Source organism: Marinobacter sp. MBR-105 (assembly GCF_053628895.1).
This window is the reverse complement of sequence record NZ_JBRJHG010000009.1, coordinates 57,672-113,443: the sequence shown is the minus strand read 5'-3', so window position 1 is coordinate 113,443 and position 55,772 is coordinate 57,672. Positions and strand designations below refer to the sequence as shown.

53 protein-coding genes (1 of these 53 only partly in view) are annotated in these 55,772 nt (G+C 58.8%); 24 read left to right on the top strand and 29 right to left on the bottom strand.

Annotation, left to right across the window (positions count from 1 at the left end; all coding sequences use genetic code 11):
- The 5 genes in view from lysA to ACSSVV_RS12080 are tightly spaced (at most 18 nt apart) and all read left to right on the top strand, a layout consistent with a single transcriptional unit that may run on beyond the window.
- Positions 1-931, top strand: partial view of a diaminopimelate decarboxylase gene (gene lysA, locus ACSSVV_RS12100; RefSeq protein ID WP_011784039.1) — the 3' portion only. 320 nt of this gene lie to the left of the window's left edge; the window shows 931 of its 1,251 coding nt (coding positions 321-1,251); the start codon falls outside the window, past its left edge; the stop codon is at positions 929-931.
- A gap of 14 nt (positions 932-945) precedes the next feature.
- Positions 946-1,872, top strand: coding sequence for a diaminopimelate epimerase (gene dapF, locus ACSSVV_RS12095; RefSeq protein WP_031211627.1), 927 nt, complete (start codon positions 946-948; stop codon positions 1,870-1,872).
- A gap of 18 nt (positions 1,873-1,890) precedes the next feature.
- Positions 1,891-2,640, top strand: coding sequence for a DUF484 family protein (locus ACSSVV_RS12090; RefSeq protein WP_023011759.1), 750 nt, complete (start codon positions 1,891-1,893; stop codon positions 2,638-2,640).
- Positions 2,637-3,611, top strand: coding sequence for a tyrosine recombinase XerC (gene xerC / locus ACSSVV_RS12085; protein WP_031209908.1), 975 nt, complete (start codon positions 2,637-2,639; stop codon positions 3,609-3,611). The genes ACSSVV_RS12090 and xerC overlap by 4 nt, the downstream gene beginning before the upstream one ends.
- An 11-nt stretch (positions 3,612-3,622) precedes the next feature.
- The gene (locus ACSSVV_RS12080; RefSeq protein ID WP_454106316.1) at positions 3,623-5,008 is read left to right on the top strand and encodes a diguanylate cyclase; all 1,386 of its coding nucleotides are present in this window, start codon (positions 3,623-3,625) and stop codon (positions 5,006-5,008) included.
- Positions 5,009-5,017: 9 nt separating this feature from the next.
- Here ACSSVV_RS12080 and ACSSVV_RS12075 read toward each other — a convergent pair whose 3' ends face one another.
- On the bottom strand, positions 5,018-5,251 hold the full coding sequence (locus tag ACSSVV_RS12075) for a DUF2789 domain-containing protein (protein ID WP_023011756.1): 234 nt from the start codon (positions 5,249-5,251) through the stop codon (positions 5,018-5,020).
- A gap of 117 nt (positions 5,252-5,368) precedes the next feature.
- Between ACSSVV_RS12075 and ACSSVV_RS12070 the strand changes: the two genes are divergently transcribed.
- Positions 5,369-8,116, top strand: coding sequence for an ATP-binding protein (locus ACSSVV_RS12070; protein WP_454106334.1), 2,748 nt, complete (start codon positions 5,369-5,371; stop codon positions 8,114-8,116).
- Positions 8,117-8,129: 13 nt separating this feature from the next.
- Here the strand turns inward: ACSSVV_RS12070 and ACSSVV_RS12065 are convergent, their stop codons facing one another.
- A complete protein-coding gene (locus ACSSVV_RS12065; RefSeq protein ID WP_224850891.1) occupies positions 8,130-8,495 on the bottom strand; it encodes a hypothetical protein in 366 nt (121 codons plus the stop codon).
- Positions 8,496-8,734: 239 nt separating this feature from the next.
- Here ACSSVV_RS12065 and ACSSVV_RS12060 point away from each other — a divergent pair, with 239 nt between their 5' ends.
- Positions 8,735-9,343, top strand: coding sequence for a hypothetical protein (locus tag ACSSVV_RS12060; RefSeq protein WP_011784047.1), 609 nt, complete (start codon positions 8,735-8,737; stop codon positions 9,341-9,343).
- Entirely contained in the window at positions 9,321-11,567 is a 2,247-nt protein-coding gene (locus tag ACSSVV_RS12055) for a patatin-like phospholipase family protein (protein ID WP_454106315.1), read from the top strand. The genes ACSSVV_RS12060 and ACSSVV_RS12055 overlap by 23 nt, the downstream gene beginning before the upstream one ends.
- A 12-nt stretch (positions 11,568-11,579) precedes the next feature.
- Here ACSSVV_RS12055 and ACSSVV_RS12050 read toward each other — a convergent pair whose 3' ends face one another.
- The 3 genes from ACSSVV_RS12050 to ACSSVV_RS12040 form a co-directional block, all read right to left on the bottom strand.
- Entirely contained in the window at positions 11,580-12,239 is a 660-nt protein-coding gene (locus tag ACSSVV_RS12050) for a GntR family transcriptional regulator (RefSeq protein ID WP_022992137.1), read from the bottom strand.
- A 64-nt stretch (positions 12,240-12,303) separates the two neighbouring features.
- The gene (cls, locus tag ACSSVV_RS12045; protein ID WP_022992138.1) at positions 12,304-13,740 is read right to left on the bottom strand and encodes a cardiolipin synthase; all 1,437 of its coding nucleotides are present in this window, start codon (positions 13,738-13,740) and stop codon (positions 12,304-12,306) included.
- The gene (locus ACSSVV_RS12040; protein WP_022992139.1) at positions 13,737-14,777 is read right to left on the bottom strand and encodes an AraC family transcriptional regulator; all 1,041 of its coding nucleotides are present in this window, start codon (positions 14,775-14,777) and stop codon (positions 13,737-13,739) included. Before ACSSVV_RS12040 ends, cls begins: the two co-directional genes overlap by 4 nt.
- A 384-nt stretch (positions 14,778-15,161) precedes the next feature.
- Here ACSSVV_RS12040 and ACSSVV_RS12035 point away from each other — a divergent pair, with 384 nt between their 5' ends.
- From ACSSVV_RS12035 to ACSSVV_RS12020, 4 genes are all read left to right on the top strand, one after another.
- Positions 15,162-15,956, top strand: a complete 795-nt coding sequence (locus ACSSVV_RS12035) for an alpha/beta fold hydrolase (protein WP_454106314.1) — start codon at positions 15,162-15,164, stop codon at positions 15,954-15,956.
- A gap of 101 nt (positions 15,957-16,057) precedes the next feature.
- Positions 16,058-17,146 (top strand): SMP-30/gluconolactonase/LRE family protein, encoded by a 1,089-nt coding sequence (locus ACSSVV_RS12030; protein WP_454106333.1) that lies wholly within the window; start codon positions 16,058-16,060, stop codon positions 17,144-17,146.
- Positions 17,143-17,613 (top strand): acyl-CoA thioesterase, encoded by a 471-nt coding sequence (locus tag ACSSVV_RS12025; RefSeq protein ID WP_454106313.1) that lies wholly within the window; start codon positions 17,143-17,145, stop codon positions 17,611-17,613. Before ACSSVV_RS12030 ends, ACSSVV_RS12025 begins: the two co-directional genes overlap by 4 nt.
- 81 nt (positions 17,614-17,694) lie before the next feature.
- The gene (locus tag ACSSVV_RS12020) at positions 17,695-18,675 is read left to right on the top strand and encodes an NADP-dependent oxidoreductase (protein WP_153740810.1); all 981 of its coding nucleotides are present in this window, start codon (positions 17,695-17,697) and stop codon (positions 18,673-18,675) included.
- Positions 18,676-18,690: 15 nt separating this feature from the next.
- Here the strand turns inward: ACSSVV_RS12020 and ACSSVV_RS12015 are convergent, their stop codons facing one another.
- The 3 genes from ACSSVV_RS12015 to ACSSVV_RS12005 all read right to left on the bottom strand — a co-directional run bounded on the left by ACSSVV_RS12015 (position 18,691) and on the right by ACSSVV_RS12005 (position 23,408).
- Positions 18,691-20,559 (bottom strand): cation:proton antiporter, encoded by a 1,869-nt coding sequence (locus ACSSVV_RS12015; protein WP_011784056.1) that lies wholly within the window; start codon positions 20,557-20,559, stop codon positions 18,691-18,693.
- Between the two features lie 21 nt (positions 20,560-20,580).
- The gene (tcdA, locus tag ACSSVV_RS12010) at positions 20,581-21,372 is read right to left on the bottom strand and encodes a tRNA cyclic N6-threonylcarbamoyladenosine(37) synthase TcdA (RefSeq protein WP_454106312.1); all 792 of its coding nucleotides are present in this window, start codon (positions 21,370-21,372) and stop codon (positions 20,581-20,583) included.
- 260 nt (positions 21,373-21,632) lie between these two features.
- Positions 21,633-23,408 (bottom strand): acyl-CoA dehydrogenase C-terminal domain-containing protein, encoded by a 1,776-nt coding sequence (locus tag ACSSVV_RS12005; RefSeq protein ID WP_454106311.1) that lies wholly within the window; start codon positions 23,406-23,408, stop codon positions 21,633-21,635.
- A gap of 176 nt (positions 23,409-23,584) precedes the next feature.
- On the opposite strand from ACSSVV_RS12005, the gene ACSSVV_RS12000 reads away from it, so the two are divergent.
- Positions 23,585-24,319 carry an SDR family NAD(P)-dependent oxidoreductase gene (locus ACSSVV_RS12000; protein WP_011784061.1) on the top strand — a complete coding sequence of 245 codons (735 nt, stop codon included), beginning with the start codon at positions 23,585-23,587 and terminating at the stop codon, positions 24,317-24,319.
- Between the two features lie 34 nt (positions 24,320-24,353).
- On the opposite strand, the gene ACSSVV_RS11995 is transcribed toward ACSSVV_RS12000, so the two are convergent.
- Both ACSSVV_RS11995 and ACSSVV_RS11990 read right to left on the bottom strand, forming a co-directional pair.
- Complete coding sequence (locus ACSSVV_RS11995; protein ID WP_011784062.1) at positions 24,354-24,992, bottom strand: ChrR family anti-sigma-E factor; 639 nt, start codon at positions 24,990-24,992, stop codon at positions 24,354-24,356.
- A complete protein-coding gene (locus ACSSVV_RS11990; RefSeq protein ID WP_014420382.1) occupies positions 24,989-25,588 on the bottom strand; it encodes a sigma-70 family RNA polymerase sigma factor in 600 nt (199 codons plus the stop codon). Before ACSSVV_RS11990 ends, ACSSVV_RS11995 begins: the two co-directional genes overlap by 4 nt.
- Positions 25,589-25,823: 235 nt before the next feature.
- Here ACSSVV_RS11990 and ACSSVV_RS11985 point away from each other — a divergent pair, with 235 nt between their 5' ends.
- The gene (locus ACSSVV_RS11985) at positions 25,824-26,861 is read left to right on the top strand and encodes an AraC family transcriptional regulator (RefSeq protein WP_011784064.1); all 1,038 of its coding nucleotides are present in this window, start codon (positions 25,824-25,826) and stop codon (positions 26,859-26,861) included.
- Positions 26,862-26,888: 27 nt separating this feature from the next.
- Here the strand turns inward: ACSSVV_RS11985 and speA are convergent, their stop codons facing one another.
- A complete protein-coding gene (gene speA / locus ACSSVV_RS11980) occupies positions 26,889-28,802 on the bottom strand; it encodes a biosynthetic arginine decarboxylase (protein ID WP_011784065.1) in 1,914 nt (637 codons plus the stop codon).
- A gap of 138 nt (positions 28,803-28,940) precedes the next feature.
- On the opposite strand from speA, the gene speE reads away from it, so the two are divergent.
- Positions 28,941-29,822: a polyamine aminopropyltransferase gene (gene speE / locus ACSSVV_RS11975; protein WP_011784066.1), complete on the top strand. Its 882-nt coding sequence runs from the start codon at positions 28,941-28,943 to the stop codon at positions 29,820-29,822.
- 63 nt (positions 29,823-29,885) lie between these two features.
- On the opposite strand, the gene ACSSVV_RS11970 is transcribed toward speE, so the two are convergent.
- Positions 29,886-31,157, bottom strand: a complete 1,272-nt coding sequence (locus ACSSVV_RS11970; protein WP_011784067.1) for an ammonium transporter — start codon at positions 31,155-31,157, stop codon at positions 29,886-29,888.
- A gap of 67 nt (positions 31,158-31,224) precedes the next feature.
- Positions 31,225-31,563, bottom strand: coding sequence for a P-II family nitrogen regulator (gene glnK / locus ACSSVV_RS11965; RefSeq protein ID WP_011784068.1), 339 nt, complete (start codon positions 31,561-31,563; stop codon positions 31,225-31,227).
- A gap of 378 nt (positions 31,564-31,941) precedes the next feature.
- Here glnK and ACSSVV_RS11960 point away from each other — a divergent pair, with 378 nt between their 5' ends.
- The 3 genes from ACSSVV_RS11960 (at position 31,942) to trmB (ending at position 34,580) form a co-directional block, all read left to right on the top strand.
- Complete coding sequence (locus ACSSVV_RS11960) at positions 31,942-32,193, top strand: accessory factor UbiK family protein (protein ID WP_011784069.1); 252 nt, start codon at positions 31,942-31,944, stop codon at positions 32,191-32,193.
- Positions 32,194-32,259: 66 nt separating this feature from the next.
- Positions 32,260-33,792: a YifB family Mg chelatase-like AAA ATPase gene (locus ACSSVV_RS11955; RefSeq protein WP_183580118.1), complete on the top strand. Its 1,533-nt coding sequence runs from the start codon at positions 32,260-32,262 to the stop codon at positions 33,790-33,792.
- Positions 33,793-33,863: 71 nt separating this feature from the next.
- Positions 33,864-34,580, top strand: coding sequence for a tRNA (guanosine(46)-N7)-methyltransferase TrmB (gene trmB, locus ACSSVV_RS11950; RefSeq protein ID WP_011784071.1), 717 nt, complete (start codon positions 33,864-33,866; stop codon positions 34,578-34,580).
- Between the two features lie 2 nt (positions 34,581-34,582).
- On the opposite strand, the gene ACSSVV_RS11945 is transcribed toward trmB, so the two are convergent.
- The 10 genes from ACSSVV_RS11945 to ACSSVV_RS11900 form a co-directional block, all read right to left on the bottom strand.
- On the bottom strand, positions 34,583-35,134 hold the full coding sequence (locus ACSSVV_RS11945) for a hypothetical protein (RefSeq protein ID WP_011784072.1): 552 nt from the start codon (positions 35,132-35,134) through the stop codon (positions 34,583-34,585).
- On the bottom strand, positions 35,134-36,282 hold the full coding sequence (hemW, locus tag ACSSVV_RS11940) for a radical SAM family heme chaperone HemW (protein ID WP_011784073.1): 1,149 nt from the start codon (positions 36,280-36,282) through the stop codon (positions 35,134-35,136). The genes ACSSVV_RS11945 and hemW overlap by 1 nt, the downstream gene beginning before the upstream one ends.
- Positions 36,283-36,286: 4 nt before the next feature.
- Positions 36,287-36,886 carry an RdgB/HAM1 family non-canonical purine NTP pyrophosphatase gene (gene rdgB / locus ACSSVV_RS11935; RefSeq protein WP_011784074.1) on the bottom strand — a complete coding sequence of 200 codons (600 nt, stop codon included), beginning with the start codon at positions 36,884-36,886 and terminating at the stop codon, positions 36,287-36,289.
- Between the two features lie 4 nt (positions 36,887-36,890).
- Entirely contained in the window at positions 36,891-37,343 is a 453-nt protein-coding gene (locus ACSSVV_RS11930; protein ID WP_011784075.1) for a DUF4426 domain-containing protein, read from the bottom strand.
- Positions 37,340-37,942, bottom strand: coding sequence for a methionine biosynthesis protein MetW (metW, locus tag ACSSVV_RS11925; protein ID WP_011784076.1), 603 nt, complete (start codon positions 37,940-37,942; stop codon positions 37,340-37,342). The genes ACSSVV_RS11930 and metW overlap by 4 nt, the downstream gene beginning before the upstream one ends.
- On the bottom strand, positions 37,939-39,087 hold the full coding sequence (gene metX, locus ACSSVV_RS11920; protein WP_011784077.1) for a homoserine O-succinyltransferase MetX: 1,149 nt from the start codon (positions 39,085-39,087) through the stop codon (positions 37,939-37,941). Before metX ends, metW begins: the two co-directional genes overlap by 4 nt.
- A 171-nt stretch (positions 39,088-39,258) precedes the next feature.
- Positions 39,259-41,223 (bottom strand): dynamin family protein, encoded by a 1,965-nt coding sequence (locus tag ACSSVV_RS11915; protein WP_011784078.1) that lies wholly within the window; start codon positions 41,221-41,223, stop codon positions 39,259-39,261.
- Between the two features lie 261 nt (positions 41,224-41,484).
- A complete protein-coding gene (locus tag ACSSVV_RS11910; protein WP_011784079.1) occupies positions 41,485-42,069 on the bottom strand; it encodes a YggT family protein in 585 nt (194 codons plus the stop codon).
- 22 nt (positions 42,070-42,091) lie between these two features.
- Positions 42,092-42,925: a pyrroline-5-carboxylate reductase gene (proC, locus tag ACSSVV_RS11905; protein WP_011784080.1), complete on the bottom strand. Its 834-nt coding sequence runs from the start codon at positions 42,923-42,925 to the stop codon at positions 42,092-42,094.
- A gap of 62 nt (positions 42,926-42,987) precedes the next feature.
- Positions 42,988-43,701: a YggS family pyridoxal phosphate-dependent enzyme gene (locus ACSSVV_RS11900; RefSeq protein ID WP_011784081.1), complete on the bottom strand. Its 714-nt coding sequence runs from the start codon at positions 43,699-43,701 to the stop codon at positions 42,988-42,990.
- A gap of 52 nt (positions 43,702-43,753) precedes the next feature.
- On the opposite strand from ACSSVV_RS11900, the gene ACSSVV_RS11895 reads away from it, so the two are divergent.
- The 3 genes from ACSSVV_RS11895 to ACSSVV_RS11885 all read left to right on the top strand — a co-directional run bounded on the left by ACSSVV_RS11895 (position 43,754) and on the right by ACSSVV_RS11885 (position 47,544).
- On the top strand, positions 43,754-44,788 hold the full coding sequence (locus tag ACSSVV_RS11895; RefSeq protein WP_011784082.1) for a type IV pilus twitching motility protein PilT: 1,035 nt from the start codon (positions 43,754-43,756) through the stop codon (positions 44,786-44,788).
- 21 nt (positions 44,789-44,809) lie between these two features.
- Positions 44,810-45,931 carry a PilT/PilU family type 4a pilus ATPase gene (locus tag ACSSVV_RS11890; RefSeq protein WP_011784083.1) on the top strand — a complete coding sequence of 374 codons (1,122 nt, stop codon included), beginning with the start codon at positions 44,810-44,812 and terminating at the stop codon, positions 45,929-45,931.
- Between the two features lie 146 nt (positions 45,932-46,077).
- Complete coding sequence (locus ACSSVV_RS11885) at positions 46,078-47,544, top strand: OmpP1/FadL family transporter (protein ID WP_011784084.1); 1,467 nt, start codon at positions 46,078-46,080, stop codon at positions 47,542-47,544.
- A 37-nt stretch (positions 47,545-47,581) separates the two neighbouring features.
- Here ACSSVV_RS11885 and ACSSVV_RS11880 read toward each other — a convergent pair whose 3' ends face one another.
- Positions 47,582-47,950, bottom strand: a complete 369-nt coding sequence (locus ACSSVV_RS11880; RefSeq protein ID WP_011784085.1) for a hypothetical protein — start codon at positions 47,948-47,950, stop codon at positions 47,582-47,584.
- Between the two features lie 199 nt (positions 47,951-48,149).
- Positions 48,150-50,876 carry a DNA polymerase I gene (gene polA / locus ACSSVV_RS11875; RefSeq protein ID WP_454106310.1) on the bottom strand — a complete coding sequence of 909 codons (2,727 nt, stop codon included), beginning with the start codon at positions 50,874-50,876 and terminating at the stop codon, positions 48,150-48,152.
- Positions 50,877-50,961: 85 nt separating this feature from the next.
- On the opposite strand from polA, the gene ACSSVV_RS11870 reads away from it, so the two are divergent.
- Entirely contained in the window at positions 50,962-51,300 is a 339-nt protein-coding gene (locus tag ACSSVV_RS11870; protein WP_011784087.1) for a DUF2782 domain-containing protein, read from the top strand.
- Positions 51,301-51,313: 13 nt separating this feature from the next.
- Here ACSSVV_RS11870 and ACSSVV_RS11865 read toward each other — a convergent pair whose 3' ends face one another.
- Complete coding sequence (locus ACSSVV_RS11865; RefSeq protein WP_235853628.1) at positions 51,314-51,811, bottom strand: fibronectin type III domain-containing protein; 498 nt, start codon at positions 51,809-51,811, stop codon at positions 51,314-51,316.
- Positions 51,812-52,074: 263 nt separating this feature from the next.
- On the opposite strand from ACSSVV_RS11865, the gene ACSSVV_RS11860 reads away from it, so the two are divergent.
- Entirely contained in the window at positions 52,075-52,494 is a 420-nt protein-coding gene (locus ACSSVV_RS11860) for a hypothetical protein (protein ID WP_206856130.1), read from the top strand.
- A 65-nt stretch (positions 52,495-52,559) separates the two neighbouring features.
- Here ACSSVV_RS11860 and ACSSVV_RS11855 read toward each other — a convergent pair whose 3' ends face one another.
- The gene (locus ACSSVV_RS11855) at positions 52,560-53,207 is read right to left on the bottom strand and encodes a DUF4124 domain-containing protein (protein ID WP_278800481.1); all 648 of its coding nucleotides are present in this window, start codon (positions 53,205-53,207) and stop codon (positions 52,560-52,562) included.
- A gap of 3 nt (positions 53,208-53,210) precedes the next feature.
- Positions 53,211-53,849, bottom strand: a complete 639-nt coding sequence (pyrE, locus tag ACSSVV_RS11850; protein ID WP_454106309.1) for an orotate phosphoribosyltransferase — start codon at positions 53,847-53,849, stop codon at positions 53,211-53,213.
- 81 nt (positions 53,850-53,930) lie between these two features.
- Here pyrE and ACSSVV_RS11845 point away from each other — a divergent pair, with 81 nt between their 5' ends.
- Positions 53,931-54,737, top strand: a complete 807-nt coding sequence (locus tag ACSSVV_RS11845; RefSeq protein ID WP_183580139.1) for an exodeoxyribonuclease III — start codon at positions 53,931-53,933, stop codon at positions 54,735-54,737.
- Positions 54,738-54,895: 158 nt separating this feature from the next.
- On the opposite strand, the gene rph is transcribed toward ACSSVV_RS11845, so the two are convergent.
- Positions 54,896-55,612 (bottom strand): ribonuclease PH, encoded by a 717-nt coding sequence (rph, locus tag ACSSVV_RS11840; protein WP_011784093.1) that lies wholly within the window; start codon positions 55,610-55,612, stop codon positions 54,896-54,898.
- Positions 55,613-55,772: the final 160 nt, after the last annotated feature.

Here is a 55,772-nt window from a genome sequence, read left to right as displayed (position 1 = left end):
GGAATGGGAAATGAAGCGGGCCCTGGAGGCCGGCGTTCGCTGTTTCAATGTCGAATCCGACACCGAGCTTGATCGCCTGAACAAGGTGGCTGGCGAACTGGGAGTGAAAGCGCCCATTTCCCTGCGAGTGAATCCGGACGTGGATGCGGGCACTCATCCTTATATCTCGACCGGCCTGAAGGAAAACAAGTTCGGCATCGATATCGCCGAGGCGCCGGCAGTCTATGCCCGGGCGGCCAGCCTGCCCAACCTGGATATCCACGGGGTGGACTGCCACATCGGCTCACAGCTGACGTCTGTTTCGCCGTTCTTGGATGCCCTGGGCCGGGTGCTTTCTCTGATCGACACCCTGGCAGAGCAGGGCATCCGTATCCGCCATCTGGATATGGGGGGCGGTCTGGGTGTGACCTACAACCAGGAAACCCCGCCGCAACCGGCAGATTATGTGAAAGCCCTTAATGAACGCATGGGTGATCGGGAGCTCGAACTGGTGCTCGAGCCGGGCCGCTCCATTGCCGCGAATGCGGGCATTCTGGTGACCCGGGTGGAATTCCTGAAGTGCACCGAACACCGGAATTTCGCCATCATCGATGCGGCCATGAATGATCTGATCCGGCCGGCACTCTACAGTGCCTGGCAGGCCATTATTCCGGTTCAGCCCCATCAGGACAGTGAGGAAAGGCCCTGGGACCTGGTGGGCCCGGTGTGCGAAACCGGCGATTTCCTCGGCAAGGATCGCGCTCTGCGCCTGAAAGCCGGCGATTTGCTGGCGGTGCGCTCGGCTGGGGCCTACGGATTTGTTATGGCCTCTAACTACAACACCCGCAACCGGCCCCCGGAGTTGATGGTGGACGGAGATCAGGTGCATGTGGTTCGGCGCCGGGAGACTCTGGACGACCAACTGGCGCCGGAAAGTTGCCTGCCGGAATGAGCGGGGGGAACGAGATGTCTCAGCAACGACGTGGCCAGGGTCCGGTCCTGCGCTTTACCAAGATGCACGGGCTGGGTAACGACTTCATGGTGGTCGACGCCATCAGCCAGCCATTCCGGCTGGCCCCGGACACCATCCGGGAGCTGGCGGATCGCAATTTCGGGATCGGTTTTGATCAGCTGCTGGTGGTGGAGCCACCGGGGCTTCCGGATGTTGATTTTCGCTACCGCATTTTCAATGCCGATGGCTCGGAGGTGGAACAGTGCGGCAACGGAGCCCGCTGCTTCGCCCGCTTTGTGCGCGATCAGCGCCTGACCAACAAGCGTGTTATCCGGGTCCAGACTGCCAAGGGTGTGATTGAGCTCAAAGTGGGTCGGGATGGCCTGGTAGCGGTCAACATGGGGGTGCCGGAGCTCAACCCCCCCGCGATCCCCTTTGCGGCAGATCAGCGCAAGGATGTGTATACCGTCGACGTGAATGGTCAGACGGTCGAGCTGTCAGCCATCTCCATGGGTAATCCCCACGGAGTGCTGGTGGTGGACAATGTCGATACGGCGCCGGTGGAAAGCCTTGGCCCGCAGTTGGAAAAGCATCCCCGGTTTCCGGCCAGGGCCAACATTGGTTTTCTGCAGGTGATTGATCGCCGCCATGCCCGGTTGCGGGTGTTTGAACGGGGCTCCGGCGAAACACTCGCCTGCGGCAGCGGTGCCTGTGCAGCGGTGGTGGCCGGTTGTCTCCGCGGCTTGCTGGACAGTCGGGTCGAAGTCGAGTTGCGTGGCGGCAGGCTGGTCATTGAATGGCAGGGGGAAGGTACCCCTGTTATGATGGAAGGTCCTGCAACCACGGTATTTGAAGGCCAGTTGCGGCTGCCTGGCGAACCCCAGCCCCGGCGCCGCAGGAGTGCCCGCCCGAACACCCGACCTCATAAAAACGGGGCCTGAACCGATCAGGAGAACACGATGACAGAACAAACGGCCCGTCAGAAGGCCGGCGAACTCACCAGGGAACAGGTCGCAGAATATCTGAGGGCCAATCCGGACTTTTTTATCGATCAGGACGAGCTGCTGCGCAGTTTGACTCTGCCCCATGACAGCGGCCGGGCGATTTCCCTGGTGGAGCGTCAGGTGCACCTGTTCCGGGAACAGCGGGACACGTTACGCCGGGAGCTGGTGGAACTGGTGTCCATAGCCCGCCACAACGACCGGTTGTTCGAGAAAAGCAAACGCCTGCTGATGCAGGTGATTGAAGCCCGTAACCTGCAGGATATGGCGGCTGCCATTGATGACAGTATCCGGGGTGATTTTGGTCTGGATGCCGCGTCGGTACTTCTGTTCAGTGAAACCGGTCAGCTTCAGTCACAGGGTGCCCTGCATATGGTGGATGCGGCCGCGGCACGTGAGCGGTTGGGAAGCCTGCTGGAAGGGGAGCGGGCCGTTTGTGGCCAGTTCCGTGAGAATGAGCGTGAATTCCTGTTCCCGGACCGTGACGAGCCCATCGCCTCCGTTGCCCTTGTGCCCCTGCGCCACGAAGGTCTGGTGGGGGTGTTTGCTGTCGGCAGTTGTGAACCCGGTTACTTTGATCAGAGCATGGGCTCGCTGTTCCTGAGCTACATCAGTGACACCCTGAGCCGGCTTTTACCGCCTATGCTCAAGCGCCATGGTACCGGCGCTCCGGTGACGGACCTGACCGCGGAGACCGGCCAGGGGTGAGCGTGGCGGCGAGTGACCACAAAGGATCAGCGAGCCAATTGGCGGCGCTGACCGGCTTCATTCGTCATCTGCAATCCGAGAAACGGCATTCACCCCGTACCTGCGAACACTATCAGCGCGACCTTCAGCGGCTGGTCGCCTGGCTTGCGGATAACGGCCTCAATGACTGGTCAGAGCTGTCTGCCCACGATGTTCGGCGCTACGTAGCCCGGCTCAGCCGGGATGGGCTGAGCGGACGCAGCATTGCCCGGCACCTGTCGTCGATTCGGCGTTTCTACCAGTACCTGCTTCGCGAAGGGCTTGCCATCGATAATCCGGCTCTGGACATCAGGGCGCCGAAAAGTGGTCGGCGTTTGCCCCGCGTTGCGGATGTTGATCAGATTGGCCAGTTACTGGATGCCACCCCCGAAGACCCCCTCGAAATCCGTGATCTGGCCATGTTCGAACTGATGTATTCCTCCGGCCTTCGGCTGGCGGAGCTGGCCGGGGCCGATCTGTCGGCTCTGGATCTGAAGGGCCCAGAAATCCGCGTTCTCGGTAAAGGTAACAAGGAGCGCGTGCTGCCGGTCGGCCGCAAGGCCGTGGCGGCGTTGCAACAGTGGTTGTCCTGCCGGCGGGCACTGGTCACCGAGGGTGAGAAGGCACTGTTTGTCAGCCAGCGGGGTACCCGCCTGAGCCGGCGCAGTATCCAGAGTCGCCTGTCTCGCTGGGGTATTCTGCACGGCGCGGACCAGCGTTTGCACCCCCACCTGCTCAGGCATTCCTTTGCCAGTCACATGCTGGAATCCAGTGGCGACCTGCGCGCGGTTCAGGAATTGCTGGGTCATGCGGACATTGCCACAACCCAGGTCTATACTCATCTTGACTTTCAACATCTTGCCCGGGTTTATGATCAGAGCCATCCCCGGGCGCGCCGCCGAACGACCGATCGCACAGGGTGTGAAGAGGAAGACCATCGTGCCGGCCAGTAAGGGAGTAGTTCATGGCATCTGAAGATTCCTGGAAAGAGAAATATCTCAGGGAACTGGAAGAGGCAGAGCATCGGGAAAAACAGTGGGAATCCGAACGTAATCTGCTGGAAAGAATGCTGGTACGAACCAGTCTGGCCTCTGAAGGGCAGCGACCGGAGCTGGACGAATTGTTGGGTCGGTTGCGGGAGGATATCCGTAAGAAGCAGATCAACCTGCAGCACTGGCGGGAACTGCAGGACCAGATTGACCGGCAGATTACCCTGCTGGACGAGCAGGCCGGGCCTCAGGCTGTGTCGCCCACACCGGAACCGCAAGCCCCGGCAGAAGGTGTGGATCTGGCGGATACCACCCAGCGACTGAGAATTGCACGACGCATCGGCCAGTTACTGGGGCAACTGTTGCAACAGGCTTCCCTGGAGCCGGCCGCAGAAGCAGAAGCCCGGGAATTACAGCAGACCTTGCTGACCAGCAACGACTGGGAAGTGCTCCGGGAGGGGCTGAACCGGGTCGCCGATCTGGTGATTGCCGCCATTACCCGCAGCCAGCGCGAATTCGAGGCCTTCCTGAAACGTCTGGATGAACGCTTGCAGGCGTTGCGGGAGCATTTTGCCCAGCAGAGTGACGCCCAGACTGGCCGGCAGGACGCCACAGCGACGCTGGACCGGGAAATCCGTGCCGAGCTGGACAAGGTGGAGGATGACATCCGCGCCAGCGAGGATATTCAAGCTTTGAAGCAGTCGGTCAGTCAACGCCTGGAATTTATTGGCAGTGCGCTGGAGCGGTTCCGGACGTCGGAAAGCGAGCGTGAAAAACTGCTGGCGAACCAACTGGAAGCCATGCAGGAGAAAGTCGCGGCCATGGAGGCCCATTCGGAACAGATGCAGGCCCAGGTGCGTGAAGAGCGTCAGCGAGCCCTGACCGATCTGCTCACCCAGCTGCCCAACCGTGAAGCCTGGCAGGAACGGCTGTCGTTTGAATACAATCGCTGGTTGCGCTACCGGCACCCGCTCACGGTGGCTGTGCTGGACGTGGATCTGTTCAAGCGCATCAACGATTCCTATGGCCACAAGGCAGGGGATCGCGTGCTGCAGTTGGTGGCCCGGGAGATGAGCACTCGCCTGCGGTCGACGGATTTTATCGCCCGGTTCGGTGGCGAGGAGTTTGTGGTGCTTCTGCCGGAAACGCCCACAGATGAAGCCCGCAAGGTATTGGATTCCCTGCGCGAACATGTATCCGGCCTGCCGTTCCATTTCAGCGGCGAGCCGGTAAGCATTACCTTTTCAGCGGGGCTGACCGGTTTTCAGGACGACGACACCGAAGAGTCGGTGTTTGACCGGGCTGATCGGGCCCTCTATCAGGCCAAGGATGAGGGCCGAAATCGGGTGTCGGTGCTCTGACCCAGCCAATCAGCGCCTTAGCAGGGCATCCAGTTCATCAATCACCTCCGCCCAGTCGCTGTCATCTTCCAGCCCTTCCTCCAGAAAATGGGATTGGCTCTCTGACCAGAAGGGCGCATCCTGGATAGCGACTTCACTGGGTAATGGTGAATGTCGGGCGATGAAATGCTCGACTTCCGATTGACCGGAGGGCAGACCCAGTTGTTCGAACAGGGTGCTCAGGCTGTGTTTGCTGGTGTCCATGGTTACGTACCTCCATCAGCTCATTGGCAAAATGCAATCCTGCCCGTTTGCAGGTATGGTTTTCCTGAAATGTAGTGGACCCGCCGAGGATATCCAGTGAAGTCTCGTTCACAGTTCATGTTTTGCCTCCTGTTGCTGCTTTTTCAAGGGGCCGTGTTGGCGGATCCACCCCAGAATTCGCCGGCGCCCGTACTGGGCGTTGAAGATCTGCGTTGGCTTGCAGAACAGGATGGCTTCAATGTGGGGGTCAGGCATACCCAGGTGCCGCTGGTGTTCGATACCGGGGAGGGGCGCATGGCGGGCATCTGGGTGGACTACCTCAACCGCTTGTCCTCCAAGCTGGGATTGCCCATTGAGCCCTTTCTGATGAACCAGATGCTGGGCACTGAGCGGCCAGAGCCGGACCTGATCCTGACCACCCGACTGCCCGGCGCCCCGGTTATTCCCGGCGTGCGACACACAGCGCCCTTGATGTCACTCACCTACGGGGTGTTTGTGAATGCCGGCGACCCGGCAATCCGGACTTTGTCTGATCTGGAGGCAGCGAAGGTTGTCATTGTCGGCGACGACCCCAATCAGTTTCCGCTGCTGGACCCGGTGGAAAGCTTTACGCCGGTACCGGTTTCCAGCCTGGGTGAGGCGGTCAGCCGGGTTATGTCGGGCGAGGCAGATGCTTTTCTCGGGCCGGTTCCGGTGGTGTCTGACTACCTCGAATCGGCGATGATCAATGGTGTCGGGCTGGCGGTGTTGCTGGATCGGCGACCTGTGGATGTGGTGCTGCAGGTTCCCATTGAGCAGGAGCGCATGTTTCGGGTGTTTGATCGCACGGTATCGTCACTGACCCATCAGGAACATCGCAATATTCGCCAGTCCTGGTTGGCGGGGGAGCTGCCTGAAGTCGAGACCCGAAACGTGGCCCTGACCGCCGGTGAACTGGAATGGCTGGCCAGTAACTCGGAGATTACCGTCGGACTGAGGCCGGACTGGCCGCCGTTCGAGTTTGAACAGGATGGCCGGCCCACGGGGCTGGTCGCCGACTTGCTCAGCCGGCTGGAGAAGGATCTGGGGATTCGCTTCCAGCGAGTGACGGTAGACAGTCGGGCCGGTGCCGAGGAAAAACTGAAATCCGGTGAGCTGGACGTGCTTCCCGGCATGTCCCGCACGCCTCGTACCGAGCAGGAATTCCTGTTCACCCGGGCCTATGTCAACGTGCCCATTGCGCTGGCGATCCGCGACACCGGTCGCTTTATCGGAGACCTGCGTGAACTTCGGGATGAGCGGGTGGGCGTGGTAAACCGCCAGGCCAGTCATGACTATCTGCTGATCAATCATCCGAATCTCGACATCTATCCCCAGCAGACCGTGGAAGATGGGCTGCTTGCGCTTTCCAACGGCGATCTGGATGTGATGGTGACGCATATCCCGGCGGTAAGTTACACGGTGGCACGGCTCGGTCTGTCGAACCTGCGGATTACCAGTATTACCCCTTACCAGTACGATCTGAGACTGGCGGTCAGCCCGGCCCAGCCCGAGCTCCACCGCATTCTGAACAAGGCGCTGGGGAGTCTGCCGACGTCCGAAACCGAAGCCATCTATAACCGCTGGATTCACCTGGATATCGAACAGGAAGCCGATTACACCGTGGTTCGGCGAATCATTTTGATAGCCATCGTGGTGGTGCTGATCTTTCTGTACTGGAACCGCAAACTGTCACTGGAAGTGGATGAGCGAATCCGGTCCGAGAATGCGCTGCGCCGGAGTGAGGATGAACTCCGTGCCGCCAAGCTTGAGGCGGAGCGACTGGCCCGGGAAGCGGAGGCTGCGAGCCGTGCCAAGAGCGAATTCCTGGCCAACATGTCCCACGAAATCCGAACGCCTATGAATGCGGTGATCGGCTACAGCGATCTGCTCTACAATTCGGTCACAGATCCCCAGCAGCGCAATTACCTCAATGCCATCCGGGCGGGCAGTCGAAGCCTGCTGATGCTGATCAATGACATTCTGGACCTGTCGCGGATCGAGGCCGGCAAGATGCGCCTGGATTTCGGCCCTGTGTCCGTGCGCCGGCTGCTCAGTGATGTCCGCCACATCTTTGACCTGCGGGCGACGGAGCAGGGCATTACCCTGGAAGTGAGCGTGGGGTCGGGTATGCCCTCGGCGATGATGCTGGACGAGACCCGCTTGCGACAGGTGCTGTTCAATCTGGTGGGCAATGCCATCAAATTCACCCACGAGGGCGGGGTTACCGTGCGAGCGGTGGCCAAGCCGCTGGGTGAGCCGGCGGATGCCGATACCGAGGTTTGTTACTACCGGCTGGTGGTGACCGTAGCTGACACCGGTATCGGCATTGCGCCGGACCAGCAGGAGCGCATTTTTGAAGCCTTCGAGCAGCAGGAAGGCCAGAGTTCCCGGCGTTATGGCGGCACCGGGCTGGGGCTTGCGATCAGCCGTAAACTGGTGGAAATGATGGGCGGCAGACTGACCGTGAAAAGTGAGGCCAATGTGGGCTCGACGTTCAAGGTGGTACTGCCCAGGGTAGAAGCGACGGTGGAGCAGGCTGATGACGATGGCGCGCCTGAGGAATCCGAGCGCCTGCTGGCCCAGACCATGAGTATGCATGAGCGGGGCTGGCTGCGGGAAAAACTGGCTGAAGACTTCGGTAACGAATGGCAGGAAGTGCGCGAGAGCGGTGACCCGGAACAGATGAAGGATTTCGCGGTCCGCATTATCGAATGGGGGCAGCGGCACCGCTCATCATCGGTCACGCGCTACGGTGAGAAGCTGTTGGCTGATGTGGAGGCCTTTAATCTGGACGCGGTGAATACCGCCCTGGATGCATTCCCCCGCCTACTGGGACAGGAATAGCCCGAGCTACAGGCTAGAGGCAGTCAAACTGGGACTGGCGGTCAAAGGCCACGGCCACCATGTCGTAGCCGGAATCTGACAGCGAGCGGATCAGCTCACGATCTTTCAGCAGGGTCATGCACACTTTGTGTACGCTGGCCTGGAGTTGTTCGGCGGCCGGCTGCTGGTTCGGAAAGCGGAAATCCACAATCAGGTATTTCCGGTCTACACTGGCCTGGGCGGGAATGTCCTCGCGCTCGATGCTTTCATAGCCGATGTAGGTGGCTTCATTGGCCTGAAAAACCTGGCTCATCAATACATCCAGGTTTTCGGCGGATACCTGCGCCGATGACAAGCCGAGCACCAGACCAGAGAGAAGGGCGGTAATGATGGTGCGCATGTGAGGCTCCCGGAACGTAATCTGCGATTCTTGTTAGTGTAACCAAGTGTAAATTTTGGTTACAGTTGATTGTTGCAGAGTGTGGCGTACTTTTCCTCCTGTGGACGCTGGATTTTTCAATTGTTTGCAATGCTGAAATGATTTCCGGATGGTAAGGCCCGGCGTTGGTTAATGCCTGTTGTGGCCTGTGATTTCAGCTATCATTGACCAACAGTTGTTGTAAAAGCAGAGGGATAGCCATGTACCAGCTCGTGTTCAAAGGAGAGTGCACACCAGGCACCGATCTGGAAACCGCTCGCAACAATGCCCGGGCCCTGTTCAAGGCCAGCGTCGAGCAGCTGGACCGCATGTTCAGTGGGCAACCGGTCGTCATTCGTAACAAGCTTGAGCAGGTTCAGGCCGAGAAGTATCTGGCGGTGCTGAAAAAACACGGAATGGTGGCGTATGCACAGCCGATGCCCGGAGCCGAGCCGGCCAGGCAAGCGCCGGCGCCCTCTGCTCAGACTCCGGCCTCACAGCCGGTCCCGCCACAGTCTCCGGCACCAAAGCCGGCGCAACCGGAAGCGAAATCCGGTAACACTCCAGCCGTTGAACCGGGCGATCGCCTGCCGGTGGCCGGCGAAAAGGTGGATGATATTCTGGCCGGTTCCGGCCTGAGCCTGGACCCGGTCGGGGTGACTCTGGTTGAGCATCAGGAAGCTGAGGCACCGATGTTTGAGCATCTTGATGACTGGACACTGGCTCCGGCCGGCAGTGATCTGGGTATAAAACGGGATCTTCCCCCACCGGTTGTGCCGGATACCTCCCATCTGTCACTGGCCGACGATGACAAAAAACAGACCTCGTAACGGGATCGTGAGTACTCGCTCGCCGTCCTGGTTACTGTGCATTCTGCTTGTCCTGCCCGGGTTCCCTCATGCTTTGGCCGATGCTGATGCGAGTAATGCTCGACCAACCATAGGTCTGGTGCTCAGTGGCGGTGGTGCCAAAGGCATGGCTCATGTCGGGGTACTGCGGGTACTGGAAGAAATGCAGGTGCCGGTTGATGTGGTGGTCGGTACCAGTGCCGGATCGGCCGTTGCCGCCCTGTACGCCACCGGGATGCCGGTGGAAGAAATCGAACAGCGATTTATCGGGCTGGACTGGCTGTCCAGTTTTCGCGATGACCCAGGCCGGGCCTACAAGCCGGTGCGCCGAAAGCAGGACGATTGGCGCCTGCCTCTGGTGCCGGGTATTGGCGTCGGTTCCGAGGGCGTTCGGTTTGGTGGCGGACTGGTTACCGGCCAGAATCTCGGCTTTATTCTCAATGAGCTGACCCGTAACGCCGCCCTGGTGGATGACTTTGATCAGCTACCCATCCCGTTTCGGGCTGTGGCGACCGATCTGGAAACCGGCGTTGAAGTGGTGATTGGCGACGGTAACCTGGCTGATGCGATTCGTGCCAGCATGAGCATTCCCGGCGTATACGCGCCGGTGGAAAGGAGTGGGCGATTACTGGTGGACGGTGGTGTGGCCAACAATCTACCGGTCAGCGTGGCCCGGGACATGGGCGCTGATGTGGTCATTGCCGTGGATATCACCGATCCGCTCATGACCACTGAAGACATGCGCGAAGCTTTTTCAGTGGTCGGGCAGCTCACCACGCTGATGACCCGGCGCAACACCGAATTCCAGCTGGGCCTGTTAACCGAACGCGACATCCTGATTCAGCCAGATCTGCAAGGCCACACCTCTGCCGATTTCTACGACGCGCCGGTGCTGTTTGAGCTGGGGGCCAGCGGAGCCAGGGATCATGCTGTGGCCCTGAACCGGCTGGCAGTGTCTGACTCGGAGTGGCGGGATTACCGCAACCGGCTTCGAGCCGAGGAACTGGCGCCGGGGCCGGTCGCCCGGATCGAATTCCGTAAAGGCGACCGCCTGGCCAGTGACTTTCTGCGCGAGCGCATCCGGCAGAAAGAGGGTGAGCCGCTTGATGTCGAGCAACTGGAAGCCGACCTCAAGCGCATCTATGGCCTGGGCTACTATGAGACGGTGTCCTGGTCCATGCGGCCTTCCGAGGCCGGCCCGGTGCTGATCATTCAAGCCCGGGAGAAGAGCTGGGGGCCCAACTATCTGTCGTTTGGTCTGAATTATGAGGACAACTTCGACGGCGATACCCGCTTCAATCTGGCCACCGGGTTGCGAATGACCGAACTCAATCGCCTTGGCGCGGAATGGCAGACCGGGCTCCAATTAGGCACCCAGCCCTGGGTGCGTAGCCAATGGTACCAGCCTCTGGATTACGGTTATGACCGGTTTGCGGTGGTCGGGGTGGAATATCGCCGTGATGATTACAGTGTCTACGACAACGGCGACCGTATTTCCGAGATTGATGTGACCTTTCGGGAAGTGGATCTGGCCCTTGGCATGGAACTGGGTGGCGATGGCGAGATCCGATTGGGTTATGTCCGTGGCTATGCCACCGTGGATGACGAAGTGGGCGTTCCGGTTGCACCTTCCGGTAAGGTGCATCAGGGCTACGGCAGCCTGCAACTGGTGCATGATTCCCTGAGTGATGCCTTCTATCCGAAATCCGGTGCTTTTGCCGGTATCCGGGCCAGAGTAGAGCGGGAAGAGCTCGGCAGTGACCGGGAGTTCGATGCCCTCACCGGCATGTTGCTGGGAACCGGCACCTGGCAACGTTTCAATCTCACCGGCTTGCTGTATACCCGGCAGGTCATCAGCGGAGAACCGGGCGTTGAGAACGCAGCGCGTCTTGGCGGTTTTCGGCAGTTGTCAGCCTACGCCCCGGGCGAGATCACGGGAAACGATGCCGTTTTACTGGCGGCCTGGGCCAGGCGTGAATTCGGCGGGCCGGTGCTGCCCTGGTTCACCGGCCTGGGATTTGAGACCGGCAATGCCTGGGAGCAGATGGATGATGCCACCTGGTCCGGGCTGGTGCGATCCTGGAGTGTTTTCGCCGGGGTGGATACCTTCCTGGGGCCGGTACAGCTCTCGGCCGCCTATAACAACGAAGACGAATGGACCGCATACCTCAATATCGGCTTCTCATTCACCCAGCTGTTCTACTGAGTTTTCGCGGTATCAGTTGTTCAGAGCGGATAGCACCTGCTCACACTGCTGAACGGCATACCTGTGCAGGATATCTGCCAGTGCCTGTTCGTCCCGTTCCCGTATTATCCGGATGGATTCTTCCATGTGCACCAGGTTGTCTTCCAGAACCTGTTTGCCGCCATGGCGGAAGGCGACAAAGGCGCAACGCTTGGCAGAGGGCCAGAGATCCTCGATGGCCGAGACAATAAAGTAATTGTCGGCGTACACCAGTGAGGCTTTGGTGTATTCAATACCCAGCTCCAGAAACGCCATCAGATCGTTGTTCTGAAAACGGTCCCGCATCTGCTCGTACAGGGATTCCAGCCGCTGCATGTCATTCGGTTGCCACTGACGCACCAGCTTCCGTCCGGTGTGAGTCAGGTACAGTTCCAGAGTCTCATAGAGACTGCGGACAAAGTGTTCATCCAGCGGCGTGACGAACGCGCCTTTGCGGGGGACGTTACGCACCAGATGGCGCTTCTCCAGCAGCAGCAGGCCTTCCCGGATGGAGCCGTGGCTGACATCCATCTGCTTGGCCATGGCACTTTCATAGATGCGCTCGCCGGAACGGAGTTGCTCGAAGGCAATCAGGTTTTCAATGTGACGAGCGACCTGTTCGGTCAGGGTTTCTCTGGGTTTGAATGCGTTCATGAAATGGTCGTTTACAGCATCAGTCGAGCGCTCATGTTCGCACAAGCGCCCGCCCGGGGCCAGATCAAAGCAGGGGCGCCAATAGTCGTACCGCCCGGCAGCCCAGCCGGAACAGGATAGAGCGCTGGCGATAGTCGTTTTCGGTCATGGGCCGGCTGGCGCCCAGATCTTCCTCCAGCATGGTTTCGACCTGCTGGATGAACGCCGGGCTGGTGTGGACGGCGGTAATCTCGAAGTTAAGGCGCATGGACCGGTTGTCGAGGTTTGCGGTGCCGATGGCGGCGTAGCGGCTGTCCACCAGAACCACTTTCTGGTGCATGAAGCCGGGCTGGTAACGATAGATGCCGATGCCGGCCTGACTGGCCTGTACCAGATAGGAATAGGCGGCCAGCCGAACCAGTGGGCTGTCGGTTTTCTCCGGTATCAGGATGCGAACATCCACCCCCCTGAGCGCCGCCAACTGCAGGGCATTCATGATCTGGAAATCCGGCACAAAATAGGGCGAGGCAATCCAGATCCTGGTGCGCGCGTTGTTGATGCAGTTCAGGAAGAACAGGGTGCAGGTTTCCCAGGTGTCTGCCGGGCCGGTGGGCAATACCAGTACTTCCTGGTCGCCGGGAGGCTGAGACACGGACGCCCAGTTCAGTTCCGGCCGGGTATTGCTGGCCCAGTTCCAGTCCTCCAGCCAGGCCAGCTGGAGGCCGGTGACAGCCGGCCCTTCGATCCGGCAATGGGTGTCGCGCCAGGGTTCCTGGTCCATGGCGGTGCCCAGGTATTCGTCGCCCAGATTGATGCCACCGACAAATCCCACCTTGCCATCGCAGACCAGGAGCTTGCGATGATTACGGAAGTTCATCTGGAAGCGCCGACGTCGGATGTTGCCGTCACCAAACGAGGCAATGCGGGCGCCGGCGGCAGACAGCTCGTTCAGCCATTTGCGGGACAGAAACGCGCTGCCAATGTCGTCATACAGGAACCAGACCTCCACGCCCTGGGCCAGCTTGCGTTCAAGGATGGCCTTGATGCGCTGACCGACCCGGTCTGAGCGGACAATGTAGAACTCCAGCAGCAGATAATGGCGGGCGTCTTCCATGGCATCGAACAGGGCTTCAAAGGTGGCTTCGCCGTCTCGCAGCAGTGTGCAGTGGTTGCCAGCGGTGAATGGTTGCCGGCCGAGTTTGCACAAGACCTGCAATTCATCGCTGAAATGCTCCTGGCCCGGATTGGTGATGGAGGTGGTCTGGCTTTCAAAATTATCGAGCAGGCTGGTCAGGGATTTGTCACCCATGCGGCGGGCCTTGACGTAACCACCAAAGCGATAACGACCAAACAGCAGGAACATGGGCACGGCAATGTAGGGCAGGCCCACCAGCGCAAGAATCCAGGCTATGGCTCCCTGGGCCGTCCGATAGGTGAGCAGGATGCGGTAAACACAGGCCAGCGCCGCCAGGTACAGCGCTGCCAGCGGAATGGCCAGTAGCGAAAGGTTCTCTGTGATCATGACTCGTGTCCCTGATGACTGGCCCGGAACTGGGCCGGGGCAATACCGGTCCAGCGCTTGAACGCACGGCTGAAGGCACTCAGCTCGGAGAACCCCAGGAGAAAGGCGATTTCGCCAAGCGCGTACTGGTCGTCGGCGACATAGCGCAGGGCCTTGTCCTTGCGGACCTGCTCCACCAGGTCGTGGAAACTCATGCCTTCTTTCTTGAGTTTTCGGTACAGGGTCTGGCGGCTCATATGACACTGCCGGGCCAGGGTGTCGGCATCAATCCGGTCGGTGGCCATCTGACGGGAAATCAGGCGCCGCACCTTTCGGCTGAACGAGCGGCGGGTCTGTAGCCGGGCCATGACCGCATTGACCTGTTTCAGCACCGCTGAGTAAACATAGGGGTTCCGGTGCGGGATGGGGTGGCCCAGATGCTTGCTGTCAAACGCCATGCGGGTAACGCCACAGCCGAAATGGACGGTGCCACCGAACAGTTTGCGGTATTCAGCGGCATATGCGGGCTCCGGATGGGCAATTTCCAGCCAGTCAGCCTCGATACTGCGATGGATAAAATGCCGGGTCCGGCACAGGGCGGCGGCCAGGGTGCGGTCCATGTCCTGGCGACAGTAATGATCCGGACGATCCGGCTGCCAGGTCAGGATGGCCTGATCCGGGGTTTGCTCAAAACTCAGGGTGACCGACTCGTTGATCAGTCGGTGCAACCGGACGTACTGGACCACGGCTTCGCCCAGGGTATCGCAGTTGAAGAACACATGGCCGACCAGCCCCATGCGCTCGGGGTCGATCACCTGGCCCGCATGCAGGCCGACGCCCGGATCGGCGGTCAGTTGCTCGGCCAGTTCCCACAAACGGTAATGGGCAGAAGCGGGTACCCGTAGGTCCGGATCTTTCAGAGTCGCCAGTGTCAGCCCGGTAGCCTGTTCCACCCGGACACGATCCAGAAGACCCCGTGTTTCCAGATAATGCACCAGCGCCAGTGTGCTGGATGCCGCCACCTGGGGCGATTCCGGATATTCGGTCTGGGGCTGCATGCCTGGGTTCTGCTCCCGTTTGTTATCTGGTGGACTGATACAAAATGTCAAATGATTGGGACAGCAAGTCAACGGGTTGCCACTACTTCAACGATAGCATGTTGGCTATCAGGTTGAAGTAATGCGTTGCAAAGTGGAGGTGTTGTATGGAACAGGAAATCTTTGTACCCCATAGCGAAATGGAGCGCAAAAACGTTCTGGCACTCGCTGAATACCTGGACAGCATTTTCTATTGCTGATCTTTCAGGCGTATGTCTGTGACCTTCCAGCCGGGCCCTGCCCGGCTTTTTTCTGCCTGTCGGGTTGGCACCAAATTCCCCTTGCCCCGTAAACTGGCAGTGGTAGTGTATCCGGTTTGATCCGACAACCGGAGGCTGCCAGACCATGAGTGTTGCACTGAATCACCGTATTTCCGGTCAGGGAGATCCCTTGATCCTGCTGCACGGACTATTTGGTTCCCTGGAAAACCTGGGTGGTATTGCCCGCCGGCTTGAGGACGGCTGGCAGATTCATGCTCTGGATGAACGCAATCATGGCAGCTCTCCCCATACTGACGACATGGACTATCCGGCTATGGCCGAGGATGTCATTGCCTATCTGGATGCCCGGGGTATTGAAAAAGCCAGTCTTCTGGGCCACTCCATGGGCGGCAAGGTCGCCATGCAGGTTGCCCTGAAGCATCCTGAGCGGGTGCAGTCGCTGATTGTGGCGGATATCTCGCCGGTTACCTACAAGGCCCACCACGACGCCATCCTTGAAGGCATGCAGCAGATGGACCTTCGTGGCGTGAAATCCCGCACCGAGGCGGATGCCCGCCTGGCAGAGTTTGTTGAAATGGCGGGCGTGCGCCAGTTCCTGCTGAAAAATCTGGAGCGTATTCCGGCCCAGGAGCAGACCGATGATGAGGTGACGTTTCGCTGGCGGCTGAACCTGCCTGTCATTGATGCCTGTTATGGCAAGCTGGCGGCGGCGCCGGAAGGGCAGGGACCGTTTGAGGGGCCGGTGCTTTTTATCAAGGGAGCGGATTCGGCCTACATCCAGGAGAAACACCGGGACACGATTCGTACCCTGTTTCCGGGCGCCGAGCTGAAAATCATTGAAGGCACCGGGCACTGGCTGCACGCAGAAAAACCGGACGCTTTCGCCATGCTGTGCCGGCGTTTTCTGGAACAGGCCTGATCTTGTCAGAAACCCTGTGATGTCTGCTAAGGTTAGGCTCACGGGGTTATCCGCCGGGTCGCCTGCGGACAAAGAATCATAAAAGGGAACGGGCGCGCATGATGAAATGGTTGCTGGTTGGCTTGCTGGTTGTCTTTTTGTTGCTTGGCAGCTTTCTGCTGACCCCGTCCCCGATTGACAGCAAAGCCTGGCAGGCGCCTTCGCCACCGGCGATGACTGGCGTACTGGCACCCAATGAACGGTTGCGACTGGCCGATCTGCTCGCCCGTGGTCAGGTATACGGCCCTGAAGACACCACCGTCGGCCCTGATGGCGTACTCTACACTGGCACCCAGGACGGCTGGATTGTGCGTGTTCACCCCGATGATACCGTGGAGCGGTGGTTGGAAACCGGCGGCAGGCCCCTTGGAATGGTGTTTGACAGCAACGGTAACCTGATTGTCGCCGACGCCTGGAAAGGCCTGTTATCCATTACCCCTGAGGGTGACATCACGGTGCTTGCCCGGGAGGCCGAGGGCACCCCCTTCCGGTTTACCGATGATGTGATAATTGCCCCCGATGGCCGAATTTATTTCACCGACGCCAGTTCCCGCTTTCAGCAGCCGGATTACGTGCTCGACTTGCTCGAGATGCGTCCTCACGGCCGGTTGTTGAGGTACAACCCGAAAACCCGGAAAACCGAGGTGTTGCTGGGTAACCTGCACTTTGCCAATGGCGTGGCGGTATCGCACCAGGGCGATTATGTGCTGGTGAACGAGACCTGGAAATACCGCATTCTCCGGTACTGGATCAGTGGCCCCAAGGCCGGCCGGGCTGAAGTGTTTGCCGATAACCTGCCGGGCTTCCCCGACAACCTGGCGGTGGATGGTGAGGGCCGTTACTGGGTGGCCTTCCCGACCCTGCGCAATCCCCAGGTGGATGCCATGCACAAGTCGCCCTGGCTGAAGGATCTGGTTGCCAAATTACCGGACAGCCTGAAGCCCAAGCCCCAGAATTACGGTCTGGTGGTCGCCTTCGATAGCAAGGGCCGGATGCTGACCAGCCTGCACGACACCCGCGGCACTCATCTTCAGGAGATTACCTCGGTTAACCCCCACGATGGCGTTCTATACTTTGGTTCACTTCACAACGACCGTATTGGCCGGCTACCGTTGCAGGCCATCCCTGGCCTTGGAGAAGCAACCCCATGACTGATGCCCCCGTCCTGAACTGGGATTTGCCCGCCCCGTTTACCCTGGATATCACGGTTCAGGCCGAAGACACCGATCGTCTTGGCCACGCCAATAACGTGGTGTATATCCGCTGGCTGGAGGAGGTGAGCTGGGCGCACATCGAGAGCCTGGGCATGACCTGGGCCCTGCACGAGGAAACCGGCAAGGCCATGGCCATTACCCACACCGACGTGGACTACCTGATGTCGGCCAATGCCGGCGACCAGTTGGTCCTGGGCACCTGGCTGACCGACTGGGATGGTCGTTTCCGCTCCGCCCGACAGTTCCAGCTGATTCGCAGGGCCGATGGCAAAACCCTGTTGCGGGGTCTGTCCACTCACGCCTGCGTTGATATGAAATCCCAGCGCCCGGCACGGGCCCCGAAAGCATTCGTCGATATTCTGTCCGGCGCCCTGGTGCCCGGTGGCCGGGGCCTGCCGCGCTAAGGCCGTTGCCGGGAATATCTGCTAGTCTCATCCTTGATGCCCTTCGAGGGACATCTGACCCCATGCACTCCGGAGGCAACCATGGAACCTACCGACGTTAGTGAATCAATCCTCATGCAGCACGTGATCTACGGCGAGTTTGGTGAGCGGGAGGTGCTTCAGGTGGCGCAGGCTCCGGTGCCTGAGCCCCGGGAAGGTGAAGTGGTCATCCGAGTGCATGGCGCCGGTTTGAACCCGATTGACTGGAAGACCCGGAAGGGGCTGGGGTTCGCCGCCCGACAGATCGAAAACCGGCTGCCCTGGACGCCGGGGTACGACGTTGCCGGTGAGGTCGTCGCTGTTGCTGAGGGCGTGACCACCCTGGCCCCGGGCGACCGGGTGATGGGTATGGTGGGCTTTCCGGCCGGCGGTGGTGCTTATGCGGAGTACACACTGGCTCGTGCTGACGAGTTGGCCATCGTCCCTGATGAGCTTGATCTGGTGACTGCCGGCGCGGTGCCCCTGGCGGCATTAACGGCCTGGCAGGCCCTGTTTGAGGTGGCCAGGCTGGAATCCGGTCAGAAGATACTGATTCACGCCGGGGCTGGCGGTGTCGGCCATTTTGCGGTTCAGTTTGCGCTGGAGCGTGGCGCCCATGTGGTGGCGACAGCCTCACCGGCCAATCGGGATTTTCTGGCAGAGCTCGGCGTGCACGAAGTGATTGATTACCACACTACCGACGTGGCTGAGGAGTGCTATGGCCTGGATGTGGTGCTGGACTTGGTGGGAGGGGAAGCCGGCAAACGCTCCCTGCATACCCTGTCAGAAACCGGCGTGCTGGTGACCATTCCCACCGTGACCGCCGATGACATTGTCAGCGCCGCCGAGGCCATGGGGCTTCGGGCCCATGGTATGACCGTGAGGCCGGATGTGTTTCACCTGGACGAGATCGCCGAGCTGATTGAGGACGGCGATGTGCGGGTTCACATTGAACAGGCTTTCCCGCTGGATCAGGTGCAGGCCGCCCACGCATTGCTGGAGGGCGGCCACGTCCGTGGCAAGCTTGTGCTCGACTGCCGCTGACGGAGGCGAATAGCGTCAGGCTGGAGCGGCACCGCTTGCCGTTTTGTCGCCCTTCTCACCGGCAGGTTCTTCCCGGTCCCGACGTTCCTTCTGGGGTTGTGGGGGAACCAGGCTGATCAGTACCCAGTCGTCACCGGGCTCGAGGGTTTCCATGTCCTTGACCGGGTGAATATGGTCCCGACTGTCGCGTACGAACAACACCAGGGCCTGGTTCTGATACTGGTTCAGAAACTGCTGGTAGCTGAACTCTTCGCTTAGCTGCGTGGTTTTCACGGTGTAGCCCTGGCTGACCAGGCTCGCCAGCTTGGCATAGCTGACACCATCGAACAGTCCCCGGGTTCGCTGCACCTTGCCTGCAGTCTGAAGCCGCGCCCGCTGATCCTGGTCGCCTTCCACCAGACCAAATACCGAATCATCTCCGAACCAGTCCAGAAAATGGTAGGTGGCCAGACTGTTCATCTGCTTGTATGGAGACAGTATCAGGAGGTTGCCGATTCCGGTCAGGTCCATATGTGTGGCGGCATGTTCCGACACCGGATTGCCGAAATACACCGGCAGGTTTTCCATGCGCGCCTGACGCACGTTCTCCCAGTTGGTGTCGGTCAGCATGGTGGGAATGTCATGCTTTTTCAGGGCCTGGGCCACCAGCCGGGCCACCGGGTTGGCGCCCAGAATCAGGAAGCCGTGCGCGGGCGGTTCCTGAACCCCCAGCAGTTTTGCCACGGGTCGGGCAGTGAGGCTTTGCAGGGTAACGGTGGTGATGATGAGCATAAACACCAGTGGTACCAGTACGCCGGCACTCTCATAGCCGATTCGCTCAAGCTGGAATGCGAACAGCGCTGAGACCGCCGCAGCGACAATGCCACGTGGAGCAATCCAGCTCAGGTACAGCTTTTCGCGCCAGTTCAGTGTGGTGCCAATGGCCGAGAGGAAAATGCTCGCGGGGCGGGCGATCAGCATGAGGATGGCCAGCACAGCAACCAGGCCCCAGCCCAGTTCGGCGATGGCTGCAAACTCTACACGGGCGGCCAGAATGATAAACAGGGCCGAAATGAGCAAGACACTGAGGGATTCCTTGAATTCCAGAATGCTGTCGACCGGAACCTGCTTCATGTTGGCCATCCAGATGCCCATCACGGTCACGGTGAGCAGCCCCGATTCGTGGGCCAGTTCATTGGAAATGGCAAAGACACCGAGCATGAAGGTGAGTGTGCCGGCGTTATGCAGGTACTGGGGAATCCAGTGCTTTCTGAGGACCAGGCCGTTCAGGTAGCCGGCGGCGGCACCGATGGCAAAGCCAACCAGCAGAGTCTTGCCGAAAATGTAGAGGGAGTGGCTGAAAACATTGCCCTGGCCCCAGGAAACGATGCCCTCGAACACCAGAACGGCCAGCAGCGCGCCTACCGGGTCAATGATGATGCCTTCCCAGGTGAGGATGTTCGCCAGCTTGGAGGTGGGGCGCACTGCCCGGAGCAGGGGCGCAATCACGGTAGGCCCGGTGACGACGGAGATAGCACCGAACAACAGGGCGACTTCCCAGGATACCTGGAGAATCCAGCGGGCGGCCAGGGTGCCGATAATGCAGGTGACGATGGTGCCCACAGGAATAAGATTGCGCACCATCTTGCCGTGGCCTTTGATTTCCTCGTAGCGCAGGGTAAGGCTGCCCTCGAACAGGATGATGGCCACTGCCAGGGAGATAACAGGAAACAGCAGGTCGTCAAAAATGGCTTCCGGTTGCAGGAACCCGGTCACCGGGCCTGCGAGGATGCCACCGGCGAGCAGGAACAGAATAGCCGGCATGCGTACCCGCCATGCCAGCCACTGGCAAACCAGGGAAGAAACGCCGATGCCGGCCAGAATTAACGTGGTGCTTACGGCCATAAAAGGGCCCCGATGGTTGAATTAGGCGTTGGCCTTGCGGGCGATGCGATTCAGCAGCCGGGACGCTGCGAAAAAGCCGAAACTCGCGGTCACCGGACTGGCAGCACCAAAACCGGTGGCGCAGTCGAGCCGCACCGGGCCGTCGCTTGTCGGTTTCTGTTGACATACCTCGCCGTCCGGGGCGGGATAGGTCAGTTGTTCCAGAGAGTATACAGCTTCTACGCCGAAGCGCCGTTTCGGGTTTCGGGAAAAACCGTATTCCCGGCGCAACATATTACGGACCTTGGCCAATAATGGATCCTGTGTGGTTTTCGCCAGGTCTGCAACCTGGATCTGGGCCGGATCCATCTGGCCCCCGGCACCACCGGCACAGATGATCGGAATCTTGCGTCGCTGACAATGCGCAATCAACGCGGCTTTTGCCTTCACGCTGTCGATGGCATCCACCACGCCGGTCATGTCTTCTGTGATCAGCTCCCCGACGTTCTTCACCGTGAGAAAGCCGAAGTGCACCCGAATGTCCGCCTGGGGATTGATGGCCCGCAACCGCTCCGCCATGGCGTCGGTTTTGGTGCGACCATACTGGCCCTGCAGAGCATGCAGCTGCCGGTTGGTGTTGGAGATACAGATGTCGTCCATATCAATCAGGGTGATGGTGCCGATACCACTACGCGCCAGAGCTTCTGCCGCCCAGGAACCGACGCCGCCGAGACCGACAATGGCGATGTGAGCATGGTGGAAAGCATGCAGGGCCTTGCGGCCGTACAGACGCTCTATGCCGCCAAAGCGGAGATGGTAGTCATCGGTGGTCATGCGGTCTCTACTGGAGTATTAAAAATGCAGCGTGCATTGTACTTGTGTAGCAGGACTGGCGAAAAGCATTCATAAAAAAAGCCGCGCATAGCGCGGCTTCAAGAAGGTACCAGCCTCGCAAGGAGGCGGGTTGGACTAGTTCAGAGACACTAATCAACGTGACCATTATCAATTTCTGATCTGTCTTGATGAAGGTCACAAATTGCCATTTGTCGGTCATTTCCGGCCAGGATTTTTGGCCTGACCGGAAGCTCTGCCGCTTAGGCCATCCACTGCTCATCTTCCAGGGCCATCAGGCTGTCTTTGCCGGACTGGATATCCCGTAGCAGCCAGTCCGCCTCAGGCATCAGTTTCTCGAAATAGAAACGGGCGGATACCTGCTTGCTTTCCAGTAGTGGCTTGTTACCTGCGCCGGCTTCGAGCTGCTGGCCAGCCACGGCAGCCATGCGGGACCACAGATAGCCGATGACGGTCAGGGCTGTCAGACGCAGATATGGTGTCGCCGCAGCGCCAGCCTGCTCCGGATCTTTCGGGGCATTCTGGGCCAGCCACAGAGTGGCCTGCTCAAGACCCTTGATGGCGCCTTTCAGTTCTTCCCGGTAGGGCGCATCAGGATTGTCTTTCAGGTAACCCGTCAGTTCGGCAAACAGGGCGCGTACCAGTTGCCCGCCCTTCAGCGACAGTTTGCGGCCCACCAGATCCATCGCCTGGATGCCGTTGGTGCCCTCGTAGATACGGGCGATACGGCCATCGCGTACCAGTTGTTCCAGCGGCCAGTCCTGGGTGAAGCCGGAGCCACCCAGCACCTGCTGGCCCCAGTTGGCGTTGTTGTAGCCCTCATCGGTCAGGAAGGCTTTGACCACCGGCGTCAGCAGCTGTACCAGGTCGTCGGCGTTTTCACGAACCTCTTCGTCCGGGTGTGCCACCGAGAGATCCAGTTGGTGGCCGGTAAACAGTGCCAGCGCACGCATGCCCTCGTTCAGCACTTTCTGGCGCATCAGCATGCGACGTACATCCGGGTGCACAATGATCGGGTCGGCGGGGCCGTCGGGGTTTTTCGGGCCACTCAGGGAGCGGCTTTGCAGACGCTCTCTGGCGAAGGCCAGGCTCTCCTGGTAGGCCATTTCCGCCAGGCCCAGGCCCTGCATGCCCACCATCAGACGGGCTTCGTTCATCATGGTGAACATGGCGCTCATGCCCTTGTTGGGCTCGCCCACCAGCCAGCCCTTGGCGCCTTCAAAGTTCATAACGCAGGTGGCGGAACCCTTGATGCCCATCTTGTGTTCCAGGCCACCACAGAAGGCCGGGTTGCGCTCACCGGAGTCTGGCAGGAACTTGGGTACCACAAACAGGGAAATCCCTTTGGTGGTGTCTGGCGCGCCCGGCAACTTGGCCAGCACCAGATGGACAATGTTGTCCACCAGATCGTGCTCACCGCCGGTGATCCAGATTTTGGTGCCCTCAATCGCGTAGCTGCCATCATCATTCGGCGTGGCTTTGGTGCGAATCAGGCCCAGATCGGTGCCACAATGGGGCTCGGTCAGGCACATGGTGCCGGTCCATTCGCCGGAAATCAGTTTTTCCAGATACGTCTGCTTAAGCTCTTCCGAGCCGTGGGCATAGAGGGCGCTGATGGCACCATGCGTCAGGCCGGGGTACATGCCCAGCGACAGGTTGGTGGAGCACACCATCTCGTCCACCACGAATTTCAGCGTGTGAGGCAGGCCCTGGCCGCCAAACTCCAGTGGCGCGTCCAGTGCGGTCCAGCCACCTTCGACAAACTTCTGATAGGCCTCTTTGAAGCCGTCTGGAGTCTTGACCAGTTTGGTTTCGGGGTCGTAGCTGCAGCCCTGACGGTCGCCAACCTGGTTGGTGGGCTGAATGACCTCTGCCGCCAGCTTGCCGGCCTCATCAATGACCGCGGAGATCAGGTCGGGTGTGGCATCGGCATACTTTTCCAGCTCGTGCAGCTTGTCTGCACCCAACACATCAAACAACAGAAAGCGAAGATCGTTCGCTGGTGCCTGGTATTGCATGGATACTCTCCTGTTTTGATTTGACGGTATCAACGACCGCCGGATATCGTCGTTCTGATCTGGAAGCCTTTCTTCATACGGGCGTTTGAATTATTTGGTTTGCTCCAGGATGGCCCGAACGTATTGATTTTTCGTATCAACGACATGGTGTTGATTGATAATCGGGAGATCGGTGAATGACGACCGTTATTGCGGGGGTGTCCGGTGCCATCGGTGGGGCATTGGCCCGACGTTATCTGAGCAGCTATCCGGACCGGAGCCTGATTGGGCTGTGCCGGAGGCCGGAGACGGCGCCGGACGATCTGAGAAATCACTCTGGTGTGAGATTGATGGCCTGGGATGCAGAGGACGAGCAGCGGCTTGATGTCGCCGAGTTCAAGGCTGTGCTGGAGGCTTCTGGTCCGGTTTACACCGTTATTTATGCCGGAGGCCTGCTGCACGATGGCCAGATGTTTCCGGAGAAGCGGTTGGAGGATATCGATGGCCGAAGCATGATGCGGAGCTACCAGGTGAACTGCCTTGGGTTTGTCTCGCTGATGCAGAGGCTGGCTCCGGCGCTGAGGGGAAAGCACTTCAAGCGTATTGCCGCGGTGTCTGCGAAAGTGGGGTCTATTTCGGACAACCAGTTAGGGGGCTGGTACGCCTATCGCGCCTCCAAGGCGGCGTTGAATATGGTGGTGAAGAACCTTTCTATTGAATTGTCGAGGCGTTACGCGCCACTGGCATGCGTTTCCCTGCACCCGGGCACCACCTTGTCGTCGCTGAGCCAACCATTTCAGCAGTCGCTGGAGCAGTTAACGGTGCACGAGCCAGAGCAGACGGCAAGCAATCTGTTTTCGGTTCTGGAAAGCCTCGATGCCAGGGATAATGGACGTTTTATCAGTTGGGATGGCAGTGATCTGCCATGGTAGCTCAGTCATGCTGCGGCGGTGCCGCAGCGCACGGTTAACGCAGGAACGGGTTGAGCAGGCGGGTGAAGGTCCCGGTCAGCTTCAGGGGGGCGCTCAGCACTGACAGCGTAATGCAGTCTTCGCAACCGACGGCCACCGGACGATGTTCGTCCTGTTCGTTCAGAACCACAAAGTCCCACTGATTGAATACGCCCTTCTGGTCGGCAAATGCCCCTTGCAGCACAATCGTGGTTTCATCGCCACGGTGGGTATGGGCCGGCGCCTTGCCGCCCGCTACCAGTTTTTGCAGCACGACCCTCTCGTTCTGGCCGGGAAACTTGTCGGTAATGTCGAGCACACTCACGTCCGCAAGCTGACGTTTCCAGGGCAGCGCATTGATGTCATCCCCGAGCAGTTTCTGCAGAGGGCTCACCTTTGGCTGGGGGACCACCGGAGATGATGCTTGCGGGGAGCTATCGATACGCGCCATCAGTTGCTCAAAGCTCGAATCAGCCACCGTCACCTTTGGCTGGTGATCCATCATGACAGCGCCCAGGCTGTTCAGAGTATCTACCCGGCTACGGCAGTGGGGGCACTGCTCCAGATGCAGGCGGATGCACAGTGCATGGGGCTCGCTCAGGTTGCCCGCACTGTACTCCATCAGACTCAGGCTGTCGGGATGGTGCCGTGTCATACGTTTTGATCCTGCAAAATCACTTTCAGTTTGTTCAGTGCCAGGCGAACCCGGCTTTTCACGGTGCCGAGAGGAATGTTGAGCTCATCTGCCACCATCTGGTGGGATTTGTGCTCCATATATACCTTGGCAATGACGGTAATCTGCTCTTCCGGGAGCTGGCTCAGCGACTCCCGGATGCGCCGCTCGGACATCAGGCGATGCAGGGAGGTGACTGGTTCGTCTTCGTTATCACCCGGGATCTGCCAGAGATCCTCGGTTTCCACCGCCATCTCAGCACTGGTGCGCTGCATTTTGCGCAGCATATCAATGCGCTGGTTCCGGGCAATGGTGAAAATCCAGGTGGAAGCGGCCGCCTTGCGCCAGTCGTAAAGACAAGAGCGACGCCAGATAGAGACGAAGACTTCCTGCACCAGCTCTTCCGCGTGGCTGGCCAGCCCGTTCGAGATTGCGTAGTACTTGATCTGCGGGGCAAAGTGCTCGAACAAAGCATGATAAGCCGCCCGATCCTGATGCTTGCCGACTTTTTCCAACAAAACACCCCAGGGGTCTTTGCGCCCTTCGGTTTTCGTTGGTTGCTGCTCCAGTGTTGTCACCGGGCGCTCCTTGACAGTTATCGTATTTGAGCTGGCTATGGTCATCATTCTATGCACTCGTCACAGATTTGTCAGTGAGAGTGTTTACGCAATGGATTACCGGGCGGATTCATGGATTCCGAAAAAATTGTCGGGATGGCCTGAAGGCCGGAAGAACTGCGTCACCGGGGTTATTGCCGGTTGCCCCGGCAGGGGCTAGTCTGATCGGTAAAACAACGATCAAAAATTCCAGACCATGAACGCAACGCTCTCCAGTGGCTCTTTGCCCGTTATGCGGGTGCATTACGCTGAAATTCTCTGCCAGTTGGCAGAGGAGCGTGGGGTGCGTCGTTCGGATCTCGTGTCAGTGGCTGGTATTCGAAACAGCCAGCTCAGTCATCCCGACAATTTCATTACACTTGATCAGTTCACGGCGTTATGCCAGCAGGCACTGACCCGCTGTGGTGATGAATGCCTGGGGCTGGAATACGGCAAACGCCTGAAGTTCACCGCGCACGGAGCCCTGTCCCAGGCTGCCATCAGTTGCGACACCCTGGAGCAGGCGCTGGCGGTGTTGATCAAATATTTCCGGATCCGGTTTGCCTACATGTCGCTGGCGTTCTTTGTCGAGGATGAGGATGCAGTGATTCAGCTGGAGATTCACCACGACACCGAGAAGCTTCATCGGTTTAATATCGAAGTGGTGATGGCCACCCTGATGGATGTGAATTACCTGTTATTCGGCACTCAGTTACTGGATGGCGGGCGGTGCCTGGTGGATTACCCTCGCCCCGAGGATGTTGAGCGCTACCAGTATCTGTTCGGCGGCAAGGTCACGTTCTCGGCGGGAGTAAACCAGTTGCGTTTTCGCAAGTCGTTTCTGGGATTACCGATGTCACTGTCCAATCCGGTTGCCCGCCGGGTGGCAGAAGCCCAGTGCGAGGAAGAAATGCGCCAGATGGAAGCTTCTGCCTCGGTGAGCGATCGGGTCTTGCGTTTGCTGGAGTCTGCCCGGGATGGTCGTTTGCCCGGCCTCGAGGATGTGGCGCAGCAAATGGGGGTGTCGCCACGAACGCTTCGGCGGCAGCTCTCCGCCGAGGGTGGAGGCTTTCATGGTCTTCAGGAGAGTGTGCGACATCAGCGTGCCCGGGAGCTGCTGTTGCGCCATTCGGCGATGAGCATTGACGAGATTGCCGAGCATCTGGGTTACAGCGACCCGTCCAATTTCGGCCGGGCCTTTCGCAAGTGGGAAGGAATGTCGCCCTCGGCCTGGCGCCGGGACAATCAGACCTGATCACGCCTTTTCGTCCGTCCTGACGATTTATCCTTCCTCCAGGTAGGTATAACCCTCAAGCCCGGAGGACAGCTCGGCCAGCAGCGTTTGCTGCAGCTCTTCAGACAGGCCGCTGTGCCGGAACTTCTGCCGGTAGGCCTCAAGCAGGTTGGCGGGCTCGAAATTCACATAACGCAGTACTTTCGCCACGGTGTCCCCGGTAATGGGTTCCCCCACCTGATATTGCCCCTGTTGGTCCAGTTTCACGTCCACCGAGTGGGTATCGCCAAACAGGTTGTGCATATCGCCAAGGATTTCCTGATAGGCGCCGGTCATGAAGAAGCCCATCAGCAAAGGGGACTCCGGGTCGTGTTCGGGCAGTGGCAAGGTGGTTTCGATGCCCTGGCCGTCCACGTACTGATCAATCCGGCCGTCCGAATCGCAGGTGATATCCTGGATCACGGCCCGCCGGTTCAGTGACCGGTTAAGCCCGTTGATCGGCATCACCGGAAAGATCTGATCGATGCCCCAGACATCGGGCAGGGACTGGAACAGGGAAAAGTTCACGAACAGTTTCTCAGCAAGCTTCTCGTTCAGCTCGTCGATGATTTCCCGGTGCGCCCGGTTGGCGCTGTCCAGCTCGGCCCGGAGCATCCGGCAGCAGCGCACGTACAGGGTTTCGGCCTGGGCCCGCTCCTGCAGGGACAGCAAACCGTGGGCAAACTGGGCGTGGACATCGGCCATGGCGTGCAGGATGTCGTGATAGATTTCCGCCAGTGAGCGGGGCGAGTCCTCATCCTGAAGACTTTCCAGGTCTCGCCAGAGATCCTGCAGCGGCGCGGGGGCCTCAGCAGCGGGTTCCGTAGGCTCGCGGTTGTCCGGGTATTCGCGGTCAATCACATTGGTGACCAGTACCGAATGATGGGCGGTGAGCGCCCGGCCGGATTCACTGATCAGGTCCGGGTGCGGGATACCCTGGCGGTCACACTCGGACTGCAGCACGTGCACCACGTTGTAGGCGTATTCGAATACGCTGTAGTTCATGGAGCAGCTACTGCGGGAACGGGTTCCTTCGTAGTCGACACCCAGGCCGCCGCCTATATCGACGGTACCGATGGGGGCGCCCATAGCGTGCAGTTCCGTGTAGAAGCGAGCGCACTCACGCAAGCCGGTCTGGATGTCCCGGATATTCGCAATCTGTGAGCCCAGATGGAAATGCAGCAGTTGCAGGGTGCCCAGGGCTCCGGCCTGTTTCAGGGTATCCACCACATCCAGTACCTGGCTGGCAGACAGACCGAACTTGGATTTCTCGCCCCCGGTATTCTGCCAGTTGCCCTTGCCAATAGTCGCCAGACGGGCTCGCACGCCAATCAGCGGGGAAATGCCCAGCTTCTTTGCTTCTTCCAGAATCAGTGGCAGTTCCGACTGCTTTTCCACCACGATAAACACCCGGTGACCCAGTTTCTGGCCGATCAGTGCCAGGCGGATGTACTCCCGGTCCTTGTAGCCGTTGCAGACAATCACCGAACCGGCCTGCTTTGCCAGCGCCAGTACGGCCATCAACTCCGGTTTGCTGCCGGCTTCAAGGCCCACCTGGTTGGCTGAGGCGGCCGGTTCGGCTGACAGCAGTTCTTCCACCACCCGGCGCTGCTGGTTTACCTTGATGGGGTAAACCGCGGTATAGCGGCCCCGGTAGCCCTGCTCCTGAGTGACTTTGTTGAAGGCATTGCAGAGCTTGTTGACCCGATCGTGCAGGATATCGGTAAAGCGAATCAGAACCGGCAGGGGCACACCGGCTTCGGCCAGCGAGCGAGTCAGCGCCGGCAGGTTGATGCGGGCGTCGCTTCTGCCCCGGTCCGGGCAGATTTCAACCTCGCCCTGACCGTTGACTGAAATGTATCCGTCACTCCAGTGAGCGATGTTGTAGACCTTGTGGGCTGGTGATGCAGCGGTTTCAGCCATTGTTGCTATCCTGTCAGGGAACCCGGGGCGGCCGGCGGGCCGGTAACAGGCTGCATTGTAGGAGCTGACCACTGCACCTACAATACGCCCCTTTCAGATGCCCCGGCACATTGCAGCGGCACACAGTGGGAGACAGACATGACCGCATTGAACGAAGGCTGGTTCACCGAGGTATTTCAGGACCAGGGCACCGCTTTTTCCCTTCAGGTAAAGCGCAAGCTCCATGAAGAGCAGACGCCATTTCAGAAACTCGAAATCTATGAAACCGAAACCTTCGGCAACCTGATGGTTCTGGACGGCTGTGTGATGCTGACCACCAGGGACAATTTCCTGTACCACGAAATGATGACCCATCCTGCGCTGTTCACCCACAAGGACCCGAAAAAAGTGGTCATCGTCGGTGGTGGCGACTGCGGCACCCTGAAAGAAGTTCTGAAACACCCAGGAGTGCAGGAAGCCTGGCAGGTGGAGATCGATGAGCGGGTAACCCGCATGTCTGAGAAGTATTTTCCAGAACTGTGCGAAGCTAATGGCGACCCCCGTGCCAACTTCTTTTTCGGTGATGGCATCCAGTGGATGCGTGATATCGAGCCGAACAGCATTGATGTGCTGATTATCGACAGTACCGACCCGGTGGGTCCTGCGGAAGGCCTGTTCGCGCTGGATTTCTATCGCGATGCCATGTTGGCCCTGAGGGAGGGCGGTATCATCGTTCAGCAGAGCGAATCCCCCCTGCTGCACACCAATACCATCATCAAGGACATTCACGATGATATGCACAAAGCCGGTTTTGGCCATGTGCAGACATTGCCATTCCCCCAGCCGGTATACCCCACGGGCTGGTGGAGCTGCACCATGGGCAGTAAGGAAAACCCGCTGAAGTATTTCCGCGAGGAAGATGCCAACAACCGCCCCTTTGTCACCCGTTACTACAATGCCGGGGTGCACCACGGTGCCTTGGCCATGCCGCAGTTTATGGTGGATGCGCTGGAAGATGAGGTTCGCCCGGAAGAGGGTTGAACCAGAGCTTAAAGAAAAAGGGCGCCACAAGGGCGCCCTTTTTCGTTCCGATAGGTAGCGGTGTTACTGCTTGCCGCTGACAAACTCCGGATAGGCTTCCATACCGCATTCGGAGAGGTCGACACCTTCGTACTCTTCCTCTTCGGTCACACGGATGCCCATGACAGCCTTCAGGATACCCCAGACGACCAGACTGGCTACGAATACCCAGATGAAGATGGTCAGGGCGCCGATGATTTGGCCGCTGAAGCTGACATCGCCGTTGGTAACCGGTACCAGCAGCAGGCCCAGCAGACCACAGACACCGTGGGCAGAGATGGCGCCGACCGGATCGTCGATGCGCAGCTTGTCCAGAGTGACGATGCTCAGTACCACCAGGATGCCGCCCAGGGCGCCCCAGATAGTGGCTGTCAGCGCGCTCGGGGTGGATGGCTCGGCGGTGATTACTACCAGACCGGCGATCGCACCGTTCAGCAGCATGGTCAGATCAGCCTTGCCAAACATCAGGCGAGCGGTGATCAGGGCGGCAATAGCGCCACCGGCAGCGGCTGCGTTGGTGTTCAGGAACACCATGGCCACGGAGTTGGCACTGGCGACGTCGCCGAGTTTCAGTACAGAACCACCGTTGAAACCGAACCAGCCCATCCACAGGATGAAGGTACCCAGAGCGGCCAGCGGCATGTTGGCGCCCGGGAAGGCACGGATTTCACCGTTGGGGCCGTATTTGCCTTTACGCGGGCCAAGCAGCAATACACCAGCCAGGGCCGCAGCGGCACCTGCCATGTGTACGATGCCGGAGCCGGCGAAGTCACTGAAGCCAAGATCACCGAGGTTGTACATACCGAACACATCGGCGCCACCCCAGGTCCACGCGCCTTCCAGCGGGTAGATAAAGCCAGTCATGAAGACCGCGAATACCAGGAACGCCCACAGCTTCATGCGCTCGGCAACCGCGCCGGACACGATGGACATGGCGGTGGCCACGAACACGACCTGGAAGAAGAAGTCAGAGGCCGCTGAGTAGATGGAGCCGCCGGTGAAGCCGTCTTCACGGGTGGCGAAGTCACCCAGTACGCCGTCCACGTCCACATCGGCGATGCCGGAGAGGAAGACGTTACCGCCGTACATGATGGCGTAACCGCACACCAGGTACATGGTGCAGGCCACGGCAAAGAGCGCGACGTTCTTGGTCAGGATTTCGGTGGTGTTTTTAGCACGCACCAGGCCGGACTCGAGCATGGCAAAGCCTGCGGCCATCCACATGACTAATGCGCCACACACGAGAAAATAAAAGGTATCTATTGCATACTGCAGGTGAAAGAGATTGCTTTCCATAGGAAGCCCTCCGCACAAGGCTCTTCAGGTTATAAGTTTTTTGCGTTGGCTGGGTGTCAGTTCTGGATCAGACCGCTTCTTCGCCGGTTTCGCCTGTCCGGATCCGGATAGCCTGTTCCAGTTCAGTCACGAATATTTTGCCGTCGCCGATCTTGCCGGTATTGGCTGCCTTGGTGATGGCTTCGATGACCTGGTCCAGCAGGTTGTCGCCAATGGCGATCTCCACTTTGACCTTGGGCAGGAAATCCACCACGTATTCCGCGCCACGATAGAGCTCTGTGTGGCCTTTCTGCCGACCGAAGCCTTTGACTTCAGTGACGGTTACGCCTTGTACGCCAATCTCGGATAGTGCCTCACGGACATCATCCAATTTGAAAGGCTTGATGATCGCTGTCACAAGTTTCATTGCTTTCTCCTTGGTAAAGCCGTCCCAACAGTGAGGGCCCGTCGGCCGGTTGTTGAGTTCGGGATGCTGCCACCTCGCACATCAATTGTGCGGATTGCGTACGAGGGCTTTAGCATCGGGTATGCCAACGCAAAAAATAGCTTTTAAAACAAACTCTTAATTATTGTCTGTGCCGAAATGGCGCAGCTTGATGCACTGTTGTGGTGCGTTGTGCCTGCGATTGTCTCAAAACAGCGCAGTCGGGCCATCGGCCGCGGCCATTATAATGCCGACCGGGTACAGTATGGCAGGGGGTAGGGTGTGATACACTCCCGCAAACACCCCGGCGACACGGAAAATAGTCTGATATCGCCGAAAAACCGATAAGAGAGGTGATTGATGAAAGGGCCCCAGGAAATTTTTTCTCAGTTGCAGGGTCAGTTTGGCCAGTTTGTTCCCGATATGGCTCGGGCAGCACGGGAAGATTTTGAAACCCAGGCCCGGGCCACGGTGATGTCGGTTCTGTCCCGGCTGGAGCTGGTGACCCGGGAAGAATTTGATGCCCAGCAGGCGGTCCTGATGAAAACCCGTGAAAAGGTTGAGGCCCTGGAAAAACGTGTTGCCGAACTGGAGCAACGCCAGAGTTCCTGATGGTTTGCCCGGGCGGCAGGGTCGCTGCCCGCAACGACTGATTGTTCTGTGCCATGGAAGGTTGTCATGCTCGCTATTGTCCATTCGCGCGCCAGCATTGGCGTGTCTGCTCCCCCGGTTACCGTTGAGGTGCACCTGTCTGGTGGCCTGCCGGCATTATCCATCGTCGGGCTGCCGGAAACCGGAGTGAGGGAAAGCAAGGATCGGGTTCGCAGTGCACTGCTGAATGCCGGTTTCGAATTCCCCGCCCGTAGAATCACCATCAATCTCGCGCCTGCTGACCTGCCCAAAGAAGGTGGCCGTTTTGATTTGCCCATTGCCTTGGGCATCCTGGCAGCCTCCGGCCAGATTCCCCCCGAAAGCCTCGAAAGCCACGAGTTTCTCGGGGAACTGTCCCTGGATGGTGCGCTTCGGCCCCTCAAGGGGATATTGCCCGCGGTACTGGCGGCTCGCGAAGCAGGCCGTTCGCTGTTGCTACCTCAGGACAACGCCGAGGAAGCTGCCCTTGCCAGCCGTGATGATGTGCTTGCCGCGAGCCATCTGCTGACAGTGTGTGAGCATCTGACGGGCCGTGCCAGGCTGGTTCCTGTTCCTCGATCTGAAACGCCGGGAGACGGTTCCGCAGCGGTGTCTGTGGCCGATCTCTCAGAGGTGCGAGGCCAGCAAGTGCCCCGTCGGGCGCTGGAGGTGGCCGCAGCTGGCGGTCACAATCTGCTGTTTTTCGGCCCGCCAGGAACCGGTAAAAGTATGCTGGCGAGCCGGTTACCGGGCATTCTGCCAGGTTTGCCAGATGAGGCAGCCATGGAGGTGGCCAGCGTGCATTCCGTTGCTGGCCAGCCGCTAAAGCCAGGTGGCTGGCGTCAGCCACCATTCAGGGCGCCTCATCACACGGCGTCTGCAGTGGCGCTGGTGGGCGGTGGCAGCAGTCCTCGCCCGGGTGAGATCTCTCTGGCGCACCGGGGGGTGTTGTTTCTGGATGAACTGCCGGAGTTTGAACGGCGGGTCCTGGAAGTGCTGCGGGAACCTATGGAAACTGGCGAAATCTCCATCAGCCGGGCGGCGCGGCAGGTCACTTTCCCAGCGCGATTTCAGGTCGTGGCCGCCATGAACCCATGCCCGTGTGGTTACAGTGGTCACCCCAATATCGAGTGCCAGTGCACGCCGGCACAGGTGATGCGTTATCGGGCAAAGATCTCGGGGCCGTTGCTGGATCGGTTCGATCTGCATGTGGAGGTTCCAGTGCAGTCCGGAGAGGTCTTGCTCGGTTCCGGGGCGTCCGGTGAGAGTAGCGCCAGTGTCAGGGCCAGGGTTCTGGCTGCCAGGGCCCGGCAGGAGGCTCGTGGGATGCTCAACTCGGGCCTCTCGGGAGCGTTACTGGATCAGGCTTGCCGGCTGGATGCGGCCAGTGAGCGGTTGTTGACCCGGGCCATGGAGCGACTGGGGTTGTCGGCCCGGGCGCTCCATCGAATATTACGACTGGCCCGCACCCTGGCGGATCTGGAGGGTGCTGAACACCTGAGCCAGTCGCACCTGATGGAGGCGCTGGGTTACCGCCAACTCGACCGTCAGACTGGCCAGGGGTCGGTTGTCTCCGCCTGAAGCTACTGACTCTGGTAAACTGTGTGCCAGGTTTATTCCACGAGATCCGCTTTGAAGCTTGAGGACACAGAATGACTGACCAGAACGAGACTCAGGATACGAATCCGGTCACCACACGCCGCGGTGTTCGCAGCTTTGTACTGCGCCAGGGGCGGATGACCGAAGGTCAGAAGAAGGCCTTCGATCGCAACTGGGCCAAGTACGGACTGAGCCGTGACAATGGCATGATCGACCCCCGTGAGGTGTTTGGCCGCGATAACATGCTCAACCTGGAGATCGGTTTCGGGATGGGCAAATCCCTTGCCGATATGGCCGAAGCGGCACCCGAGCAGGATTTTATCGGCGTGGAAGTGCACCTGCCTGGCGTCGGCGCCTTGTTGAAAGAAGTGGAATCGCGTGGTCTTGAGAATGTGCGGGTATACAGCATTGATGCCAATGATGTGATTGACCTGTGTCTGCCGGATGCCTGTCTGGATCGGGTGATGGTGTTCTTTCCGGACCCGTGGCACAAGAAAAAGCATCACAAGCGCCGCTTGATCCAGCCGGAATTTGTACAGCGCATCCGCCATAAACTCCGGGTGGGCGGTATTCTGCACCTGGCCACTGACTGGGAGAACTACGCTGAGCATATGCTGGAAGTGATGAGTGCGTCAGAAGGCTTTGCCAATACCCAGGAGCAAGGTGGTTATTCGCCCAAGCCTGATGACCGCCCGATCACCAAGTTCGAGAAGCGTGGCGAAAGTCTTGGCCACGGAGTATGGGATTTGTTGTTTTATCGCACCAACTGAGTTCAGTGGGAGTGAGTCAGGGGCCTGCGGCGGGAAGCACGGATGACCACGAGGCCCGCCATGCCAAGTATCAGGCCGGTGAATTTCACCAGCGCCAGAATGGTGGCGGTCAGGCTCAGGGAGTCTGAAGGCGGATTGAAGTTATTAAGCAGAACAATGTTTTCCGCTACATCGCTGATGCCTGCGATGACAAAAAGGGCGCGCACCCAGCGGGCGACCATCCGTTCCCGGATACCCGGTCTGTCCCGGGTGAAGTGGCGGGTTAATTGAAGCAGCGCGGCCAGATAGACCACGATGAACACAAAGTCGAGCCACAGTGATAGCCGTGCCATGGCGAGATTGCCGTCACGCCAGCTGCGCAGAATGGCGTGAGTCTGCTCGGCGGTACCGGCCAGCTGTAAACTGACAATCCCCTGAGGCGCGGCGGACGTATGCAGTGGCTGGTTCAACGCCACCAGAACCAGCCACAGTGCCAGTGCAGCCACCAGGGAAACCTTCATGGGCAGCTTCATCGGGCGCATGGGAATAAGCGGTGGGCGCTGGGCTGAGTCCATCAGAGAAAGTGCTCCAGCAGGCTGTTCAGGTATCTTTGCCCCTTTGCCGTCGCCTGCAGACGGTCGGGGACGATCAGGTTTTCATTTCGTAACTGCTCAAGTTTTACCGCAATGGACGACAGTGGTAAACCTGTATGCTCACCGTACAGTCTTTCGTCGGTGCCGCTTTTTAGTCTCAACGCATTCATCATGAATTCCAGGGGCCGGTCTTCCGGCTCTATGGCTTCACTGCCAGCGGTGCGGGAGCCGATCCGGTTGAGATATGCGTCGGGCTGCCTGGTCTTCCAGTATCGCAGGATGCGTCCGTCGGCAAGGCTCACCTTGCCATGGCCGCCTGCCCCAAGGGCCAGATAATCCCCGAAGGTCCAGTAATTCAGGTTATGCCGGCTCTGAGCGCCCGGCAGGCTCCAGGCGGAGACTTCATAATCGTCCATCCCCGCCTGGCGCAGCAGATCTCCCCCGAGCTGGTAAATCTCCCAGAGCCGGTCATCGTCCGGCAGGGCGGGTGGTCGGGAGAAAAACTCGGTGTTGGGCTCGATGGTGAGCTGATACCAGGACAGGTGCCGGGGCTGGTAGCTCAACGCTGCCTGTAAATCATCCAGAGCCTGACTCGGTGTCTGGTCGGGCAGGCCATGCATCAAGTCGACATTGAAGTTATCAAAACCGGCCTTGCGGGCGGCTTCAATGGCGCTGTGGGCCGAAGCTCTGTCGTGAATCCGGCCCAGGGTTTTCAGTTGCGCCGGATCAAAGCTTTGAACACCGATGGACAGCCGATTGATGCCAGCCTCCCGGAAGCTCTCGAATCGACCAGTCTCCAGCGTGCCGGGATTGGCCTCCAGGGTGATTTCGGCCTCGGGGCTGAATGTTAGCCGTTCCCGGAGCCGCTCGAACAGGCGGTGGTAGAACGCGCCGCTCATCAGGGACGGGGTTCCGCCACCGATGAACACGGTTTCAATGGGGCGTTCCCGTACCAGGCCCAGATCCTGATCCAGGTCTTCCAGAAGGGCGTTCAGGTAGGCGTGTTCGGGAATCTCTCCCTTGACAGCGTGGGAGTTGAAGTCGCAGTACGGGCATTTGCGCACGCACCAGGGCACGTGAATGTACAGACTCAAGGGCGGGCAGACCGCCACGGGCAGGGTGGCGGTCACAGTATTAAAGCTCCGCCCTGAGTTGATCCAGAAGGCTGGCCAGAGCCCGTCCCCGATGGCTGATCCTGCCTTTCTGCTCCCGTGTCAGCTCGGCAGCGCTGCATCCATGCTCCGGTACCAGAAAGACCGGGTCGTAACCGAAGCCGCCTTGCCCGCGCGGCTCGGCAAGAATGCGGCCTGGCCAGCGACCATGGCAGATGATCGGCGTGGGATCGTCAGCATGGCGGAGATAAACCAGAACGCAGTGAAACTGAGCGCTGCGCTCTGCTTCAGGCGTGTCTTTCAACGCTGCCAGCAACGCCTCGACATTATCATTGTCGGTTGCCTCTTCGCCGGCAAAGCGGGCGGAGCGAACGCCCGGGCGGCCGTCCAGGGCATCCACGGCCAGGCCACTGTCGTCGGCCAGCGCAGGCAGGCCAGTGACTCTCGCTGCATGGCGGGCTTTGATAATGGCATTCTCAACGAAGGTAACGGCCGGTTCTTCGGCCTCTGATACCCCAAGCTCACCCTGGGCGACCGGCTGCAAGCCAAGTGGCGCGAGCAGATCAGTCAGTTCGGCGATCTTGCCCTTGTTGTTGCTGGCGATGACGAGTTTGCGGGCCATGGTATCAGTCGTTGAACAGGGTATGGGAAAAACGGATCGGAAGATCTTCCTGGTGGCCGCTGGGGCGCGCCGTGACGTTGAACGTCATCAGATCTCCGGATTGATACTGGTACTGGGCAATGAAGTACACGGCATCACCTTCCTGAATGCGCCGGAACGCCAGAAAGTTCACCTGCTGGATATCGTTGGAGACCTGGCCTTCCACCTGCCCACTGACGGGCTGGATCTGGCCGTGCTCGTCTTCGGTCATGATCGAGATGTTAACGATGCCGATGCCCCGGCTGCGTTGCAGATTGTTGGCCTGTGCCACTTCCGGCGCCAGGAAGGTGCTGGGGAGCACGCTCCAGTGCACCTGATATTCTCCGAAATCCTTTTGTCCGGCCTGGCTGGTGATCGATACCAGCATGAGCCCGAATGCCAGAAACAGTGTCTTGCTTGCAGTCAGAAGGTTCATCATGTGCTCTCCCGTGTGATGCGGTATATGGCGATTTCCCCCAACAGATTGGGCCAGAGCCGCGCCAGCCAGCTGTTCTGATGCTGCCCGTCCACTACCCGGCGGCTTTTGATCTTGATGCCTTTCTGCCGGCACAGCGCTTCAAAATCCTTGAAAGTGCAAAGGCGGATATTGGGGGTGTTATACCATTTATACGGCAGTGCATCGGATTCGGGCATTCGGCCGCTCAGCGCCAGGCCCCAACGCAGTCGCCAGTGGGCAAAGTTGGGGAAGGTGACGATGCCTTCGCGACCCACCCTCAGCATTTCATCAATGACCTTGTCCGGGCGGCGTACCGCCTGCAGGGCCTGGGTCATCAGGACAATATCGAACATGCCATCATCGAAGTTGTCGAGGCCCTGGGTATCCAGGTTCTGCTCGATCACCCGTACGCCGCGGCCCATACAGGTGGTGATGTGGTCCGGGTTGATCTCAAGGCCAAATCCGGTGGCATTGCGCTCCCGTTGCAGGAAATCCAGCAGGGTGCCGTCGCCGCAACCCAGGTCCAGAATGTGGTGGCCCGGGCGCACCCACTGTTGAATAATTTCAAGATCTGCTCTCATGCGCCGACCTCCCGTGCTACCCGGTCCATATACGCAGTAAAGATGTCGGTGTATCTGGGGGTTGGGATCAGGAAGGCATCATGGCCCCAGGGTGCATCAATTTCGGCATAGCTTACGCGCTTTCTGGCGGAAATCATGGCATTGACCATTTCCTCGGAGCGCGCCGGCGAGAATCGCCAGTCGGTGCTGAAGGACAGTACCAGGTATTCACATTGTGCCGGTGCCAGGGCCTTGGACAGATCGCCGCCGAAGTCGTAGGCGGGGTCAAAGTAGTCCAGTGCCCGGGTCATCAACAGATAGGTGTTGGCGTCGAAGGTTTCGGAAAAGCGCTCGCCCTGGTAACGCAGGTAGCTTTCCACCTGGAACTCGGCGTCGAAACCGAACTTGTAGGCTTCCTCACGCAGTTCACGGCCAAATTTTTCGCCCATGGAGGCGTCTGAAAGATAGGTGATGTGGCCAACCATCCGGGCCAGCATCAGGCCGCGCTTCGGCACCAGATTCTCGTCGTAATAGCGGCCTTCGAAAAATTCCCGGTCCGAAGTGATGGCTTGCCGTGCGACTTCGTTGAAGGCGATGTTCTGTGCGGTCAGACGTGGAGTCGAGGCGATGACCACGGAATGCCTTAGCCGGTCCGGGTAGTCCAGGCTCCACTGCAGGGCCTGCATGCCTCCGAGGGAGCCGCCAACCACAGCGGCCCATTGCTGAATGCCCAGATGATCCGCCAGTCGGGCCTGGCTGGCGACCCAGTCAGCCACGGTAACGACCGGGAAATCCGGACCATAGGGTTTCCCGGTTTCCGGGTTGTTCGAGTTGGGGCCGGTGCTGCCGTGGCAGCCACCGAGATTGTTCAGGCTGACCACGAAAAACCGATTGGTATCAATGGGCTTGCCGGGGCCGATACAGCTGTCCCACCAGCCCGGCTTGCGGTCGTCCAGCGAGTGGTAGCCAGCGGCATGGTGATGGCCGCTGAGTGCGTGGCAGATCAGTACCGCATTGCTGGCATCGGCGTTGAGTTTGCCATAGGTTTCCACCACCAGATCGTAGCTTTCCAGCGACTGGCCGCAGGCCAGCTCCAACGGCTTGTCGAAGTGGATGGTCTTCGGGCTTACAAGGCCCACGGAATCCGAGGGCAGGGAATCAGGCATGGGTGTGATGAGTTCCTGGTTCGGTCCACTGGTGTCTGGCCACAGGCCTTGGTTGGCACCGGAACTGGCGCCAGCACTGCAGTTTAAAGGCGGGGGGAGGTTGCTGCAACCGGCGTTTAGGGTGCCTGTCTGGCGAGTCGCACCAAAGTAGTGCGGCTCGCCAGTGCCTGGTTACATGGCGCCGGAAATATTGACGACTTTTTGCTGGATCATCGTGGGCGCCGGCTTGCGAATCTGGCGCATCATGGCGTCGGCCAGTTCCAGCTGCTTGCGAAGGTCTGCCGTGGCATGATCCAGACGCTGGCGTTCGGCCCGGCTGTCCCGATCGGTGCGAACCATGTCGCGCAGGCGGCGGATCTGGTGCTCAAGCAGCTGTTTCTGTTCCATGGAGAACTGCATGATTGGCAGCAGGGCTTCGTGTGGCCAGCGCTCTACATCTTTGCGCACCCGGCCATGCAGCGTACGGGCCTCGCTCACCATCACATTGAAGAAGCGGCGGACCACCGTTGACTGTTCCGACAGCAGATTCTTCGGGTTATTGCGGAACCGTCGGGCTTTCTTGCGCAATTCACGAATGGCAATCACATGCCGGCCGGCCCGTAGCGGAATGGGCTCCAGGTGCCGGGCGCGGGTGTCTTCGTTGTATCTGCGATAGATGGCGCCTACCATTTTCTCCGCGAGCCGCCCTTCGCTCAGCAGGTTAGTGAGGTCGCTCTCCAGGAGTTCGAAAAAGTGTTCCATGGCCCGGTTCATGCCGGCCGTGGTCCAGCTTTTCGACATCATTTTCCGTACCTGGCTGGCGTGCTGCTCAAAGCGATCTTCGCTGACCAGCTTGGTGAGCATGTCACCCTGGGATTCCATCAGTCGACGCGATGAACGCAGAGTGATCAGCTTCTTGTAGTAGAAGTCATAATCCTTCTGGGCCCGTTCCGCGAGCCGGGACAGCGCGGCCTTGTCGAGGGTGGCGCCGGCGCAGGCCTGGCGTTCTTCTTCCAGGGCATCCAGGCGGTACTGCATGGCCGCCTGGCTGTTCTGTAGCATTCCCAGCAAGTCGTTGATCAGGTTCTGGGTAATCAGCTGCTCCTTATGCATCAGGATGCGCTGAATGATCAGCTGCTCCAGCTTACCGATGTTGGAGCGGTCGAACAGGTTGTTGTCTTTGCGAACCCGTGCCAGCAATCCCTGTTTTGCAGAGAGAGGAATAACGTCCTGCTGGCGGATGCCCAGATGGTCCGCGGTGTAGTTGCGAACACGGTCAATGGATTCCTGGGTGTGCTTCTCGCCCTGAAGGTCGTCCCATAGAACGTCGATCTTGTTGAGAACTGCAAACCGGCCGGCCCGGTGGTCGGCGTGCTCGGTATCGATATGCTCTTTCCAGATAGTCATGTCACTGGCTGTGACGCCAGTATCCGCGCTGAGCACAAAGATAACGGCATGGGCCCGGGGCAGCATGCTGATGGTCAGTTCGGGTTCCGAGCCAAGGGCGTTCAGGCCCGGAGTATCAAGAATGCGCAGGCCGCGCTCGAACAGGGGGTGGCGAATGCTGATCTGGGCATTACGCCAGGCCGGTACCAGCACATTACCGGGATTATTGCGATCGTGTTCCAGCATGGCCTCGTCGAAGCCCAGCTCCCGGGCCTCTTCCGGGCTCACGCTCTTGATCCGGGCAACTTCCGCCAGCACTTCGCGCATGACGTCCGGATTGCGCTCGTCGAGCTCATGCCGAATCCACTGTTCCGGCTTCTTGCGCAGCTGCTGCAGAGACAGCTCACCCGTGCGGGTTTCGATCGGGAGCAGAAGCAGATAGTTCTGGTTGGCGCTGCGATCAAAAAACAGCTCGGTCGGACACATGGTGGTGCGCCCGGCCTGGGATGGCAGCATGCGCTGGCCGTATTCCGAGAAAAACAGGGCGTTGATCAGCTCCGTCTTGCCACGGGAGTATTCACCAACAAAAGCAATGGTCAGCTCATCTTCAATGAGCAGCTCCAGCCCGTGACGAATACGGGTGCTGACGTCTTCTGAAAACAGGTTGTTATCCTGCAGCCACAGCCGATAGCGGCCAATCTGCCGGATCAGTTCCTTTTTCCAGTTGTGATACGCCTCAACCTGCTGCGACAGAGTTCCCTGCGGGTTCATCGGATAATCCTTCTGCGCGACTTCCGGGTATGTCCTGGGTGAGTCGGTGATGGTGAACACGTGTCGCCAATCGCTCGCCCAGATTAAATGCGTTTAATAATAACCTGTTTTGTTAATGTTTGAGGGTGCGCGAGTCGGCATTTCAGGGAATGGGGCGGGGTCTCTCATTAAAAAGGCTGACAATTCATAAGGTTGAATTGTCAGCCGGCGATAGTAACAAATCAGTGTATTGTGTAACGAAATGTATATTCGAGACGCGTGTTACATTCCGAGCCCGATTGAGCCCAGTCCGGCCGCCACTTTCATGTGATCAATGACCACGGTAATCACGTTCAGAATCAGGAACACGATGATTGGCGAAAGATCCAGACCGCCCATGGAGGGCATGATATTACGCACGGGTCGCATCACCGGTTCGGTGATCTGGGCCACCAGTTGAATGGCAGGGTGGCCACTCTGGGGGGCGATCCAGCTGACCACTACCACGGCAATGACCGACCAGAAGTAGATCTTCACGATCAGGCTGAGCACGTTCAGTACGGCCCAAACCAGCAGAGTAACCGGATTGATGGCGGGAATGCCGCCGTTCAGTGCGACCAGAATGAGGAAGAAGGTAATGGCCTGGATTAAAACCGCCAATACCAGGGATGCGCCGTCAATGCCGCCCCAGCCCGGAATGAAACGCCGCAGGGGACGCAGTGGCGGGTTGGTGGCCTTGACTACAAATTGTGAAATGGGATTGTAGAAATCCGCCCGCGCCAGCTGCAACAGAAACCGCAGCAAAACGATGGTCATATAGAAAGTGGACGCAATCAGCAGGATCGTAATAACAATATCTGCCAGCATGAAGCTGAGTCTCCGTTATCGGTTACTGTTTATCGGCCAGTTCTCTGGACATCTCGCGTGAGCGCTCGAAGGCAGCGCTGTAGGCTTTTTTCACCAGATCGCGCAGGCCGCCTTCCTCGAAGGTGTTGATGGCGCGTTCAGTGGTGCCGCCAGGGGACATCACGTTGCGTTTGAGCTGGCCGGGGTCATCCTCGCTGCGCGCGGCCATCTCGGCGGCCCCGGCCATGGTCTGAATGGCGAGGGCGCGAGCCGTTTCGGACTCAATGCCGGCTTCGGTTGCGGCGGACTCAAGTGCTTCCAGCATCAGGAAGAAATAAGCGGGGCCGCTGCCGGAAAGGGCGGTGACACTGTGCAGAAGGTTTTCGTCGTCAACCCACAGTGCCGAGCCGATGCTCTCGAACACTTTCTGTACCGCATTTCTTTGATCGTCTTTCACCTGGCTGTTGGCGAACAGACCGGCGGCACCTTTGCCCACCAGAGACGGAGTGTTGGGCATCACCCGAACCAGTGGCAGCCCGCCACCAAGCCAGGTATCTAGTGTGCCGGCCGTCAGCCCGGCCGCAATGGAAACCATCAGCGGGCGGGTGTTCTGAACTACCGGGGCAATGTCCCGGCAGACGTCGCCCATCACCTGGGGTTTGACCGCGAGCACCACAATGTCCGCCTGTTGGGCGCAATAGCGGTTGTCGGTTGTGACGCTGACGCCGAAACGTTTGCGAATTGACTGAAGATGGCCGTCATCCGGGGCGCTCACCCAGATGTCGCCGGCCTGAAATCCGCTATCCAGCATACCGCCGATGATGGCGCTGGCCATGTTGCCGGCGCCGATGAAAGAGATGGTGGGTGATCTGCTCAAGGTTCACTCCCGGTCTTGATCGTTTGAATCGTTGGTTCGGATGATAGCAGGAACCGCAGCGTTCAGCTCTGGCTGTGTTTGGCCGGGCGGGCGCCGAACAGGGCCGTACCGACACGAACCCAGGTGGCACCTTCGGCAATAGCCATTTCCAGATCATCTGACATGCCCATGGAGAGGGTGTCCAGTGGGCCGGCTTCAGGATGGTCCTGCCGCAGCTTTGTCAGGGTGGAGGCCAGCTTCCGGAAACTCAGCCGCAACTCGGCCTCGGGTTGGTCCGGGTCCGGAATCGCCATTAATCCCCTCAGGCGCAGATTGGGCAGTTCGCCAATGGCCTCGAGCAGCTCATCAAGCTCGTCCAGCGTGCAGCCGGACTTGCTGTCCTCATTGTTGATGTTCACCTGCAGACAGATATTGAGCGGCGGCAGGGTCTCTGGTCGTTGTTCGCTGAGCCTGCGAGCGATCTTCAATCGGTCCACACTGTGAACCCAGGCAAAGGCTTCGGCAATCTGGCGGGTTTTGTTGGACTGGATCGGCCCAATGAAATGCCACTCTATACCCTCTATGTCGGAGAGCGCCTGCATTTTGTCCAGGGCTTCCTGCAGGTAGTTCTCGCCAAAGGCGATCTGGCCGGCCTCAAAAGCGGCCTTCAGATCCTCCGCCGGTCGGGTCTTGCTCACCGCGAGAAGGCGCACGCTGCCGGGCTCCCGTCCTGCCTGCAATGTTGCTTTTTGTATGCGTCGGGTTACGCTCCCGATGTTGTCTGCTATGCTGCTCATAATGTGAGTTTGCCGCTTCTGGACTAAAAGAAAAAGCCCTCCGAGGAATCCTATGGATATTACTGAACTGCTTGCCTTTTCGGCCAAACAGGGTGCGTCGGATTTGCACCTGTCTGCCGGTTTGCCCCCAATGATTCGTGTCGACGGCGATGTGCGCCGGATCAACCTGCCCCCCATGGAGCACAAAGAAGTGCACGGGTTGATCTACGACATCATGAACGACAAGCAGCGTAAGGACTACGAAGAGTTCCTGGAAACCGACTTCTCGTTCGAAGTCCCCGGCGTGGCCCGCTTCCGGGTTAACGCCTTTAACCAGAACCGCGGTGCTGGCGCGGTATTCCGTACGATCCCCTCGAAGGTTCTGACCATGGAAGATCTGGGCATGGGCCAGGTTTTCAAGGATATTTCTTCTGTGCCTCGTGGTCTGGTACTGGTAACCGGGCCTACCGGTTCCGGTAAGTCCACCACCCTGGCGGCGATGATGGATTACATCAACGATACCCGCTACGAGCACATCCTCACCATTGAGGATCCGATCGAATTCGTGCACGAATCCAAAAAGTGTCTGGTGAACCAGCGGGAAGTGCATCGGGATACCCTGGGTTTTAACGAAGCCTTGCGTTCGGCCCTGCGGGAAGACCCGGACATCATTCTGGTAGGTGAGCTCCGGGATCTGGAAACCATTCGTCTGGCACTGACCGCTGCTGAAACCGGCCACCTGGTATTCGGCACCCTGCACACCACCTCCGCCGCGAAAACCATCGACCGGGTAGTGGATGTATTTCCTGCGGAAGAAAAGTCCATGGTTCGCTCCATGCTGTCGGAATCACTGCAAGCGGTTATCTCCCAGACTCTGATGAAGAAAATGGGGGGTGGCCGTATTGCCGCCCATGAAATCATGATCGGCACCGCCGCCATCCGGAACCTGATCCGGGAAGACAAGATCGCCCAGATGTACTCGGCCATTCAGACCGGTGGTTCCCTGGGTATGCAGACGCTGGACCAGTGCCTGGAGCGCCTGTTGCAGAAAGGTCTGATCTCCCGCGAGGCTGCTCGGGCCAAGGCGAAGATGCCGGATAACTTCTGATACTGAAAACTGGGTAGAAAAATGGAATTCGAGAAACTGTTACGGCTCATGGTAGAAAAGGGTGGTTCAGACCTGTTTATCACAGCAGGGGTGCCTCCCAGCATGAAGGTGAACGGTAAGGTGTTGCCCGTTACCAAGAATGCCCTGACGCCAGAACAGACGCGGGAGTTTGTCTACGGCGCCATGAATGACAAACAGCGCGCCGAGTTTGAAGAAACCCACGAATGCAACTTTGCCATCAGTGCCCGGGGCATTGGCCGCTTCCGGGTGTCGGCCTTCTTCCAGCGCAACCTTTGCGGCATGGTGCTTCGCCGGATTGAGGTGAAAATCCCCCAGATTGACGATCTGTCGCTGCCGGAGATCATCAAGGATCTGGCCATGACCAAGCGTGGCCTGATCATGTTTGTGGGTGCAACCGGTACCGGTAAGTCCACCTCGCTGGCGGCCATGCTTGGCCATCGCAACCGTAACAGTCGCGGCCATATCATCTCCATCGAAGACCCGATCGAATTCGTGCATCAACACCAGGGCTGTATCGTGACCCAGCGGGAAGTGGGTATTGATACCGAAAGCTTTGAGGTGGCTCTGAAGAACACTCTGCGGCAGGCGCCGGATGTCATTCTGATTGGTGAGGTGCGGACACGCCAGACCATGGAATACTCGGTTCAGTTCGCCGAAACCGGCCACCTGTGTCTGGCCACCCTGCACGCCAACAACGCCAACCAGGCGCTGGACCGGATTATCCAGTTCTTTCCGCCGGAGCAGCACAACCAGATCTGGATGGATCTGTCTCTGAACCTGAAGGCCATCGTCGCCCAGCAACTGGTCCCGACGCCGGACGGCAAGGGGCGTAAGGCGGTTATCGAGGTATTGATCAATACCCCGCTGGTGGCAGACCTGATCCGCAAGGGCGAAGTGCACAAACTCAAAGAGCTGATGGCAAAATCGAACGAGTCTGGCATGCAGACCTTCGATCAGGCTCTGTACAAGCTGTATGCCGAGGGCTCCATCACCTACGAAGATGCCCTCGCGCACGCAGATTCCGCCAACGATCTGCGCCTGATGATCAAGCTGGGTGCTGACGCCCAGGGTGCAGACAAGCTGTCTTCCTCCGTCGACAAACTCACCATTCAGGACGACTGACGTCCTCGTCTTCCGCCCCCGTTCACCGGGGGCGGCATCTAATACCAAAGTTGTAATTGGTTAGCGGCGCGAACCAGTAGCTTTGGCATTTGAGGCAGTTGCCATGTGCTGCGTATACTCCGCGCGATTCTAAAAAAGGAGACACCATGCACAAAAATACCAACGCACTCGTAAAAGCGATCCGTTTGGCGACGCTGGCAGTCATAGCAGCACCAGCCAGTGTTCTGGCCGGCGGTTTTTCCCTGAACGAGCAGAGCGCCAGCCAGATGGGCGTGGCCAATGCCGGCGCTGCCGCCAACCCTGAGAACGCCACCACGGTTCTGTTCAACCCGGCCGGTATGAGCCAGCTTTCCGGCACCAATATTTCGTTTGGTGCGGCGGTGTTGGATATTGATGCTGAGGCAAAGCGCGCTGAAGCGCGTCGCAATGTCCCCGGTGTTGAGGTTATGGCCGACGGCGAGCTCGGCGGCGATATTGCGGATCCTGCTGTCCTTCCAAACTTTTACATGACCCATGAGGTTAACGACAGCATCGACGTGGGCTTTGGTATTCATGCTCCTTATGGCCTGGCGGCAGACTATGAGGATGATTTCGTCGGACGGTTTTTTGCTGACAAGACCGAGCTGACGGCGATTGCTTTCACTCCGTCGCTCTCGGTGAACAACGGCAAAGGCCTTTCAATGGGCATTGGCCTCAACGTTATTTATGCCGAAGGACGTCTGACTCGTTCTCAGGACCTCGCCGGGCAAGTGTATCCGCAAGCTCTGCAAGCGGCGCTGGGTCAGGGCCTACCGATGGCTCAGGCTGACCAGTTCGCCCGCCAGACCGTGGCAGGGATGGACGATCCATATGCGGACATTGAAGGGGACGATATTGGTGTTACCTTCCGTGTGGGTTTTCTCTACGAACTCGATGACAGAACACAGTTTGGTTTGAGTGCCCAGACAGGCACAGAGCTCGAACTCAAAGGCGACGCGGAAATCAGCGGTGTGCCGGTTCCCGGGCAGCCCGGTGTGACGACAACACTGAGCGAAAAGGTAGAGGTACCGCTGGCGATTCCGGAGGCTATTACGGTTGGTGCTCGCCATCGTCTGACCGATGACATTACGCTGCTGGCTGGTGCCACTTATGCACGGTGGAGTCGCTTCGAGGAGCTTGACATCGTCAGCCGTGAATCCGGTGGTGCAGTAACCAATGCACCCCAGGAAGGAGCTATCCTCAGCCACATCACCGAAGAGTGGAAGAACACCTGGCAGTTCAATGTGGGTGGCATCTGGCAGGCAACCCCGGAATGGGCGCTGAAAGCTGGCTATGCCTGGGATGAGTCTCCGGTGGATGATTACCTGACCGCCAGGATTCCATCCAGTGATCGTCACTGGTTGACCCTGGGTGCGCAGTGGAAGGATGTCCAGAGCGGGTGGACTGTGGATGTTGCAGTAGGTACCTTGCTGTTCACGGACGATCCTTCGTTCACCGAGCGCAACTACCAGCACGCAAACCCGGATCAGGTCGCGAATCTGCCGGGAACCAATATCGAAGACCCGAGCTATTACAAGGCCAAGTATGAACTCAGCGCCTGGAGCGCCGCATTCGAAGTCAGCAAAGCCTTCTGATTCTCGAATAGCCCTCTGAGGCTGATTCCTTCCGGAATCAGCCCACCACCTGGCCCCGGTAGATCACCTTTTTCTGCCGGGGGCAGTCAGTTCCCGGCATTTCCGCCGCAGCTTTTTTGGCACCTTCCTCCGCTATGGGTTGTCCGCGGTACATCCGTGGCGCAATTTCCTCTTCGATATTGGCGGTATTCAGCTCCGGCACTCTCTGCTTAAGCGCTTCCCAGGTATGAACCAGATGCTTTGAACGGGTTTTACGGGCGTACTCGGCCAGGTGTTGCTCCAGGCCATCTTCGTTAAGGTGCAGTTTTACGCCGAATTCAGACTGGATAAGCCGGCGGCACTGATGCACGAGTTTCAGAAGACTGGGGTCGAACAGCCAGTTGCGTTCGCTGGTTGCGGAATTCATCGCTTGGACCTCGCATTGGTGTCACTGCATGGGGCGAAGGGCCCCGAGACATCGGAGGACAATGCAGAATTCGTGCCTCTGTGCCGATAGCCGTCTTTACTGGTGTCTGCGAGGGTGTGAGCGGAGAGCCTGCCCTGTTTCTGTGCCCGGAGGCAGGATGTTGTTCAGAAACAGGGCGTTATCCGAAGCTGCGGAGTGTTTAGTGAGCCTGGTCCCAGTTGTCACCCACACCGGCTTCCACCAGCAGTGGCACATCCAGGCTGGCGGCGGCGGACATGCGCTTGACCAGGCCTTCTTTGACTTTGTCTACGGCTTCTTCGCGAACTTCGATGATCAGTTCGTCGTGGACCTGCATGGTCATGCAGGCATCGCTCGCGTGTTCGCTGCGCAGCCAGTTGTCTACCTCGATCATGGCCCGCTTGATGATATCGGCGGCCGTGCCCTGCATGGGCGCATTGATGGCGGTGCGCTCGGCAGCCTGCTGCAGCTGCTTGTTACGTGCGTTGATCTCCGGCAGGTACAGGCGGCGGCCGTAGAGCGTTTCCACGTAGCCGTCGTCATGGGCCTGTTTGCGGATGTTGTCCATGTATTTGAGTACGCCGGGGTAACGCTCGAAATACCGGTCGATGTATTCCTGGGCGGTTTTTCGGTCCACCTCCAGCTGGCGCGAAAGTCCGAATGCCGACATGCCGTAGATCAGCCCGAAGTTGATCGCCTTGGCACTCCGACGCTGGTCGCCGGTTACCTCATCCACTGTCACGCCGAAGACTTCGGCTGCGGTGGCCTTGTGAATGTCTTCGCCGTGTTCGAACGCGGTCAGTAGACCTCTATCGCCAGACAGGTGAGCCATGATGCGAAGCTCAATCTGGGAGTAGTCAGCGGCCAGCAACTTGTAGCCTTTCGGGGCAATAAATGCCTGGCGTATGCGTCGGCCTTCCTGGGTCCGAATCGGAATGTTCTGCAGGTTGGGTTCCGATGAAGACAAACGTCCTGTCGCTGTCACCGCCTGATGATAGGAAGTGTGCACTCGCCCGGTGCGGTGGTGGATAAGCTCGGGCAGGGTGTCAGTATAAGTGGACTTCAGCTTGCTCAGGCTGCGGTGCTCGACAATCAGCCGGGGCAGTTCGTGCTCGTGGGCCAGCTCCTGCAGAACCGGCTCGGCCGTCGATGGCGCGCCCTTTGGTGTCTTCTTGATGACCCGCAGGCCAAGTTTGTCGTAAAGGATGGCCTGCAATTGTTTGGTGGAGCCCAGGTTGAAAGCTTCGCCGGCAACCTCGTGGGCTTCCTTCTCCAGTTCAGCCATGCGCTCTGCAAGTTCCTGGCTGTGCTGGCGTAGCGTGCTGGCACTGATCAGGGTGCCCCGCTGTTCCATCCGGGACAGCACCGGCACCAGCGGCAGGTCGATTTCCCGGTAGACGGATTCCAGCTTGCCGGTGTCTTTCAGCCTCGGGGCGAGAGTCTGGTGCAGGCGCAGGGTGATGTCAGCGTCTTCGGCGGCATAGGGCCCCGCGCTTTCCAGATCGATCTGGTTGAAGGTCAGTTGCTTGGCACCTTTGCCAGCAATCGATTCGTAGGTGATGGTTTCTTCATCAAGATAGGTTCGGGCCAGGCTGTCCATGTCGTGGCGGGTGCCGACCGAATTCAGCACGTAGGACTCCACCATGGTGTCCTCGGCGATGCCCTCCAGCTGTATATCATGGTTGGCCAGCACGTTTTTGTCGTACTTGAGGTTCTGCCCGACCTTTTTGTGTTTCGGGTCTTCAAGCAACGGCTTCAGCTGTTCCAGCACAGAGTCGCGGTCCAGTTGCTCCGGCGCGCCCATATAATCATGGCCCAGTGGCACGTAAGCGGCCTTTCCCGGCTCAACAGCAAACGAAACGCCGACAATTTCGGCATCCATGTAGCGGAGGCTGGTGGTTTCGGTGTCGAAGGCGAACAGATCGGAATCTTTGAGTTTCTTCAGCCACTGGTCCAGGTCCGCCTGCTCGGTAATGACCTGATACTGCTTTTCCACCGAAGGTTTCGGCTGTGGTTGGCTGCTCTGGGAGCCGTCGTCTGATGAGGAGCCGTTTTCCAGTTCCGCGATCCAGGTGCGGAATTCGTACTCTTTGAAGAGCTCCAACAGACTGGCGTCGTCCTGCTGGCGTTCCTGAAGATCCTCCAGCCCGAATTCGAGTTCCACATCGGTCCGGATGGTGGCCAGCTCCCGGCTCAGGGGCAGGGTGTCGGTTGCTTCCCTCAGGTATTCGCCGATTTTGCCTTTGATCTCGTCGGCATGCTCAATGAGGTTGTCGAGGTTGTCGTAGCTCTGTAGCCATTTGACGGCGGTTTTCGGGCCGCATTTGTTTACACCGGGAATGTTGTCGACTTTGTCACCCACCAGGGCGAGGTAATCGATGATCTGCTCCGGGGTAACACCAAACTTTTCAACGACCCCGTCCCGGTCCATGGCGGTTTCGGTCATGGTGTTGATGAGGGTAACGTGGTCGCTGACCAGTTGAGCCATGTCTTTATCGCCGGTAGACACGACCACATCGATGCCCTTGCTGGTGGCTTCATGGGCCAGGGTGCCGATGACATCGTCGGCCTCGACGCCGGGCACGATCAACAGCGGTAAGCCCATCGCCCTGACAATCTCGTGAATGGGCTCAATCTGTACCGCCAGATCATCTGGCATGGGGGGGCGATTGGCTTTGTATTCCTCATACATGTCGTGCCGGAAGGTCTTGCCCTTGGCATCAAACACCACCACGGTTTTCGAGCCCGGAAAGTCCTGTTCAATGCGCCGCAACATGCTGATTACGCCTTTGATGGCGCCAGTCGGGTGATTCTTGCTGGTGGTCAGTGGCGGCAGGGCATGGTAGGCACGGAACAGGTAAGACGATCCGTCCACCAGAACCACGGGAGGGTTGGTTTGTTCAGTCATATCAAAACAGGTCCGGATTCTGATTGAAGCGTGGATTGGCTTGTGCAACTCTAGCCAGAAAGATGAACCAAAGGGTACCACGAAAATGAAACGATTCGCCTGTTCCGCCCTGCTGTGGGGCTGCTTCTCCGCGCCGTTGCTGGCCCAGGATGAAGGGGCTCTGGATGCCACCCCGGTGGTTACCCCTCAGGAACCTGTGGTTATTTCCGATTACCAGCCGCCGGAGGGTGGTGCGGAGATTGTTATTCGCCCCGGCGAGAAAGAAGTGTTTTATGAGTATCGGGTGAATGGCCAGCTGATGGAGATCAAAGTGGTGCCTGAAATTGGCCCGGAATACTACCTGGTGCCGGCCGACGGCGGTGGCTGGGTTCAGGATACCGAGTCCGACCTGCTTGTGCCCAGCTGGGTGATCTTCCGCTGGTAACCCGTCCTTCCGGTCAGATCAGGTTGACCTCAACCGGATCTGATCGCCTGCTTTCCAGGCCATCCACATCAATGGTTGTGATCGAGAACTCGTAGGCGCCGGGCTGCATCTCCGACAGGGTGTATCGGGTTTTGCTGCCATCGTTCAGCGGAATGACGCTGAAGCTCTCCTGATGTTTCAGTCGGTAATAGATGCGGTAACCGGCAATCTGACCAGGCGTCAGTGCTGAGCCGTCTTCACGGGTGAGCGGTGGATTCCAGACCAGGGTTTTCGGGATGTCGGCGCCAGGTGGCTGTGGCGTTTCCTGGTCGTCCGGCTGGCTTTGGCCGAGCGTGGCAAGCAGGTCGCCCTGCGCCTGTTTGAGGCGGCTGTCTGCCACCTCCGAAGCGCGTTTCGAATCCAGTTTACTGGCTCGCGTGTCTTCCTGGCAGCCGGCCAGAACTATGGCAAACAGACAAAGGAGTGTGGCCGCGGTTCGTGACAGCGGACTGGGATAAAGCGTTCTCTTCATAACTACTCGCATACGGGGCGCTGCAGGTGCGCCCTCTGGTATTCGTTCGTATGGAGCCTGAATACAACCGGGAGACGGGCTTCGTTAAAACAGTGTGCGATTATGCCAGCGAGTATTCTGTGATCAAGTGAATAATCGGTAAAAACCCCTATCTGTGTTTAGTATGAACATTCTAATTTTTAGCCGTACTTTGGTAGGTGAAAGTTACCAAAGGCTCTGCAAAACGCGGTGCCGAAACGACTCGGAAAACAGGGAGAACCACCATGGGTAAACTGAAATCCTACCAGGAACAGCTGCAAGACATCGTTGAGAAAGGCATCAACGCGGCTGAAGAGCAGCAGAAGAAGCTGGCGTCCAAGCCGTTTGATTATGCAGAAAAGCTGGAAGCGGAAGCGCGTGAGTACAGCGTAAAGACCCTGCGCAAGCGTTACAACGGCTACTCCGAGAACCTGTTCGAGCAGCTGCGTTCGCTGAACTCCCGCTTTGGCAACTTCGCCGCTGAGCTGGTTGCGAAGCTGGAAAAAGAAGCTGCCGAAGGTGCGGACGCTGTTTCAGAGGCAGCCGACGATGTTTCAGAGGCCGCTCAGGATGCCAAGAAGTCCGTAACGGCCAAGAAGCCGGCTACGCGCAAGACCACTGCTCGCAAGCCTGCGGCCAAGAAAACCACTGCCGCCACTGCTTGATTCGACGAGTTGGTGAGTCATACGCAAAGGGCGCTCGGTTGAGCGCCCTTTGTCATTAGTGGAGCTTAGTTTTCTTCCGGCTCCAGGGGGAGTGTTCGTGTCTCCCCGGTGATTTCTTCCAGACGCTTGATGTCTTCTTCGTAGGCCCTTTTCATTTCGCCGATATCCTGCCGCTGAGCGGAAATCTCCCGCTCGATATCTCGAATCTGGGCTTCGAGCCTGCGGATTTTTTCCAGCGTCGTTTCCGGGATGTCCCGGCCGGCGCGCTCCATATCCGCCGCGCGGCTCTGCTCGCTGTCGAGCTGGCTGGAAATTACTGAAATGTTCCCGCGCTTCAGCTGGATAATGCCCTCCAGTTCGCGGATCTTGCGATGCATGGCGCGCACAGCCTGATCCGGATGGCTGAAGCGTTTCAGGAGCAGACGATCCTGCTCCTGCTGGAGTTCCAGTTGCTTCTGGCGCTCTTTCTCGGCTTCCCGGGCGGCGATTTCTTCCGCGGTGGGGGCGGGGGCAATGGTTTCGACCACCCGGCCGTTGTTGCTCAGGATATCGTAACCACGTTTGGTCGCTTCCTGGGGAATGGTGTTGCTGATAACCAGCCGTCCGTTTTCATCCGTGTAACGGTACATGGTTGCCTGGGCGCCGGCCGCAAACAGCAGTCCGAAGGCCGCAACGCCGGCAACAACAGGAGAAACGGTCAGATGGTGACGCATTCATCAGACTCCGTAGCGGTCCCGGTAGCTGGCCACGTTCTCCGCATGGCCGGCAAATTCCGGATTGGCCTTCAGGTAGTCCAGTACCTGTTCAAGACGAATGATGCTGACAACGGGGATGCCGAACTCTTTCTCGACTTCCTGGATGGCGGACAGTTCACCGTTGCCCTTTTCCTGTCGGTCCAGGGCAATCAGCACGCCGGCCGGTTCGGCTCCGGCGGCCCGGATGATGTCGATAGATTCCCGGATGGCCGTGCCTGCGGTAATCACGTCGTCAACAATCAGTACCTTACCTTGTAGTGGGGCGCCAACAATATTGCCACCCTCACCATGATCTTTCTTTTCTTTGCGGTTAAAGGCAAAAGGTTTGCTGTTACCGTCTGTTGCAAGTGCCATGGCGGTTCCCGTGGCCAACGGAATGCCCTTATAGGCAGGCCCGAAAATGATGTCATAATCCAGCCCGCTGCGTGCTATCGCAGCGGCATAGGCCTTGCTTAACTCAAGCAGGTCGTTTCCGGTGTTGAACAGTCCGGCATTGAAGAAGTAGGGGCTGGTGCGCCCGGATTTGAGTGTGAATTCTCCAAAACGCAGCACATTCCGCTGGATGGCAAACTCAATGAATTTTTGCTGATAGTCATGCATGGCAAGGCTTCTGGCGGGGTTTGATCTTTAATTAAAGCGTAAAAACGGTATCATACACACAAACCGAATCAGGGAACACGTATGCGGGTAGTAACAATCAGCGTCAATGGTCTTGAGCAGGCTGTTGAAAAGGGTTTTTTTGACTGGCTTGCCGAACAGGACGCTGATGTGGTCTGTGTGCAGGACCACCGCATGCGCGCCTACGAAATTGAAGACAGGAACCTGATTCCGGAAGGCTACGAGGCCTATTTCATTGATGGTGAACTGAACGAGCACGGTGGTGTCGGCATCTACACCCGTCATTTCCCGAAAGCCATTATGTATGGCTTTGCCAATGAGCAGGCAGACCGGGAAGGCCGCTTTATCCAGGCCGACTTCGACAAGGTTTCCGTTGCCTGCGTGCTCGCGCCCTGTGCCCTCGGCCGCGAGGAAGAACTGATCGGTGAAGACGACCTTACGGTTCTGGATCACAAAGACGAGTTCATGGAAGCCTTTGGCATCCATATGCAGAAAACCCTGCGCAAACGTCGTCAGTTTATTCTATGCGCGAATCTGCAGACCGCTCACCATGTAACCGACGCCAGCCCGCTTTATCACAAGACCGATTTCTCCGGTTTCCTGCCCCATGAGCGTGCGTGGCTGGATCGTTTGTTTGATGAGATGGGCTGTATTGATGCGTTCCGCGAGATCAACAAGCAGAGCAATCAGTTCACCTGGTGGCCGGAGCAGACCGAAGGCTCCCGTAAGAAAGCGGGTATCCGGGTGGATTATCACCTGCTGACGCCGGGTATTCGCAAGACCATTCGCGATGGCTGGATTGATGACGAGACCCGGTTCTCTGATCATGCCCCTGTAATCATGGATTACGATATCGAAATCGGCTTCTAAGCTTTGAGATAGTCGGTCGCGTGTCCGGAGGGGGGAAGCCTTTCCGGAACACGCTACAAGCACATCCCTGTGCGCTCGTCTCCGGCCATCCCTGGCCGGAGACGGTCCCGGAAAGGCTTCCCCCTCCGAACCCGCTAGCTTTCAGTAGGCCGTCAGGCCTATGCGCTCAAAGCTTCTTTCTGCAGTTCAAACAACTGATCAATCGCTTTCCTTGCCAGCGCCAGCATGGCGTCCAGTTCTGCCTGCTCGAACGGCGCACCTTCCGCAGTTCCCTGGATTTCAATGAAGCCGCCCTGATCGGTCATGATCACGTTCATGTCAGTTTCAGCTTCGGAGTCTTCCGGGTAGTCCAGATCGGCTACCGGGGTGCCCCTGTAGACACCGACAGATACCGCCGCCACCATCTGTTTGAGAGGTGATTTCTTCAGGCGTTTCTCTTTTACCAGGTGATTCAGCGCGTCTACCAGGGCCACGCAGCCACCGGTGATCGCAGCAGTGCGGGTGCCGCCGTCGGCCTGGATCACGTCACAGTCGATGGTGATGGTGTGTTCGCCCAGCGCTTCGAGGTCCACTGCGGCGCGCAGGCTGCGGCCGATCAGGCGCTGGATTTCCACGGTGCGGCCACCCTGTTTTCCACGGGCAGCTTCCCGGCCCATGCGGCTGCCGGTGGAGCGGGGCAGCATGCCGTACTCGGCGGTGATCCAGCCTTTGCCTTCGCCGCGCAGGAACGGTGGCACTTTGTTTTCGACAGAGGCAGTACAGATCACCTTGGTATCGCCGAATTCCACCAATACCGAGCCTTCGGCGTGGCGCGTGTAGTTCCGGGTGATGCGGACGTCTCTGGGTTGCTCAGGCGTTCTGCCGCTTGGTCGCATAGTGTGTCCTGTTTTTGAATATGAATGTCCGGCTGGTGCCGGTCGGGCGTTTTGAAAGGGCAACGAGTATAGCACGTAGCAAGCGCCCGGCGGGGGAGGCTGCGTGCCCCTTTGGTCGGGTTCGCCGCTCCGGGTGTTTGCCTGTTAAACTCGATGTTCC

Bases quoted from the DNA above. Each gene is read 5' to 3' on its own strand.
- dapF (WP_031211627.1), top strand. From the start codon at position 946: ATGTCTCAGCAACGACGTGGCCAGGGTCCGGTCCTGCGCTTTACCAAG.
- ACSSVV_RS12090 (WP_023011759.1), top strand. From the start codon at position 1,891: ATGACAGAACAAACGGCCCGTCAGAAGGCCGGCGAACTCACCAGGGAA.
- ACSSVV_RS12080 (WP_454106316.1), top strand. From the start codon at position 3,623: ATGGCATCTGAAGATTCCTGGAAAGAGAAATATCTCAGGGAACTGGAA.
- ACSSVV_RS12075 (WP_023011756.1), bottom strand. From the start codon at position 5,251: ATGGACACCAGCAAACACAGCCTGAGCACCCTGTTCGAACAACTGGGT.
- ACSSVV_RS12070 (WP_454106334.1), top strand. From the start codon at position 5,369: ATGTTTTGCCTCCTGTTGCTGCTTTTTCAAGGGGCCGTGTTGGCGGAT.
- ACSSVV_RS12065 (WP_224850891.1), bottom strand. From the start codon at position 8,495: ATGCGCACCATCATTACCGCCCTTCTCTCTGGTCTGGTGCTCGGCTTG.
- ACSSVV_RS12060 (WP_011784047.1), top strand. From the start codon at position 8,735: ATGTACCAGCTCGTGTTCAAAGGAGAGTGCACACCAGGCACCGATCTG.
- ACSSVV_RS12055 (WP_454106315.1), top strand. From the start codon at position 9,321: ATGACAAAAAACAGACCTCGTAACGGGATCGTGAGTACTCGCTCGCCG.
- ACSSVV_RS12050 (WP_022992137.1), bottom strand. From the start codon at position 12,239: ATGAACGCATTCAAACCCAGAGAAACCCTGACCGAACAGGTCGCTCGT.
- cls (WP_022992138.1), bottom strand. From the start codon at position 13,740: ATGATCACAGAGAACCTTTCGCTACTGGCCATTCCGCTGGCAGCGCTG.
- ACSSVV_RS12040 (WP_022992139.1), bottom strand. From the start codon at position 14,777: ATGCAGCCCCAGACCGAATATCCGGAATCGCCCCAGGTGGCGGCATCC.
- ACSSVV_RS12035 (WP_454106314.1), top strand. From the start codon at position 15,162: ATGAGTGTTGCACTGAATCACCGTATTTCCGGTCAGGGAGATCCCTTG.
- ACSSVV_RS12030 (WP_454106333.1), top strand. From the start codon at position 16,058: ATGAAATGGTTGCTGGTTGGCTTGCTGGTTGTCTTTTTGTTGCTTGGC.
- ACSSVV_RS12025 (WP_454106313.1), top strand. From the start codon at position 17,143: ATGACTGATGCCCCCGTCCTGAACTGGGATTTGCCCGCCCCGTTTACC.
- ACSSVV_RS12020 (WP_153740810.1), top strand. From the start codon at position 17,695: ATGGAACCTACCGACGTTAGTGAATCAATCCTCATGCAGCACGTGATC.
- ACSSVV_RS12015 (WP_011784056.1), bottom strand. From the start codon at position 20,559: ATGGCCGTAAGCACCACGTTAATTCTGGCCGGCATCGGCGTTTCTTCC.
- tcdA (WP_454106312.1), bottom strand. From the start codon at position 21,372: ATGACCACCGATGACTACCATCTCCGCTTTGGCGGCATAGAGCGTCTG.
- ACSSVV_RS12005 (WP_454106311.1), bottom strand. From the start codon at position 23,408: ATGCAATACCAGGCACCAGCGAACGATCTTCGCTTTCTGTTGTTTGAT.
- ACSSVV_RS12000 (WP_011784061.1), top strand. From the start codon at position 23,585: ATGACGACCGTTATTGCGGGGGTGTCCGGTGCCATCGGTGGGGCATTG.
- ACSSVV_RS11995 (WP_011784062.1), bottom strand. From the start codon at position 24,992: ATGACACGGCACCATCCCGACAGCCTGAGTCTGATGGAGTACAGTGCG.
- ACSSVV_RS11985 (WP_011784064.1), top strand. From the start codon at position 25,824: ATGAACGCAACGCTCTCCAGTGGCTCTTTGCCCGTTATGCGGGTGCAT.
- speA (WP_011784065.1), bottom strand. From the start codon at position 28,802: ATGGCTGAAACCGCTGCATCACCAGCCCACAAGGTCTACAACATCGCT.
- speE (WP_011784066.1), top strand. From the start codon at position 28,941: ATGACCGCATTGAACGAAGGCTGGTTCACCGAGGTATTTCAGGACCAG.
- ACSSVV_RS11970 (WP_011784067.1), bottom strand. From the start codon at position 31,157: ATGGAAAGCAATCTCTTTCACCTGCAGTATGCAATAGATACCTTTTAT.
- glnK (WP_011784068.1), bottom strand. From the start codon at position 31,563: ATGAAACTTGTGACAGCGATCATCAAGCCTTTCAAATTGGATGATGTC.
- ACSSVV_RS11960 (WP_011784069.1), top strand. From the start codon at position 31,942: ATGAAAGGGCCCCAGGAAATTTTTTCTCAGTTGCAGGGTCAGTTTGGC.
- ACSSVV_RS11955 (WP_183580118.1), top strand. From the start codon at position 32,260: ATGCTCGCTATTGTCCATTCGCGCGCCAGCATTGGCGTGTCTGCTCCC.
- trmB (WP_011784071.1), top strand. From the start codon at position 33,864: ATGACTGACCAGAACGAGACTCAGGATACGAATCCGGTCACCACACGC.
- ACSSVV_RS11945 (WP_011784072.1), bottom strand. From the start codon at position 35,134: ATGGACTCAGCCCAGCGCCCACCGCTTATTCCCATGCGCCCGATGAAG.
- rdgB (WP_011784074.1), bottom strand. From the start codon at position 36,886: ATGGCCCGCAAACTCGTCATCGCCAGCAACAACAAGGGCAAGATCGCC.
- ACSSVV_RS11930 (WP_011784075.1), bottom strand. From the start codon at position 37,343: ATGATGAACCTTCTGACTGCAAGCAAGACACTGTTTCTGGCATTCGGG.
- metW (WP_011784076.1), bottom strand. From the start codon at position 37,942: ATGAGAGCAGATCTTGAAATTATTCAACAGTGGGTGCGCCCGGGCCAC.
- metX (WP_011784077.1), bottom strand. From the start codon at position 39,087: ATGCCTGATTCCCTGCCCTCGGATTCCGTGGGCCTTGTAAGCCCGAAG.
- ACSSVV_RS11915 (WP_011784078.1), bottom strand. From the start codon at position 41,223: ATGAACCCGCAGGGAACTCTGTCGCAGCAGGTTGAGGCGTATCACAAC.
- ACSSVV_RS11910 (WP_011784079.1), bottom strand. From the start codon at position 42,069: ATGCTGGCAGATATTGTTATTACGATCCTGCTGATTGCGTCCACTTTC.
- ACSSVV_RS11900 (WP_011784081.1), bottom strand. From the start codon at position 43,701: ATGAGCAGCATAGCAGACAACATCGGGAGCGTAACCCGACGCATACAA.
- ACSSVV_RS11895 (WP_011784082.1), top strand. From the start codon at position 43,754: ATGGATATTACTGAACTGCTTGCCTTTTCGGCCAAACAGGGTGCGTCG.
- ACSSVV_RS11890 (WP_011784083.1), top strand. From the start codon at position 44,810: ATGGAATTCGAGAAACTGTTACGGCTCATGGTAGAAAAGGGTGGTTCA.
- ACSSVV_RS11885 (WP_011784084.1), top strand. From the start codon at position 46,078: ATGCACAAAAATACCAACGCACTCGTAAAAGCGATCCGTTTGGCGACG.
- ACSSVV_RS11880 (WP_011784085.1), bottom strand. From the start codon at position 47,950: ATGAATTCCGCAACCAGCGAACGCAACTGGCTGTTCGACCCCAGTCTT.
- polA (WP_454106310.1), bottom strand. From the start codon at position 50,876: ATGACTGAACAAACCAACCCTCCCGTGGTTCTGGTGGACGGATCGTCT.
- ACSSVV_RS11870 (WP_011784087.1), top strand. From the start codon at position 50,962: ATGAAACGATTCGCCTGTTCCGCCCTGCTGTGGGGCTGCTTCTCCGCG.
- ACSSVV_RS11865 (WP_235853628.1), bottom strand. From the start codon at position 51,811: ATGAAGAGAACGCTTTATCCCAGTCCGCTGTCACGAACCGCGGCCACA.
- ACSSVV_RS11860 (WP_206856130.1), top strand. From the start codon at position 52,075: ATGGGTAAACTGAAATCCTACCAGGAACAGCTGCAAGACATCGTTGAG.
- ACSSVV_RS11855 (WP_278800481.1), bottom strand. From the start codon at position 53,207: ATGCGTCACCATCTGACCGTTTCTCCTGTTGTTGCCGGCGTTGCGGCC.
- pyrE (WP_454106309.1), bottom strand. From the start codon at position 53,849: ATGCATGACTATCAGCAAAAATTCATTGAGTTTGCCATCCAGCGGAAT.
- ACSSVV_RS11845 (WP_183580139.1), top strand. From the start codon at position 53,931: ATGCGGGTAGTAACAATCAGCGTCAATGGTCTTGAGCAGGCTGTTGAA.
- rph (WP_011784093.1), bottom strand. From the start codon at position 55,612: ATGCGACCAAGCGGCAGAACGCCTGAGCAACCCAGAGACGTCCGCATC.